This window comes from Kitasatospora sp. NPDC022856 (assembly GCF_055561235.1).
The window spans coordinates 1-57671 of the sequence record NZ_JBVHHE010000034.1; the positions used below are offsets into that span (position 1 = coordinate 1).

The 57671-nt window shown below is 74.2% G+C and carries 45 protein-coding genes (1 of these 45 running past the window's edge); 11 read left to right on the top strand and 34 right to left on the bottom strand.

Translation table 11 applies throughout. The features are described 5' to 3' along the window. Positions 1-156 precede the first annotated feature (156 nt). From ACZ34W_RS30825 to ACZ34W_RS30865, 9 genes are all read right to left on the bottom strand, one after another. Complete coding sequence (locus tag ACZ34W_RS30825; RefSeq protein ID WP_465608790.1) at positions 157-1722, bottom strand: hypothetical protein; 1566 nt, start codon at positions 1720-1722, stop codon at positions 157-159. Positions 1723-2248: 526 nt separating this feature from the next. After that, on the bottom strand, positions 2249-2407 hold the full coding sequence (locus ACZ34W_RS30830; protein ID WP_465608792.1) for a hypothetical protein: 159 nt from the start codon (positions 2405-2407) through the stop codon (positions 2249-2251). 70 nt (positions 2408-2477) lie between these two features. Beyond that, positions 2478-3839: a DUF2252 domain-containing protein gene (locus tag ACZ34W_RS30835; RefSeq protein ID WP_465608794.1), complete on the bottom strand. Its 1362-nt coding sequence runs from the start codon at positions 3837-3839 to the stop codon at positions 2478-2480. Between the two features lie 163 nt (positions 3840-4002). Next, on the bottom strand, positions 4003-5598 hold the full coding sequence (locus tag ACZ34W_RS30840; RefSeq protein ID WP_465608796.1) for a multicopper oxidase family protein: 1596 nt from the start codon (positions 5596-5598) through the stop codon (positions 4003-4005). Then, positions 5595-6077, bottom strand: a complete 483-nt coding sequence (locus tag ACZ34W_RS30845; protein WP_465608798.1) for a hypothetical protein — start codon at positions 6075-6077, stop codon at positions 5595-5597. The genes ACZ34W_RS30840 and ACZ34W_RS30845 overlap by 4 nt, the downstream gene beginning before the upstream one ends. A 452-nt stretch (positions 6078-6529) precedes the next feature. Then, complete coding sequence (locus ACZ34W_RS30850) at positions 6530-9088, bottom strand: FtsX-like permease family protein (RefSeq protein ID WP_465608800.1); 2559 nt, start codon at positions 9086-9088, stop codon at positions 6530-6532. Continuing rightward, positions 9085-9879 (bottom strand): ABC transporter ATP-binding protein, encoded by a 795-nt coding sequence (locus ACZ34W_RS30855; RefSeq protein WP_329490323.1) that lies wholly within the window; start codon positions 9877-9879, stop codon positions 9085-9087. The genes ACZ34W_RS30850 and ACZ34W_RS30855 overlap by 4 nt, the downstream gene beginning before the upstream one ends. 213 nt (positions 9880-10092) lie before the next feature. Next, positions 10093-10881, bottom strand: a complete 789-nt coding sequence (locus ACZ34W_RS30860; protein ID WP_465608802.1) for an aminotransferase class IV — start codon at positions 10879-10881, stop codon at positions 10093-10095. Between the two features lie 68 nt (positions 10882-10949). Then, a complete protein-coding gene (locus ACZ34W_RS30865; protein ID WP_465608804.1) occupies positions 10950-11957 on the bottom strand; it encodes a GNAT family N-acetyltransferase in 1008 nt (335 codons plus the stop codon). A 274-nt stretch (positions 11958-12231) separates the two neighbouring features. Here ACZ34W_RS30865 and ACZ34W_RS30870 point away from each other — a divergent pair, with 274 nt between their 5' ends. After that, positions 12232-13551 (top strand): hypothetical protein, encoded by a 1320-nt coding sequence (locus tag ACZ34W_RS30870; protein WP_465608856.1) that lies wholly within the window; start codon positions 12232-12234, stop codon positions 13549-13551. After that, a complete protein-coding gene (locus tag ACZ34W_RS30875; protein ID WP_465608858.1) occupies positions 13458-14552 on the top strand; it encodes a glycosyltransferase family 4 protein in 1095 nt (364 codons plus the stop codon). Before ACZ34W_RS30870 ends, ACZ34W_RS30875 begins: the two co-directional genes overlap by 94 nt. Before the next feature lie 60 nt (positions 14553-14612). Here ACZ34W_RS30875 and ACZ34W_RS30880 read toward each other — a convergent pair whose 3' ends face one another. The 3 genes from ACZ34W_RS30880 to ACZ34W_RS30890 form a co-directional block, all read right to left on the bottom strand. Further along, on the bottom strand, positions 14613-15269 hold the full coding sequence (locus tag ACZ34W_RS30880; protein WP_465608806.1) for a response regulator: 657 nt from the start codon (positions 15267-15269) through the stop codon (positions 14613-14615). Next, complete coding sequence (locus tag ACZ34W_RS30885; protein WP_465608808.1) at positions 15254-16573, bottom strand: sensor histidine kinase; 1320 nt, start codon at positions 16571-16573, stop codon at positions 15254-15256. The genes ACZ34W_RS30880 and ACZ34W_RS30885 overlap by 16 nt, the downstream gene beginning before the upstream one ends. Positions 16574-16679: 106 nt before the next feature. Further along, the gene (locus ACZ34W_RS30890) at positions 16680-16853 is read right to left on the bottom strand and encodes a S26 family signal peptidase (protein ID WP_329490317.1); all 174 of its coding nucleotides are present in this window, start codon (positions 16851-16853) and stop codon (positions 16680-16682) included. Between the two features lie 394 nt (positions 16854-17247). Between ACZ34W_RS30890 and ACZ34W_RS30895 the strand changes: the two genes are divergently transcribed. Continuing rightward, complete coding sequence (locus ACZ34W_RS30895; RefSeq protein WP_465608860.1) at positions 17248-18462, top strand: carbohydrate-binding protein; 1215 nt, start codon at positions 17248-17250, stop codon at positions 18460-18462. A 58-nt stretch (positions 18463-18520) separates the two neighbouring features. Here the strand turns inward: ACZ34W_RS30895 and ACZ34W_RS30900 are convergent, their stop codons facing one another. From ACZ34W_RS30900 to ACZ34W_RS30910, 3 genes are all read right to left on the bottom strand, one after another. Next, the gene (locus tag ACZ34W_RS30900; RefSeq protein ID WP_465608811.1) at positions 18521-21472 is read right to left on the bottom strand and encodes a hypothetical protein; all 2952 of its coding nucleotides are present in this window, start codon (positions 21470-21472) and stop codon (positions 18521-18523) included. Between the two features lie 2 nt (positions 21473-21474). After that, the gene (locus ACZ34W_RS30905) at positions 21475-23385 is read right to left on the bottom strand and encodes an HSP90 family protein (RefSeq protein WP_465608813.1); all 1911 of its coding nucleotides are present in this window, start codon (positions 23383-23385) and stop codon (positions 21475-21477) included. 134 nt (positions 23386-23519) lie between these two features. After that, entirely contained in the window at positions 23520-24545 is a 1026-nt protein-coding gene (locus ACZ34W_RS30910) for a hypothetical protein (protein ID WP_465608815.1), read from the bottom strand. 653 nt (positions 24546-25198) lie between these two features. Here ACZ34W_RS30910 and ACZ34W_RS30915 point away from each other — a divergent pair. Further along, the gene (locus tag ACZ34W_RS30915; protein ID WP_465608817.1) at positions 25199-25525 is read left to right on the top strand and encodes a hypothetical protein; all 327 of its coding nucleotides are present in this window, start codon (positions 25199-25201) and stop codon (positions 25523-25525) included. Between the two features lie 110 nt (positions 25526-25635). Here the strand turns inward: ACZ34W_RS30915 and ACZ34W_RS30920 are convergent, their stop codons facing one another. From ACZ34W_RS30920 to ACZ34W_RS30960, 9 genes are all read right to left on the bottom strand, one after another. After that, positions 25636-26304: an enoyl-CoA hydratase/isomerase family protein gene (locus ACZ34W_RS30920; protein ID WP_359805307.1), complete on the bottom strand. Its 669-nt coding sequence runs from the start codon at positions 26302-26304 to the stop codon at positions 25636-25638. A 111-nt stretch (positions 26305-26415) separates the two neighbouring features. After that, positions 26416-28014 (bottom strand): AMP-binding protein, encoded by a 1599-nt coding sequence (locus ACZ34W_RS30925; RefSeq protein WP_465608819.1) that lies wholly within the window; start codon positions 28012-28014, stop codon positions 26416-26418. An 81-nt stretch (positions 28015-28095) separates the two neighbouring features. Then, positions 28096-28491 carry an acyl-CoA thioesterase gene (locus ACZ34W_RS30930; RefSeq protein WP_329490309.1) on the bottom strand — a complete coding sequence of 132 codons (396 nt, stop codon included), beginning with the start codon at positions 28489-28491 and terminating at the stop codon, positions 28096-28098. A gap of 273 nt (positions 28492-28764) precedes the next feature. After that, entirely contained in the window at positions 28765-29703 is a 939-nt protein-coding gene (locus ACZ34W_RS30935; RefSeq protein WP_465608822.1) for an acyl-ACP desaturase, read from the bottom strand. Further along, positions 29700-29999: a hypothetical protein gene (locus ACZ34W_RS30940; protein WP_329490307.1), complete on the bottom strand. Its 300-nt coding sequence runs from the start codon at positions 29997-29999 to the stop codon at positions 29700-29702. Before ACZ34W_RS30940 ends, ACZ34W_RS30935 begins: the two co-directional genes overlap by 4 nt. A 156-nt stretch (positions 30000-30155) precedes the next feature. Beyond that, a complete protein-coding gene (locus tag ACZ34W_RS30945; RefSeq protein ID WP_465608824.1) occupies positions 30156-31598 on the bottom strand; it encodes an MFS transporter in 1443 nt (480 codons plus the stop codon). A 489-nt stretch (positions 31599-32087) separates the two neighbouring features. Then, the gene (locus ACZ34W_RS30950) at positions 32088-32771 is read right to left on the bottom strand and encodes a Tat pathway signal sequence domain protein (protein ID WP_359838781.1); all 684 of its coding nucleotides are present in this window, start codon (positions 32769-32771) and stop codon (positions 32088-32090) included. Between the two features lie 291 nt (positions 32772-33062). Continuing rightward, complete coding sequence (locus ACZ34W_RS30955; protein ID WP_465608826.1) at positions 33063-35795, bottom strand: SpoIIE family protein phosphatase; 2733 nt, start codon at positions 35793-35795, stop codon at positions 33063-33065. Positions 35796-35948: 153 nt separating this feature from the next. Beyond that, entirely contained in the window at positions 35949-36665 is a 717-nt protein-coding gene (locus tag ACZ34W_RS30960) for a flavodoxin family protein (RefSeq protein ID WP_329490304.1), read from the bottom strand. A gap of 308 nt (positions 36666-36973) precedes the next feature. Here ACZ34W_RS30960 and ACZ34W_RS30965 point away from each other — a divergent pair, with 308 nt between their 5' ends. Continuing rightward, a complete protein-coding gene (locus tag ACZ34W_RS30965; RefSeq protein WP_329490303.1) occupies positions 36974-37498 on the top strand; it encodes a hypothetical protein in 525 nt (174 codons plus the stop codon). Positions 37499-37533: 35 nt separating this feature from the next. Here ACZ34W_RS30965 and ACZ34W_RS30970 read toward each other — a convergent pair whose 3' ends face one another. The 3 genes from ACZ34W_RS30970 to ACZ34W_RS30980 form a co-directional block, all read right to left on the bottom strand. Then, positions 37534-38262, bottom strand: coding sequence for a DUF5995 family protein (locus tag ACZ34W_RS30970; RefSeq protein ID WP_465608829.1), 729 nt, complete (start codon positions 38260-38262; stop codon positions 37534-37536). A 192-nt stretch (positions 38263-38454) separates the two neighbouring features. After that, positions 38455-41526: an acyltransferase family protein gene (locus tag ACZ34W_RS30975; RefSeq protein ID WP_465608831.1), complete on the bottom strand. Its 3072-nt coding sequence runs from the start codon at positions 41524-41526 to the stop codon at positions 38455-38457. Positions 41527-41592: 66 nt separating this feature from the next. Next, positions 41593-43299: a glycosyltransferase family 2 protein gene (locus ACZ34W_RS30980; RefSeq protein ID WP_465608833.1), complete on the bottom strand. Its 1707-nt coding sequence runs from the start codon at positions 43297-43299 to the stop codon at positions 41593-41595. A 506-nt stretch (positions 43300-43805) separates the two neighbouring features. Here ACZ34W_RS30980 and ACZ34W_RS30985 point away from each other — a divergent pair. The 3 genes from ACZ34W_RS30985 (at position 43806) to ACZ34W_RS30995 (ending at position 47186) form a co-directional block, all read left to right on the top strand. After that, the gene (locus tag ACZ34W_RS30985; protein ID WP_465608835.1) at positions 43806-44918 is read left to right on the top strand and encodes a sugar ABC transporter substrate-binding protein; all 1113 of its coding nucleotides are present in this window, start codon (positions 43806-43808) and stop codon (positions 44916-44918) included. A 163-nt stretch (positions 44919-45081) separates the two neighbouring features. Further along, complete coding sequence (locus tag ACZ34W_RS30990) at positions 45082-45861, top strand: ATP-binding cassette domain-containing protein (RefSeq protein WP_442906873.1); 780 nt, start codon at positions 45082-45084, stop codon at positions 45859-45861. 56 nt (positions 45862-45917) lie between these two features. Further along, positions 45918-47186: a sugar ABC transporter permease gene (locus tag ACZ34W_RS30995; RefSeq protein ID WP_329492313.1), complete on the top strand. Its 1269-nt coding sequence runs from the start codon at positions 45918-45920 to the stop codon at positions 47184-47186. A gap of 135 nt (positions 47187-47321) precedes the next feature. Here the strand turns inward: ACZ34W_RS30995 and ACZ34W_RS31000 are convergent, their stop codons facing one another. Further along, entirely contained in the window at positions 47322-48767 is a 1446-nt protein-coding gene (locus tag ACZ34W_RS31000; RefSeq protein ID WP_329490298.1) for a glyceraldehyde-3-phosphate dehydrogenase, read from the bottom strand. A 370-nt stretch (positions 48768-49137) separates the two neighbouring features. Continuing rightward, a complete protein-coding gene (locus ACZ34W_RS31005) occupies positions 49138-50082 on the bottom strand; it encodes a ScbA/BarX family gamma-butyrolactone biosynthesis protein (RefSeq protein WP_465608838.1) in 945 nt (314 codons plus the stop codon). Positions 50083-50198: 116 nt separating this feature from the next. On the opposite strand from ACZ34W_RS31005, the gene ACZ34W_RS31010 reads away from it, so the two are divergent. After that, positions 50199-50828, top strand: a complete 630-nt coding sequence (locus tag ACZ34W_RS31010; RefSeq protein WP_329490296.1) for a ScbR family autoregulator-binding transcription factor — start codon at positions 50199-50201, stop codon at positions 50826-50828. A 165-nt stretch (positions 50829-50993) separates the two neighbouring features. After that, positions 50994-51767 (top strand): SDR family NAD(P)-dependent oxidoreductase, encoded by a 774-nt coding sequence (locus ACZ34W_RS31015; protein ID WP_465608841.1) that lies wholly within the window; start codon positions 50994-50996, stop codon positions 51765-51767. Between the two features lie 54 nt (positions 51768-51821). On the opposite strand, the gene ACZ34W_RS31020 is transcribed toward ACZ34W_RS31015, so the two are convergent. Continuing rightward, positions 51822-52412, bottom strand: a complete 591-nt coding sequence (locus ACZ34W_RS31020; protein ID WP_465608843.1) for a TetR family transcriptional regulator — start codon at positions 52410-52412, stop codon at positions 51822-51824. A gap of 177 nt (positions 52413-52589) precedes the next feature. On the opposite strand from ACZ34W_RS31020, the gene ACZ34W_RS31025 reads away from it, so the two are divergent. After that, complete coding sequence (locus ACZ34W_RS31025) at positions 52590-53300, top strand: response regulator transcription factor (RefSeq protein WP_329490293.1); 711 nt, start codon at positions 52590-52592, stop codon at positions 53298-53300. 347 nt (positions 53301-53647) lie between these two features. On the opposite strand, the gene ACZ34W_RS31030 is transcribed toward ACZ34W_RS31025, so the two are convergent. From ACZ34W_RS31030 to ACZ34W_RS31045, 4 genes are all read right to left on the bottom strand, one after another. Beyond that, entirely contained in the window at positions 53648-54790 is a 1143-nt protein-coding gene (locus tag ACZ34W_RS31030) for an MFS transporter (RefSeq protein ID WP_359811641.1), read from the bottom strand. A 567-nt stretch (positions 54791-55357) separates the two neighbouring features. Next, a complete protein-coding gene (locus ACZ34W_RS31035) occupies positions 55358-56251 on the bottom strand; it encodes a fumarylacetoacetate (FAA) hydrolase (RefSeq protein ID WP_465608845.1) in 894 nt (297 codons plus the stop codon). A gap of 13 nt (positions 56252-56264) precedes the next feature. Continuing rightward, positions 56265-57578 (bottom strand): pyridoxal phosphate-dependent aminotransferase, encoded by a 1314-nt coding sequence (locus tag ACZ34W_RS31040; RefSeq protein ID WP_465608847.1) that lies wholly within the window; start codon positions 57576-57578, stop codon positions 56265-56267. A 67-nt stretch (positions 57579-57645) separates the two neighbouring features. Beyond that, positions 57646-57671: the 3' portion of an AMP-binding protein gene (locus ACZ34W_RS31045; RefSeq protein ID WP_329490289.1), read on the bottom strand. It continues 1624 nt past the right edge of the window; only the last 26 of its 1650 coding nucleotides appear in the window; the start codon falls outside the window, past its right edge — the gene reads right to left on this strand; its stop codon occupies positions 57646-57648.

The window sequence follows — 57671 nt, forward strand, 5'->3', positions numbered from 1 at the left end:
GCCTCAAAACCCGTACCCACTACAGCGAAGCGACCGCCTGGGCGCACCACGCCCAACTCCATGCCGCTTGACCTCTAACGACATGGGGTGTCTGACCCCTCGCACGCCGCGGACCCCGGGCCGATTCGGCCCGGGGTCCGCGGTACGGACGACGGCTCAGCCCTTCGGGGCCGGCGAGGGGAGCGCACCGGACACCAGCGGCCACTCGCGGTGGAACGGCGGCAGCGGGAGCTTGCCCTCGATGATCGGGGTGCCGAAGACCTTCAGATGGGCGAGCAGCGCGCCGTTCAGGTCGACCCCGCCCAGCAGTGCCCAGCTGCCCTGGAGTCGGGGCGCGCCGCCCGGGACGTCCACGGTGAGCGAGCCGTCGGCCCGGGCCCGCAGGTACGGGGCCACGGTGGCCTCGACGCCGACCGTGTCGTACAGGCCGACGCTCACCTCGGCGCCCAGCGCGGCCCGGGCGGCCGCCTTGCCGGTCAGCCGCACGTGGATCGGGGAGACCTTGGTGTCGGCGGCGTCGGTGGACGAGGTCCAGCCGCGCCCGCCGGCGTAGTCGGCGTGCACCGCCCAGGTACCGGTGACCTCCTGTTCGGCCTCCAGGTGGACCTGGCCGTCGGCGCTGACCTCCAGGTAGCAGGTGAGCCCGAGGTTCACCACGACCGGCAGGCCGGCCACCGTGATGACCGGGCTGGCCTGGAGCTTGGCGAAGGGCACCCGGATCGGTGCGGCGCCGGTGTCTCGGGCGAAGTCACCGGTGACCTTCCACTGGGCGTGGGCGCCCAGGTCGAAGCCGATCGACGCGGTGCGCGGACTGCCCACGCCGGCACCGTGGTAGGCGAAGTGCACGGCGGGGTGGAGCTGGAGGGAGCCGGAGGCGTCGGCGCTCAGCCCCTCCGGGAGCGGGATCGGCGCCTTGACGTCGACCTCCAGCGTGCCGGACGCGTCGGCCGTGGTGGCGCCGTTCTCCCGGCCGACGGTCGCCTTGACGTCCTTGACCAGGGGCGTCACCTTGATCGCCTGGGGGTCGACGGCCACCTTGCCGTCCGCCTCGGCCCCGCCGAGCAGTTCGGTCAGCGTCGCGGGCCGGGTCGCCAGGGAGACCGACCCGCCGCTCGCCGAACGGACGGCCGTGACGGCGACCAGGGCGCCCTGCGGCGCGGCGGCCGTCGGTGGGCTGGCGATCAGCTGACCGGGCCGGACGGCCTCGACCGCGGCCGTCGACCCCGGCGAGGGGCTCGCGAACGGGCTCGCGGACGGGCCCGCGGACGAACCGGCGGACGGGCTCGCCGACGGACCCGCCGAGGGTGCCGACGGCGCCGCGGCAGCCAGGACCGCCGTACCGGCGGCCGGGTCGTACGCGGTGAGCTGGAGGTTCCGGGCCGCCGGGGAGACGGCCGTGCCGTCCGCACCGGGCAGGCCGACGGCGGCCTGCTGCGCGCCCGGCTGCGCCGCCGCCACCGGCAGGGTGGCGGCGGCGGGACGCCCGGAGGCGGTGGGCGCGCCGGCCGGGGTGGCGGCCCGGGCCTGCGGCGAACCGGTCGGGGTGACGGCGGCGACCGGGTGGCCGGCACCGGAGGCCGAGGCGGCGACCGGGGCACCGCCGGTCGCGTCGGCCGTCGGGGAGCCCGGCTGGTCGCCCGAGGTCGGCCCGCACGCGGCGACACCGAGCAGCACCAGTGAGACGAGGGCAGGGCGGACCGCCATGCCGAGGGAACTCTTCAACAGGACTCTTTCGGAGCGGCGGACGAGGACACGACCGCCCGTGATCAGTGGAGGCAGGGAGGCGGCTCGCACGGCCGCGCCGTCATGTTACTGACGAGGAATCATCTTGTCGAAGTCATGCACATGCCCCACCGACACCAGGACGGACCCTCAACTCATCAGCTGAAGAGGCGAGTTGACGCCACAGGGACGCGCCGACCCCGACCTTCGACGGGCCTCAGTCCCCCGCCAACCCGTCGACCGGCGGGGTCCGCACCCCCGCCGACCGGGTGGCGCCCGACCCCGTCGCCCGGCCGCCTGCGCCCACTGCGGCGGCCCTCGCCCGCACCGGGCGGTGCTACGACGGCCGGCTGCCGTACCCGCCGGACCCCGCCGACTACCGGTCCGGGCTGCTGGACGTGCGGAAGGCGGCGGCCGGGGCGGGCCGTGACCCGGACGCGATCACCCCCGCCCTCTTCGTCTCGGTCCGCGTGGACGAGGACGTGGCCGCCGGCCGCCTGGCGCCCGACGCCTACGAACGGGCCGACTACGGCCTGCCGCTGGAGGAGTCGGAGCGGATCCAGGCGCTCGTGACCGGCACGCCGGAGGACGCCGTGGCCGCCCTCGCCCGGTACCGGGACGCGAGGCCCGCCATGTCGTCGTCGTCCACCCGGGCGCGCTCGACCTCGCCGACCAGCGCGACCAACTGCGACGGCTCGCCGCACCGCTGCCCGAACTGGCTTGACAGTCCTGCCTGGAGGACCGGGCGGCCCGGGTCAGATCCCCCGCTTCGCCGTGATCACCCGGTCGTCGATCGCGGACAGCAGGGCGGCGTGGTCGGCCTCGGTCCGGTCGGCGTAACTGACGGCGAAGTCGGCGATCGCCTCCGCGAAGGTGTCCGACGAGCCCAGGTAGCCGGCGATGGCGAGCCGGTCGCCGGAGCGGGCGTGGGCGCGGGCCAGCGCGCGGCCGCAGAGGTCCGCGTAGTCCCGCAGACCGGACCTCGTCATGTCGGCGATCTCCACCGAACCCTTCATGTCCCGCAGTTGGCGCCCGTAGAAGTGGCGGCCGGCCGGGCCGGTGGTCCAGCCGAGGAAGATGTCGCTGACGGCCTGCATCAGGTGCTGGCCGACCACCACCCGGCGGCCGCCGTGGGTACCGGTCACCTCGGCGTCGACCCGGCTGCCTGCGGGCAGGTGGTCCTCCAGGACCGACCGGGTGGCCTCCTTGACCTGGAGGAAGAGCGGGTCCCGGGCGTCGCGCCCCTCCAGCAGGATGATGTAGCAGCGGGTCCCGACACTGCCGACGCCGACCACCTTGCGCGCCGCGTCGACGAACTGGAACCGGTCGAGCAGGACGCGGCGGTCCTCGCTGAGGGTGGCCCGGTAGTCGCTGAAGATCTGCCCGACGGCACCGAACTCGTTCTTCGTCAGAGGCTGGATCAGCGGCGGCTCGCTGATGATGTGGCGCTGGCCGTCCCGTTCCTCGGTGAGCTTGCCGAAGGCCTGCAGGCTGGTGCGGCGCCGGGCGTGCGCCATACCGGCCTCGACCCGCTTGCGGCGCTTGGACCTGCTGATCAGCGGGAGGAGGTCCTCGGTGTCGATCCGGGCGTACCAGACGTCGAGTTCGCCCATCGCCGCCAGCCGCCGCATCGCGGTGGCGTAGCCGAGCGCGGCGGTCAGCGCGGCGCGGCGGACGTGCGCCTCGTCGTTGCCGTTGTCGCGGGCCGCGACGGCGGCGCTCGCGGCGAGCCGTTTGACGTCCCACTCGAACGGGCCGGGGTAGGTCTCGTCGAAGTCGTTCAGGCCGAAGAGCAGCGCCCGCTCCGGCGAGGCGTACATGCCGAAGTTCGCCAGGTGGGCGTCACCGCAGAGCTGGACGGTGATGCCGGTGTCGGGGACGGCCGCGAGGTCGGCGGCCAGCACGGCGGCCGCGCCGCGCAGGAAGGCGAAGGCCGAATCGGCCATCCGGCCGTAGCGGATCGGCAGCAGCTCGGCGACCCGGTCCGCCCCCTGCCGCTCCAGCACGGCGATCGGGTCGGGCCGGTCGGCCGCGGGGATCCAGCGGCCGTGGGCCGAGCGCGAGACCCGTTCGCGGGCGGCCCGGCCGCGCCGGCGGCGTTCGGCGGGACTGGTCATGCGCGCGCTCCTCGGTCGGACGGCAGGGCCGGTGCCCCTCCCGCGACGCTAGGTCAACCGCGGGGCCCCGGCACGTCGAGGCGCCGGCGGGCGGGGCGACCGCCCGCCGGCGCGCGGCCGAACGGGTGAGGCGACGGAGCGGTGGCCACCGGCCCGGCCGGCGCTACTCCACGACGAAGTCCGCCATCATCGCCATGTCCTCGTGCTCCAGGTTGTGGCAGTGCAGCATGTACGTCCCCGGGTAGTCCGTGAAGCGGACCAGGATCTCCACCGACTCGGCCGGCCGCAGGTCCACGGTGTCCTTCCAGCCCGCGTCGTAGCGGCCGGGTTCGGCGCCGTTGCGCGAGAGCACCTGGAAGGGGTCCAGGTGCAGGTGGACGGGGTGGTGGACGTCGGTGAAGAAGCGCCACTTCTCGACGGTGCCGAGGGCGGGCCGGGCCAGCGAGCGGCCCGGCTGGTAGGGCTGGTTGTTGATCGTCCAGCCGTCGTTGCGGCTGCGGCGGAAGCCGAAGGTCCGGGTGGTCACGGCGGCGGCCGGATCGAGCCGTTCGAGGGTGCAGAGCCGCTCGGGCACGGCCGAGTCGTCGGTGACGGTCCGCGAGGACACGTCGAACACCATCACCTCGGCGTCCCGGTCGGTGCCGAACCGGTTCATCAGGCGGACCGACGTCCCCGGCGGGTAGCGGGCGAAGTCGACCACCAGGTCGAAGCGTTCGGCCGGGGCGATCTCCAGCGCGTCGTGCGCCAGCGGGGCCTCCAGCAGGCCGCCGTCGCCGCCGATCTGCACCAGCGCGTCGCCGCCGGAGGGCTGCGGATCGAGTTCGAGGCGGTAGAGGCGGGCGTTGGAGGCGTTCAGCACGCGCAGCCGGTAGCGGGCGCGGTCCACCGCGAGCCGGGGCCAGGGGGCGCCGTTGACCAGGATGACGTCGCCGAGGACGCCGTTCATGTAGTCGTCGGTGACGCCGGGGACGGCCAGCGCGGCATCGGTGGCCGGGTACTGGAAGGAGCCGTCCTCGGCGAAGGAGCGGTCGGCGAGCATCAGCGGGACGTCGCGTTCGCCGCGCGGCAGCGGCAGCGCGTCCTCCTCGTCGTCGTGGACGAGGTGGAAGCCGGCCAGGCCGCGCCAGACGGCGGGGCCGGTGAAGCCCATCCGGTGGTCGTGGTACCAGAGCGTGGCCGCGCGCTGGTGGTTCGGATAGGTGTAGGTGCGCTCGCCGTCGGCGGTCCGGGCGGCGGCCGGGTCGGCCGGGTGGTGCTCCATCCCCGGCATGCCCGCCATCCCGGCCATGTCCTGGGCGCCCCGGGCACCGCCGGCCCCGACCGGCAGCAGCAGGTCGGTCGGGTAGCCGTCGCTGTCCGCCGGGGTGTGGCCGCCGTGCAGGTGGACCACCGAGGGCACCGGCAGCTCGTTGCGGTGGCGGACCACGCTCTGTCGCCCGGCCCGCACGGCGAAGGTCGGGCCGGGGAAGCTGCCGCCGTACGTCCAGGCCTCGGTCCGCAGGCCGGGCAGGATCTCCAGCCGCGCGCTCCGCTGGGTGATCTCGTAGTAGTCGGTGGTGCCGTCGGTACGGACCGGTTTCAGTACGGGCGGCACCGGGAGCGGCACCTGGAACGGGGCGGGCGGCTCCATCGCGCTGAGCAGCAGCCGGCCCGGCCGGGCCTCGGCCAGCAGCCGGGTGGCCGAGGGGAGGGCGAAGGCCCCGATCCCGCCGGTGCCGACCACGGCTGCGCCGATGCCCAGGAAGCGGCGGCGGTTCACTGGGCGACCTCCACCGGTCCGCCCGGGCGGGGCAGCCGGCCGGCGCCCTCGGGGTCGGCCGCGGTGGCGCCGGCGCGGGCCGGCAGCGGCAGCCGCCAGGCGCCGGCCAGGCCGGCCAGGATGCCGCCGACCAGCAGCACACCGAGCACCACGTGCACCCCGATCGCGCGGTTGTAGCCGACGGCGGTCTGCAGGGTCACCGTCGCCACCAGGAGCACCGAGAGCCACAACGGCCCGCGCGGGCCGCGCCGGTCACGGCCGGGCCGCCGGACCAGCGCCCCGGCCACGAGCTGGCAGCACGCCGCGACGAGCACCGCCCGCGCGGCGGCCTCGTGCAGCGCGAGCGACTCGTAGTGGCCGTTGAGGTAGCTGCCGGCCAGCACGGTCTGCAGGACGGCCAGCGCGGCCAGCGCGGTGGCGCTCGCCCGCAGCAGGATCAGCGGCCGACGGGGCGCGGGGGCCACGGGAGGACTGCTCATGGGTGGGCTTCTCTCTGCTCGGCCGTGAGGCGGGAACCGGTGCGGAAGGATGCGAAGGGGCTGCGGAACGACGGAGGGAACGGCTGCGGAGGGAACGGCTGCGGAACCGGTGCGGAACGGGTACGGGAAGCGGCCCGGCGGGCCTGGCGGAGGGGGGAACGGGAAACGCCCCCGGAGGCGGCTCGGCCCCGGACGGCGCGGCCGACACCGTAACCGACCGGGCTCCCGGATCCGTGGCGCCGAACCGGGGGCAGGTCGATCACCACCCCGTTGCGCCCGCCTGGGCCGGAGCCCTCACCCGAACGGGCGGTACGCCACCCGCGCGCACCGCCCGTCCCGCCACCCCGAGGCCACCCCGAGGCCCACACCCCACTCCCCGGCCCATCCGAACGGGCGGTGCGCCACCCTCGCGCACCGCCCGTCCCGCCGTCAGGATCCCCCAGGGGTCCGCGCTACTGCCGGCCCCCGCCCGCCGCCACCGGGTGGGCCCGCAGCAGGAGGCGGGCCGGCAGGCCGGTCGAGCCGAGGCAGAGCAGCACCGCTCCGGCGGCCAGCGGCAGCGCGAGGCCGACCGGGATGTGCGGCGCCGAGCCGGTGATGCCCCGGGTGATCGGCAGCAGGGTGACCCAGGCGATCACCGCACCGACCGCCAGCCCGGTCGCGGCGACCAGCAGCGCCTCCCAGCGCATCATGCCGCGCACCTGACGGCGGGTCGTCCCGGCCAGGCGGAGCAGCGCCACCTCCCGACGGCGGTCCAGCACCGTCATCGCCAGGGTGTTGGCGGCGGTGACGGCGGCGAAGCCGCCCAGCACACCGGCCATCACGGCGTTCGCCCAGGCACCGATCTCCTGGGCCTTGTCGGCCTGGGCGACGAAGCCGGCCCGGTCGGCGACGGTGGTCGCACCGGGGCCGGAGAGGTTGCCCAGCGCGGCGGCGACGGCGGCCCGGTCGGCACCGGAGGCGTCCGCGACCAGCAGCTGGCTGTCGTAGCCGGCGGTGACGTGCTCCGCGACGGCCGCCCGGGGCATCAGCACCTGGCCGAAGCCGAGGCCGCGCTCGTAGGTGGCGACCACGGTGGGCTTGACCGGGGTGCCGTCACCGAGCCAGAGCGGGGCGCGGTCGCCGACCGTGACGCCGAGGGCGTCGGCCAGACCGGCGTCCAGGGCGACGGTGTCGGCCGAACGGGCGAGCTCGGCCAGCGAGCCGCTCTTCACCCCGAGGTCGAGCACCGCGGGGAGCTTCGCCGGGTCGCCGCTGATGCCGAGCGTGTTGGCGGCGCCGAGCATGCTGCCGTCGCGGTACACCGTGCTGGTGCGCAGCACGCCGACGGCGGCGTCCACGCCGGGCACCTTGGCGGCGCGGTCGGCGCTGCCGGCGGGCAGGCCGGGGCCGGTCGAGCCGACCACGTGGTCGGCGGTGATGCCGGTGCGCACCTGCTCACCGGTGACGTGGGTGATGGTGCTCTGCATGAAGAGCAGGGTGCCGCAGAAGGCGGTGACCATGACGATCGGCGTGATCGCGGAGGCCAGCCGGCGGGCGTTGGCCCGGGTGTTGTCGACGGCGAGCGAACCGGGCGCGCCGGCCCCGGCCCGCAGCGGGAGACCGAACACCCCGGCGGCGACCCCGGCCACCCAGGGACCGAGCAGGGCGACGGCCATCAGGAAGCACATCACCACGCCCAGGGCGGTGTTGGCGGCCTTCGAGCCGTCCAGGCCGGCCGCGACGGCGGCGAGCGAGACACCCCCGGCGGCGAAGAGCAGCCCGACCACGGTCCGGACCGTGCCGGGGCGGCCGGCCTCGACCGCCGCCGCGCCGAGGGCCTGGCTGGGCCGCAGCCGGGACGGGCGGCGGGAGGCGAAGAAGCCGGCGGTCAGCGCGGCGATCGTGCAGGTCGCCACGGCGGCGAGCATCGGGATCGGGCCGACGTCCAGCGACACGGCCGCCGGGACGGCGCCGCGGTCGGCCAGCTCGCCGAACCACCAGCGGGCCAGCGCGAGGCCGGGGAGGATGCCGAGGGCGCCGGCGATCGGTGCCACCAGCACCGCCTCGGTGGCGATGGTGCGGCGGATCTGGCGCGGGGTGGCGCCGATGGCGCGCAGCAGGGCGAACTCCCGGGCCCGCTGGCCGGTCGCCAGGGCGACGGTGCTCATCACGACGAACACCGCGGTCATGGTGGCGATGCCGCCGAAGGAGCCGCCGAGGGCGGTGAGCATGGTCCGGCTCTCGGCGAGCAGCGGCTGCTCGACGGCGCCGCGGGCGTCGCCGGTGAGCACCTCGGCGTCGCCGCCGACGGCCTGGCGGACCTGGGCGGCGAGGGTCTTGGCCGTGACGCCGTCGCGGGGGACGACGGCGATCGCGTCGACCCGGCCCGGGTGGCCGGAGATCCGGTCGGCGACCTGGTCGGCGAACCACGCGGTGGCGGCCGGCTGCTGCGGGCCCGCCCCCGGGGAGGCGGCGAGGCCGGAGATCCGGTAGCTGCCGGCGCCACCGGGCCCGGTCAGCGCGAGGGTGGCGCCCGGCGCGAGGTGGGCGGCGTGCGCGGTGTCGACGTCCAGGACGACCTCGCCCGCGCCGGGCGCACGGCCCTCGACCAGCTTCTCGCCCGCTCCGGCGATGCCGAGGGCGGCGATGCCCCGGCCGGTCAGACCGGGCACGCCGGGGGCGGAGCCGGCCGGGATCGGGAAGGCGGTGTCCGGCCGGGCGGCCGCGACACCGGGCTGGGCCGCGATCCGCCCGGCCAGCGCCGCGTCGACCCGGGCCCGCTCGGGGACGGGCAGGCTCTCGACGTCCTCGTCCCCGCCGGTCTTGACGGTGATCTCGACGGCCGCGTCCGGCGCGACCAGCACCGGGGCGGCGGCGTAGCGGCTCGGCGGCACGCTCGCGGTGAGGCCGGTCTGCAGCAGCGTGCCGCAGGCCGTCACGATGGCCGCGCCGAGCAGCAGGGCCAGGAAGGTGCCGACGAAGGAGGCCGGCCGGAAGCGCACCGAGGCGCGCGCGAGTCCGTTGCTCATGCCGCCGCTCCGACCGGGCGCGCCGCCAGCGTGACCATGCGGTCGGCGACGGCGTTCGGGTCCGGGTGGTACAGCTCGCCGGCGAACGCGCCGTCGGCGAGGAACACGGCGCGGTCCGCGAAGGAGGCCGCCACCGGGTCGTGGGTGACCATGACCACGGTCGCGCCCATGGTGTCCACGGCGCGGCGCAGCAGGCCGAGCACCTCGTGCGCGGTGCGGGTGTCCAGCGCGCCGGTCGGCTCGTCGGCGAAGACCACGTCCGGGTCGGTGATCAGCGCGCGGGCGATCGCCACCCGCTGCTGCTGGCCGCCGGAGAGCTGGCCGGGCCGCCGGCCGGCGTGCTCGCCGAGACCGACCTGGGCGAGCAACTCCCGCGCCCGGGCACGGTCCTGGCGCTCACCGGCGAGGCGCTGCGGGAGCAGCACGTTCTGCTGGACCGTCAGCGAGGGCAGCAGGTTGAAGGACTGGAAGATGAAGCCGATCCGGCTGCGGCGCAGCTTGGTGAGCCGGTTCTCGCTCAGCCGGGTGATCTCCTCGCCCCCGAGGTAGACCTCGCCGCCGTCCGGGCGGTCCAGGCCGGCCGCGCACTGCAGGAAGGTGCTCTTGCCGGAGCCGGACGGCCCCATCACCGCGGTGAAGCTGCCCCGGTCCAGCGACAGGTCGATCCCGCGCAGGGCGTGCACGACGTCGCCGCCGCGGCCGTAGCTGCGCCGTACCGCCCGCAGCTCGATCGCTGCGTGGGCGCCGGGGCGGCCGTACGGCTCGGTCTGGGGGTGCTGGCGGCGTGCCATGGAGGGGCCTTCCTTCGGGAATCGTCGCTGGTCGTCGACGTGTTCCAGCCTAGGAAGGGCGGGTGCTCCGAACCATGGAGGCCGCTGGCGGACGGACCGGGGGGTTATCCCCACCCCGTTCCCCCCGCCTTGCCCCCCGGCCCGGAGCCCCGGAGTTCTTTCGGGGCTCTCGGGACCGGAGGAGCGCTGCGGACCGGACCGGTGGGGCCCGGCTCAGAGCGAGTCGCCCTCGATCCGCCGGTACGCCGCGCACAGCGGCGCGAGTACGGGGTGGGCGGGGTCGAACGCCGTCCCGTCGATCGCGGCGATCGGCCGGACGCCGACACCCGCGTTGACCGCGAAGGCCGCCACGAACCGGTCCAGGCCGGCCGGGTCGACGCGCTCGCACCGCTGCGGGCCGGGGTGCGCGGCGGCGAGCAGCGCGGCGGTGACGCCGGGCAGCGCGGGGCCCTCCGGCCAGACCACCTGCCGGCCGTCGTGGAAACCGACGTTCCAGGTGGCCCCCTCGGTGATCCGGCCGTCCTCCCCGGTCAGCAAGGCATCGTCGTAGCCGTCGAGTTGGGCCTGCCGGCGCAGCCCGACCAGACCGAACAGGCCGACGTGCTTCACTTCGGGCAGCTCGCGCCGGTACGCGGCGGTGCGCACCCGCAGCGGACCGGGGGCCGCGGCCGGGGCCGGGCGGGTGGTCACCAGCAGCCGGGGCAGGGCGGGCGCGGCCGGGCGCTCCAGCCCGAGCGCCGGATCGAACACGGTGACCCGGACGATCACCGGAGCGCCGTCCGCCGGGAGCACCCGGCGGATCCGCTGCCGGACCAGCTCCCGGTCCAGCTGGGCGCCGAACACCGTCCGGCAGTCCCGGACCAGGCGGTCCAGGTGCAGGGCCAGTCCGCGCACCCGGCCGGACTCCACCCGCAGGGTGGTGAAGTGCCCGTAGTTCAGCAGCCCCAGGGCGGCGAGCTGCCCGGGGTCGGCAGGCGCGCCGTCGATCTCGATCTCAGCCATCCCCCGAGTCTCCCAGCCGTCCGGCCGCGGGTGTGCGCGGCCGTCCGCGAACGGTGGTGGCGGCGCCGTCACGGCCCCTGCGGGGCGGTGCTCGGCAGCCGGCCGGCCGGGCCGGGCAGCTGCGGGGCCCGGTCCGACTCCCGCAGGACCGGCCGCTCCGGCCCGGCACCCTCCGGCCGGTAGGGGGAGACGACGCGCCGGCCGGCGTCCCGCGCGAGCCGCTCGAAGTGCTCGATCTTGTACGCGAGGCCCTCCGGCTCGCCGGTGTCGGACCAGCGCCAGGCCTCCGCCCACCACTGCGGACCGCGCACCAGCGGCCGGCCCGCCAGCGCGAGGTGCAGGGCGAGCGTCGAGCGGGCGAAGTCGTGCACCCACCCGTCGCTCTGCCGGTAGGCGGCCGTCTCGTCCAGGCGCAGCCACCGGCCCTCCCGCCCGGCGGCGAGCAGCGGCACCCAGCCGTGGCGGGCGTCGGAGACCAGCAGGAGCAGCCGGTCGTCCTCCTCCCGCACCCGGTAGGCCGGCAGCTGCGGCATCCGGGCGAGGCCGAGGGCGTGCTTCCAGGAGACCACCCAGAGTCCGCGCCGCAGGTAGTAGCGGACGGCGTGCTGCCAGGTCCAGTGCGCGTCCAGGCGGTAGCCGGGCATCCCCTCGGCCGCGGCCGCCCGGTACACCTCGTCGAGCACGGCGGCGGCGTGGCCGCGGCCGCGCGCGCCGGGGCGCAGGTAGAGCGAGGAGACGGCCAGTTGGCCCGGTCCCCTGGTCCAGTTGTCGACCGCCACCGTGCCGACCGGCGGACCGTCCCGGCCGTCCGGGCCGTGCACCCAGTAGCGGCGGCGGTAGAGCCCGCCGTCGGGCCACTCCCGGCCGCTCGCGCCGAGCCGCTCGCGCAGCCCGCGCTCGGCCTCCGGGGTCAGGGCGTCCGGGTCCACCCGCTCGCCCAGCTCGCCCTCGGCGCGGGACGCCACGTCCCAGAGCTCGAACCGCCGCCCGTCCCCGCCGTCCACCGTCCGCAGCCGGGGCACCGCCGCCAACCGCTCCTGCGCCCGCTCCACCGCGGCATCCCACGACCTCACCACGGGACCACGATAGCGAGCTTCGCCACCGAACGTGTTTCCGACGTCACCGAACGTCAGGGCGAAGGTGGGCGGGCGAGGAAGGTAGGGGAAACCCGACCCCAGGTCTCGACCTGGCCGTCATGACCCGGCCGTACTGCGCCGCTGGAATGAAGGGGTGCTGAATCACCGAGGCAGACGCGACCACCGCGACCGGGACCACCATCGCCCCGGGGGAACCCAACTCACCTACCGGGCCGGGTGGTTCGACCGGCGGGCACCGTGGTGCGCCGGCTGGCTGACCGCAGCCGGCTGGGCGGCGGCCTTCCCGCTCGTCTCCGGGCTCGGGCCGCACCGCAGTTGGGGCGCCATCGCCGCAACGGGCTATCTGGCGGCGGCCGTTGCCGTACTCGTGCTGCCGGGGCGGCGGGCCCGCTCCTGGTCCGTGGCGGTGGCCCTGCTCGGGGGCCTGGCCCTGCCGCTGCTGCGGCTGGTGCTGACCGGTCAGGGGCAGAGCGAGGTCGCCGTCATCGAGCGGTCCGCGGAACTGCTGCTCCGGCACGGCACCCCCTACCTGGCCGATCCGCACACGGTCTCCGAGTACACGCCGTACCTGCCCGGCATGGCGCTGTTCGGGCTGCCCCGCGCGGTGCTGGGCGCACAGGAGTGGCCGGCCCGACTGCTCGGGGACGCCCGGCTCTGGTGCGCCGCCGCGTTCCTGGGCTGCCTGTTCGCGGCCGGCCGCCGGCACCGGCCCGCGCTCGCGGCGCTCACCGCCTCGCCGCTGGTCGCGCTGCCGCTCTGTGTGAGCGGCGTGGACCTGCCGATGACCGGCCTCTGCTGCCTGGCCCTCGCCCTGGCCGCCCGGGGCCGCCCCGGCGCCGCCGGGCTGGCGCTCGCCGCGGCCTGCGCGCTCAAGTGGACGGCCTGGCCCGCGGTCGCGGTAGTCGCGGCCCTGCTCGCCGCCACGGCCGGCCGGCGGGCGGCGCTGCGCGCCACGGTGGTCGCGCTGGCGGGCACGGCCGTCCTCGTCCTGCCGGGGGCGCTGCGCTCGCCCGGCCCGATGTTCCACCAGGTGTTCGCCTTCCCCACCGGACGCGGCCCGCTGCCCACCCCGGCGGGCAGCCCGCTGCCCGGCCGGCTGCTCGCGGACCTCGGCCCGGCCGGCTGGTACGCCGCGGTGACGCTGCTGCTGCTCGGCGGGCTGGCCGTCGCCGCCTCGCTGGTGCTGCACCCGCCCCGGGACGCCGTCGGCGCCGCCGACCGGCTCGCCCTCGGGCTCTGCGTGGCCTTCCTGCTCGCACCCGCCGGGCGGTTCGGCTACCTGGCGCTACCGCTCCTGCTCACCCTCTGGGCCCGCTCGCAGGCCCGCACCGCTCCCCGCACCGGCGCGCTCACCGATCCCCGAACCGATCCGCTCACCGATCCCCGAACCGAGGTTGCACCGACCCCATGGCCGGCACACTCATCGTCACCAATGACTTCCCGCCCCGGCAGGGCGGCATCGAAACCTTCGTCCACGCCCTGGCCACCCGTCTGCCCGCCGACGAGGTCGTCGTCCTCACCTCGGACGAGCCCGGCGCCGCCGCTCACGACGCGGCCCTCCCCTTCCCGGTGATCCGCGACCGGTCCCGGACGCTGCTGCCGACCGCCAGGGTCACCCGGCGGGCCGCCGAGATCGCCCGCGCGCACGGGTGCGACCGGGTCTGGTTCGGCGCCGCCGCCCCGCTCGCCGCGATGACGCCCGGGCTCCGGCGGCAGGCCCCCGGGATCGCCCGCACGGTCGCCACCACGCACGGCCACGAGATCTGGTGGGCCCGCACCCCCGGGGCCCGCCGACTGCTCCGGCGGATCGGCGACCACGTCGACGTGGTCACCTACCTCGGCGAGTACACCCGGGCGCGGATCGCCCCCGCGCTCGGGCCCCGGGCCCGGCTGGAACGGCTCGTGCCGGGTGTGGACGCGGAGCGCTTCCGGCCGGCGGGCGCGGGCGCGGCGGGCGCCCCGGACACCGGCGCGCCGATGATCCTCTGCGTGGCCCGGCTGGTCCCCCGCAAGGGTCAGGACGCCCTGATCCGGGCCCTCCCGCTGATCCGGCGGACGGTGCCGGGGGCCGTCCTGGTCCTGGTCGGCCGGGGCCCGGACGAACGGCGGCTGCGCGCCCTCGCCCGGCACCACACCGAGCCCGGCTCGGTGGTCTTCGCCGGCGGCCGGGAGCACGCGGCGACACCCGCCTACTACGCGGCGGCGGACGTCTTCGCGATGCCGTGCCGCACCCGGCGGGCCGGTCTGGAGGCGGAGGGCCTGGGCATCGTCTTCCTGGAGGCGGCGGCCGCCGGGCTGCCGGTGGTCGCCGGCCGGTCCGGCGGCGCGCCCGACGCCGTCCTCGACGGGGTCACCGGCGCCGTCGTCGACGGCCGGAGTCCGGCCGCCGTCGCGGACGCGGTCACCCGCATCCTCGGCGCCCCGGCGGCCGACCGCGCCCGGATGGGGGCGGCGGGACGGCGCTGGGTCCGGGCGCAGTGGTCCTGGGAGGCCTCCGCCCGCCGCCTCGCGGAGCTGCTCGACCCGGCGGGCGCGGACGCCGCCGCCCCGGAGGGGTCCGTCCGCCGCGGGTGAGGCGGCACCGCCCGCCGGGTCGGGCGGGTCCGCGCCCGCTTCCGGGGGCCCGCCCCGGGCCTACTCCCCCCGCAGGTGCGCCAGCACCGCCAGCACCCGGCGGTTGCCCTCCGCCGGGTCGAGGTCGAGCTTCATGAAGATGTTCCCGCAGTGCTTGACCACCGAGGCCTCGGTGATGCCCAGCCGCCCGGCGACGGTCTGGTTGTTCAGCCCCTCCGCCATCAGCGCCAGCACCTCCCGCTCGCGCGGGGTCAGCCGGGCCAGTGGCCGGTCCGCCGCCTGCTGGCGGAGCAGGACCCGGACCACCTCGGGATCGATCACCGTCTGACCGGCCGCCACCCGGCGCAGCGCGTCCAGGAAGTCCGCCACCTCGCCGACCCGGTCCTTCAGCAGGTAGCCGAGCCCGGCGGGCTGCGCGCCCGCGGCGCCGAGCAGCCGGGTGGCGTACGGGGTGGCCACGTACTGGGAGAGCACCAGCACGGGCAGGCCCGGGTGGCGTTCGCGCAGCTCCAGGGCGGCCCGCAGGCCCTCGTCGTGGAAGTCCGGCGGCATCGGGACGTCGGTGAGCACGAGGTCGGGGCGGTCCGCGTCCACGGCGGCGGCCAGCGCGGCCGCGTCGCCGACGGCGGCCACCACCTGGTGGCCGCCACGGGCCAGCAGCTCGACCAGCCCGGCCCGGAGCAGCACCGCGTCCTCGGCGATCACGATCCGGAGCACGGCACCTCCACCCGGAGCCGCGTCGGCCCGCCGATCGGACTGGTCACCATCAGCCTCCCTCTCAGAATCGCGATCCGGTCGGCGAGGCCCTGCAGCCCCGCCCCGGCGGCCGGGTCGGCCCCGCCGCGGCCGTCGTCCGTCACCTGGAGCACCAACCGGCCGTCGTCGACCCGGCCGTGGACGGTGACCGCGGTGGCGCCGCTGTGCTTGGCCGCGTTGGTGAGCGCCTCGGTGACGGTGAAGTAGGCCGTCGTCTCGACCGGTCCGGGCAGCCGGTCCGGCAGGTCGATGTCCACCGCGACCGGGACCGGGTGGCGCAGCGCGACCTCGGCGACGGCGGCGGCCAGCCCGTGGTCGGTGAGCACCTGCGGGTGGATGCCCCGGACGAGGTCCCGCAGCTGTTCGAGCGCCTGCCGGGCCTCGCCGCGCGCCCGGTCGACCAGCGCGAGCGCCGGGTCGTCGTCCGCCCGCCCGCGCAGCTCGTACGCGGCCAGCCCGAGGGTCATGCTGAGGGCGACGAGCTGTTGCTGGGCACCGTCGTGCAGATCGCGTTCGATCCGCCGGCGTTCGGCCTCGAAGGCGTCGACCAGGCGGGCCCGCGAGCGGGTGAGTTCGAGGACCTGCCGGCCGAGGCCCTCCGGCCGGGGGCCGAGCAGGGACCGGACCAGCCGGACCCGGCCGGCGGTCAGCAGCGCGCCCGCGTACCCGCAGAGCAGCAGGCCGCCCAGTCCGACGGCGGTCGCGGGGAGGGCGGCGGCGGGACCGGGGACGGCCCGGCCGGGGATCAGCATCACGGTCTCGGGGGCCAGCGCCCAGACCACCAGCGGGCTGACGGCCAGCGCGCCGCAGAACACCAGCAGGGCCGTGAAGGCCAGGTCGACGACGCTCAGGACCAGGGCGAACAGGGCGGTGTAGCCGAGCTCGCGCCAGGTGGCGCGCTCACGCAGCCTGGTCCGCAGCCGGGCCCGCCGGCCGACCCCGGGCAGCGCGCGGTGCGGGTCGGGCACGGGCACCGGCTCCACCAGCCGCAGCCGGCGGCGCTCCAGCGCGCCGACCGGGATCCCGGCGAGCGCGACGCCCAGCAGGACCGCCAGGCCGACCCCGACGACGGACAGCCCGGTGCCGATCAGCAGCAGGGCGGCGAGCAGGGCCAGCAGCAGCGGCCCGAACACCGCACCCCCGAGCACGTGCCCCCAGCAACGCCACGGGGTGGAGGTGAACGGGAAACGCAGCGGGCGCGCCCGCAGGGCCGCCAGGACCGCGACGGCCTGCCGCCCCTCCGCCACCCCCCGGTCCGCCCCCATCCGGCCACCCTAACCGACCACCCCGCACCCGCCCCGACCTGCCCTTCCACCCCCGCACCCCCGCCCGGGCCCCCGAACCGCCCACCTGACACGGCCCCGGGGCCCGTCAGCCGCGCAGGGGGACGCCGTCGAGGACCACGCCGACGATGCTGGTGGCCGGGACGGCGCCCCAGAGGCGGGAGTCGGTGCTGAAGGCGGGGTTGTCGCCGAGCAGGACCACCTGGCCGCCGGGCACGACGGTGGTGCCGGCCGCGGACGCGTGCGCGTGCTCCGCGGGCATTCGTTCCTCCAGGCTGCGATTGCCGGACGGCGCGGCCTCGCGCTTACGGACGAGATCTCGTGTCGGGAAACGTGACCGACAGACCGGAGAGCACCCCCCGGGGGGGCCGGCCGAAGGCTTGACCGTCCCATTGGTTGACGGCGGTTTCCGGGCAGGTCTATACCAGTGGAGGCCGTCCGCACGCTCCCCCCGTGGCACGGCTGTCGCGCCCACCGCGTCTCCCCCACGTCGACGCGGGCGGGCCTTCCCCCGCCGTTTCCTGGAGAGGTTCCCGATGGAACGCGCTCTTCCCCCACAGCAGTTCACCCCACCGACCGGACCGCGGGACCGGCCCTCGCACCGCACGCCCCGGGCCCGCCGGGCCGCGGTGGCGGTGGCCGGGGTGCTCGGCCTGGTGGCCGGCGCCGCGGCCGCGCTGGCCGGCGGCGGCGCCGCCGCGGCCGACGTCACCGCCCCGGCCGCCGGGATCGGCAGCAACTGGTACGCCTCGGCGCCCTACCTGATGCCCGAGGACAACAGCCCGCCGGACGCCGCGGCGGTGATGGACGCGACCGGCCAGAAGGCGTTCCAGCTGGCGTTCATCCTGGACAAGGGCGGCTGTTCCCCGGCCTGGGGCGGCACCTCCTCGATCGACACCGACACCACCATGCCGGCGGTGATCCAGACCATCCGGGCCAAGGGCGGGGACGTCTCGGTCTCGGTCGGCGGCTACGGCGGCAACAAGCTCGGCCAGGGCTGCGGAACCCCGGAGGCCACCGCCGCCGGCTACCAGAAGGTGATCACCAAGTACCAGCTGAAGGCGATCGACTTCGACCTGGAGGAGCCGGAGTACGAGAACACGGCGGCCATCCACAACGAGATCGGCGCGGCCCGGATCCTCCAGCAGAACAACCCCGGGCTCTACATCTCGATCACCACCGCCGGGACCGGGGCGGGCACCGGGTGGTTCGGGCAGCAGATGCTCAACGAGGCGAAGGCGCAGGGCTTCACCCCCGACAACTACTCGATCATGCCGTTCGACGGCGGCTTCAACGGCGCGGCCGCCCAGACCGCCGCCCTGGTCGCCTTCAACGGGATCCTCCGGACCACCTTCGGCTGGACCGAGGCCCAGGCCTACGCGCACGAGGGCGTCTCGCTGATGAACGGGCGCACGGACGCCGCCGAGTACTTCCGGCAGGCGGACTTCCAGACCGTGCTGGACTTCGCCCTCGCCCACAAGCTGGCCCGGTACACCTACTGGTCCGTCAACCGCGACCGCCAGTGCCCGGGCACGGTCGACCCGGGGCTGTCCGGGTCGTGCTCCAGCGTGGCGCAGAGCGACTGGGACTTCACCAAGTTCACCGTGCGGTTCGCCGGCGCCACGCCGCCCACCACCCCGCCGACCTCGACGCCGCCGACCACGCCGCCGACCACCCCGCCGACCACGCCCCCGACCAGCAACCCGCCGGGGGCCTGCGCCGACCCGGCCTGGAGCGCCACCACGACGTACACCAACGGCAGCAAGGTGTCCTACAGCGGCCACAAGTACCACGCCAAGTGGTGGACGCTGAACGAGAACCCGTCGGCCAGTGGACAGTGGGGCGTCTGGTCCGACGACGGCCCCTGCTGACGCGGGGCCGCCCGGTGGGCCCGCCGCCGCTCCCGGCGGTGGCGGGCACACCGTCACCTCACCGCTCCTGCGCGCCGATCCGCTCGCGCAGGCCGGTCAGGATGCCGGCCGCCTCGTGCAGTCCGAAGCCCCGGCAGCGCTCGGCGGCGGCGGCGAGACGGGCCCGGGCCTGCTCCGTCCGGCCGAGGTCGGTGCCCTCGATCAGCCCGGCCAGCCGGACGGCCTCGGCGCGCGGCGTCTCGGCCGGCTCCCCGCCCGCCTCGTAGGCGGTGACCGCCGACTCGGCCTCGGCCAGTGCCTCCTCGTGCCGCCCGGCCACCGCGTACACCCGGGCCCGTTCGTAGTGGACGGCGCCGCGCAGGTACCAGGGGGTGTGCGGCTCGCCGTCGCGCTCGGCGGCCTCCCGGACGGCGTCCGCCTCGGCCAGCCGCTCCAGCGCCTCGGCCAGCCCCTCGGGGCCCTGCCGCTGCATGGTGATCCGGGCGAGATCCCGGAGCATGCCGGCGATCTGGTCCGGCCTCGGCGCCTTCGCGTGCGAGGCGAGGGCCCGCTCGCGGGCCGTCCGGGCGGCCTCCCAGCGGCCCGCCTCGGCCAGCGCGAGGACGGCCTCGCCGGCGACCACAGTGTGGGTGTACTGCTCCTCCCAGCCGGCCACCTCGTCGGCGAGCCGCAGGTACTCCTCCGCCGAGTCGCGGAACTCCTCCAGCGCGAACAGTCCGCGCGCGAGGTCCAGCCGGGCCTGCGCGAGCATCCGCTCGTCCAGGTCGGGCGCGGCCGGGTCGAGCAGCACCGACTCCAGGACGGCGACCGCGTCGGCCGCCCGGCCCGCGTCCCGCAGCAGGTCGGCGAGCTGGAGCCGCACCTGGGCGGCCTCCTCGGCGCCCGCCGGACCCTTGCGGTCGAAGCGCGCGGCGGCCTGCGAGAGCGCCCGGACGGCCGCGCCGTTGTCCCCGAGGTGGGCGCAGGCGTGGCCGAGCATCATGTACGTCGCCCCGAACGGGTACGAGTCGTCCGCCCAGCGGGTGGCCTCGGCCAGCGCCCGGTGGAAGACCTCGACGGCCTCGGCCCGCTCGCCGTTCTGCAGCAGCACCTGGCCGAGCAGACCGAGCACCCGCGGCGTGTGCCAGGGCAGTTCGGCTGCGTCCAACTGCTCCAGGGCGCCGCGCAGTTCGGCCACAGCCTCGGCCATCCGGCCCTGCCGGGCGGCCACATCGGCGCCGTACTGGCGGGCGGTGGCCGTGCGCCGGAGCGAGCCCCGCTCGGTGCTCTCCCGCCGGTACGCGGCGACGGCGTCCTCGAAGCGCTCCAGCGTCCCGGCCGGGGGCTCGGGCAGCGCCCGGACGAGGTCGTGGTGGGCCGCGAAGGCCCGGCACTGCAGCACGATCAGGTAGTCGTCGGTCGTGATGGCCGGCCCGGCGGCTGCCGCGTCCGCAGCCGGCGGCGCGGCGAGCAGCGCCTCGGCCTCGGCCAGCGCCGCGTCCAGGGCGGGCCAGTCGGAGGTCGCGCCCTCGACGTCGCCGAGTTCGACCACCAGGGCCCGGGTGCGGACCACCAGGGCACGCCCGGCCAGCCCCGCCCGCTCGAAGAGGTCGGCCGCCTCCAGCAGCGCCGCCCGGCCGCCCGTCCAGTCGTCCCGCTCGATCGCGGTATGGGCCCGCTGCTCGGCGAGTTCGGCCCGCAGCCGGGCGGCGCTGCCGGCCGCCGTGCCCTCGGTGTGCCGGTAGTCCGCGGCGCCGAAGCGCTCGGCGACCCGCTCCCAGAGGCGGTCCCCGTCCGGGTGGCCCAGCAGGTGCAGCTCGCGGGCCCGGACGACCAGGTCGGCGAAGTCCGCCGGCTCCGGCTCGGCGGCCCGCGGCGGCGCCGCCGGGGTGGCCGGCGCGGCCGACAGCTCCGGGGCGCTCGCGGCCCGCACCCCGAGCGCGAGCGGCTCGGCGAGCAGCGGGCGCCGCTCCAGCCGGGCCCGCCGGCGCGCGCCGACCGCGTCGGTGCCGTTGCGGGCGTCGAAGCGGGCCGCCAGCGCGTCCGCCTCGGTGCGCAGGTGGGCGAGGAGCGAGTCCACCGTCCAGGCGGCGCCGGGCGGTCCGCTGACGGCGAGCCCGCCGTGGCCGCCCCGGGCCAGCCCGGCGATCAGCACCTCGACGCCGGTCAGGAAGTCGACCCGGCCGGCCTGGTCCCCGGTGACGCCGAACAGGTCGCGGTTCTCGGCCAGGATCTCCAGGCCGCGCGGCTCGTTCCCGGACAGCGCGCAGAACTCCACGTGCAGGCCGACCGCCCGGGCCATCCCGGACTTGCCGCGGGCGAACCGGTAGCCGACCAGGTGGCTGGAGCGCGCGTCGTCCAGCCGGCCCTCGCGCAGCAGCGGCAGCAGTGCGTAGGCGTGGCTGAGGTAGGGCTCCTCGGCGCAGGTGCTCTCGCCCTCGAAGACCGGCCGCCAGGCGTCCAGCGCCCGCCGGTCGCCCCCGGACCGCACGTGGTGGCCCGCCTGGGCGCGGATCTCGCAGGCCCGGCAGTCGCTCAGTTCGCTGCGCGGCCGGGCCGCCCACAGCTCGAAGGCCTGCTCGGTGTCGATCCCGGTGTGCGCGGCCAGGTGGTACCGCTGCGCGTAGTACGGCTGGAGGCCGTGGCCGGCGGCGCGGTAGCGGTCGCGCATCTCGGTCTGCCAGCGGCGCACCGCGTCCAGCGGGACGTCGGGGGTGCCGAGCAGCGCGGTGGCCACCCACTTGAACCGCCAGAACACCTGCTGGCCGGCCCACTCGCCGAAGCCGTCGCGGTCGGTGTCCCAGAGCTTCAGCACCCGGGCGAAGACCACCGGGGTCTTGCTCCGCTCGCCGTCGTACTCGTAGGCCTCCATCAGTTCGAGCAGCGCCATCGCCCGGACCGCGGTGTCGTCGAACTGCTCGGCGGCGTCGACCAGTTCCTCCGCCGTCACGGTCCGCAGCCGGCCGTACGGGCGGGCGTCGTTCTCGCGCAGCGCGGCCATCACCGCGTCGACGCTGTCCAGTACGTCCACGGTCAGGACTCCTTCTGCGGGTCGGCGGCGTCACGGCCGGCGGCGGCGCGACCGGCCGACTCGTGGCCGAGCATCGCGTGGTCGAGCAGGCTGATGAACGACCGGTTGAGCAGGGCGCTCTCGCTGGACTTCAGCGGGCGACGGGTGAGCAGCACGGCCTGCCCGTACAGCGCCTCGACGGCGGTGACGGTCAGTTCGCGGTCGCCGATCGAGGCGGCCCTGCGCACCAGCGGGTTGAGGTGGTTGAGCACCAGTTGGGCGCGCGGCGCCTCGGCGCGCAGCGAGCCGAGGATGTCGGCCCACAGGCCGTCGGCCTCGTCCGCGAGCTGGGCGCGGGTGCGCTCGTGCCGCGCCTCCCGGTTGTCCAGCAGCAGCGCGGGCGCGCTGGTCGGGTGGAAGCTGCGCAGCGCGACGTCGCAGTCGAACCGGCCGACCACCTCGCGGGCGACGGTGAGGAACGCCGCCGCGGCCAGCTCGGCCGCAGGGTCGACGGTGTCCAGGTGGGCGGTGACGGTGCCCGGGTCGAGGTCGGCCACCGACGTGCCGGGGCGGATCTCGGGCAGCCGGTGGACGAGGTCCCGGTCGTAGGTGTAGCCGCCGTTGACCACGCCGAGGCCGGCCGCGGCCGCGATCGGGGCGACCTGGCGGAACTCCTCGACCGTGCGCGTCACCAGGACGACCGGGTGGGCGCGGGCGAACTCGTCCAGGGTGACATTGCCGTCGGTCGTCTCGAACGGCAGCCAGGGCAGCAGCATCCGCAGCAACTCGTCGTCGTAGCGCGCGAGTTCCTTGACGGCGAGGTGGTGCACCGAGATGAAGCGGTGCAGCAGGGCCGGATCGCTGGCGGAGAGCCCGGTGAGCCAGTCCCGGATGCGCGCGCCGAGGGCGTCCCGGACGGCGGCGAGCGTCTCGTCCGCGTACAGGCCCTCGCGCGAGGCGGTGGGGCGCAGGCTGTCGGTGTCGACCACGCAGCGGACGAAGAACGCCCAGTCGGGCAGGAGTTCGTCGGCCTGCTCGGACAGCAGCATGCCCTTGAGGTGGACCCGGTGGCCGGAGCGGCGGGACGGCGGCACCGCGTCCGGCAGGACGTAGGCGACGCCGCGCAGGCCGACCAACGGCAGGTCCAGCTCGATGGTGTCCAGCGGGGTGAAGTCGAAGGTGGTGCGGCAGTAGGTGGCCAGCGCCTCGCGGCGGGCCAGCGGGGAGCCGTGCCGCTCGGCCCACGGCGGGGTGCGGTTGACCCGGGTGGCGGTGCCGCGGCCGTCGACCACCGTCACCTCGTGGCGCAGCAGGCCGCCGAAGTCCCGGGCGAGCGCCAGGACGCGGTCGGAGCGGGTCCACTCGGCGGCGTCGGCGCGCGGCGCCAGCCGGACGGTGGTGCCGGGCTCGGGCTTGGCCTCCGGCGGCAGGGTGCGGATGGTGTAGCGGCCGTCGGAGCCGCCGCGCCACTCGATGACCGGCGCGTCCGGGGTGGCGGCGGAGCGGGTGACGACGGTGATCTCGTCGGCGACCACGAAGCAGGCCAGCAGCCCGATGCCGAACTGGCCGATGAAGTCCCCGCGGGCGCGGGCCAGGCCGGCGCCGTCGAGGCGGCCCTCGGCGTCGCGCTTGGAGCTGCGGCCGATGGTGGCGAGGAAGGTGTGGACGTCGGCCTCGGTGAGGCCGATCCCCGTGTCGGTGACGGTGAGGTCCTGGTCGGCGTGGACGGTGATCCGGGCCGGCGAGGCCGGGTCGAGCGCCTGGCGGGCGGAGATCGCGTCGACCGCGTTCTGCAGCAGCTCGCGCAGGTAGACCCGGGGGCTGGAGTAGAGGTGGTGGGAGAGCAGGTCCACCAGGCCGCGCAGGTCCACCTGGAAGGTGTGCGCGCTCGTCGGGTTCTCGGAAGGGGACACCGCAGGCTCTTTCGATCGCATCGGGTGTGGGGCGGGAGGGGCGGGGCGCCGGGGCGCGGCCCGGCCGGGCGGCTGGACCGGACCGGCGGGTCGGGCTGTCGGGCCGGGCCGGTGGGCCGAACCGGCGGGCCGGACCGGTGGGCCGGACCGGTGGGCTAGCGGGCGCAGCGGTCCCGGTGGGCGCGGAAGATCTCGGCGGGGTCACCGGACAGGTAGTTCCACGGGGACTCGGTGACGGCGCCGTCGAGCGCCTCGAACAGGAGGTGCGCCGTCCTCGGCTGGTCGGCCAGCGAGAAGGCCATCGCGAAGGTGTTGAAGGCGGCCTGCCAGCCGCGCGGGCGCGGGTAGTCGGCGTGCAGCACGGACCGCCGCAGCGCCTCCTGGAGCGAGGCCAGGACGGCGGGCCCGGTGAGGTAGGCGTGGTCCTCGCCGTCCGGGAGGTCCAGCCAGTGCTCCAGGTGCGCGAGCGCGACCAGTTCGCCCAGCGGACTGCCCTCGGGAGCGGCCAGCATCGCGGCGCGGGCGAAGGCGTGCATCTCCTCGTGCGAGCCGCCCCACTTGGCGCAGAGCTGCTGGAGGCGCTGCTTGTGCGAGCCGAGGTGGCCGGGGTCGCGGCGCAGCGCGGCCTCGAACCGGTACCGGGCGGCGTCCGGGCCGAGCGAGGCGCCGCGGCCGCTGATCTGCAGGAAGTACCAGGGGGCGAGCCACCGGGGCTCCCGCTCGGCCACCTCGAACAGCTGCTCCTCGGCGGTGTCCAGCCGCTCGTGGAACAGCCGCCACTGCTCCTCGGTGACGTACTGGGCTCGCGCACCGGTGCGCGCCTCCCACGCCCAGGAGACGTGCCGGGCGCCGGAGAGCAGCAGCGCCGGCGTGTCCTCGGGCCGGTCGGCGACGGCCCGGGCCGTCCACTCCTCCACCCCGGCGACGTCGGAGAGCGCCACCAGCAGCCAGGTGAGTTCGGCCCCGTCCGTGACGGCGGCCAGCGCCGGGCGCAGCGACGCCCAGTCCCCCGCGGCCGCCTGGGCCAGCATCAGCCGCAACTCCTCGTCACCGTGGGCCGGGTCGAGCGCCGGCACCGCCACCGGGCGCGCGGCGGGGCGCCGGGCGAAACCGAACCCCCGACGGCCGTCGGCCCCGCCTCCGGCAGCGCCCTCGCCGGAACGGCGTCGGAAGAACGACATGGTGTGGCCCCCTCGAACAGCATCGGCTTCTTTCGTACGGCTGCGCACTGGCCGCCCCAGACGCAGTACATATCACGGGCGGACGACATCCCGTCCGCCGGGCCGACCTCGAAGCCCAGGTCACGACTGTGGTGGCATACCCCTGCCTGGTATGTGGACGCAGCATCGCGCGCGGGGCGCGGCGGGCCGGCCGGTGCCCGGAGCCCGGGCACCGGCCGACGGGACCGTTCGAGGACCGGCGATCCGGCGCGGTGGCACGGTGCGCGCAGCCGGCGCGCGTCCTGCACGGTCGCCGGGTTGGTGCGGACGCGCTCCTGCTCGACGGTGCGCATCCGCGTCCCGCGCTCCAGGGGCTGCTGCGCCACGACCCGGCCGGCCTCCATGACCCGCGGGGGCGGCGGGCCGCCGGGCGCGGCGGCCCGCGCCTCGGCAATGGCGTGTCCGAGGCGAGTTGTACCCGCTGCTGCGGACGAGCATGGCGGTCCGGTGCGTGAACGGTGAAGGGAGCCGGTCCGACCGGCCGCGCGACCACGGCAACGGAACGCGGGCGCACCGGAGTTGTCGCCGTACGACGGTGACATGTTGCTGCCAGTCAGAAGTGTGCCACCGGCGCTTCGGACCACGGGAACTGTCGATCAGTCACGCTGTCGTAGATGTACGTGATTCGCGTCCGGCTGGAGACGGCGGGTGGCCCCCCGCCCGTCCGACCGGTGGCGGCGGCGACCGTGCGGGACGCACTGGAGCGCGTGCTCCGGGAGCCGGCCCGGCTCGACCACGCCCGGATCCGGACGGCGCCGGGAGCCCTGGACGCGGTGGCGTTCGTCTCGGCCCCCGGCCTGCTGGCCGCCGAGGCCGGGCTGCGCGCCGCCTGCGTGGAACTGTCCCATCCACGGGGCCCGTTGGCAGGCTGGCTGCTACGGCACTGCGAGGCCGACTCCTGGCTGGCGCTCGGCCTGCACGAGCAGCCGACGTACCGCTGAGCCTGGGCCCCGGGCCGACCGGCCCCGGGCCCGGGCCCGGGGCACCGGCACCCCGCGCACACGGGGGCCGGCCGCCCGGCCACCTGTCACGCGCTCACGCGCTCACGCGCTCAGGCCACCGTCGGCGTGCGGAGCGAGGCGAGCGTCTCGGAGTACAGCATCTCCTTGATCTGCCCCCGGACCGGCCGGGTCTTGCCGGCCAGCGCGCGGGCCCGCTCGACCGCGGTCCCGAGCAGCGCGTCGAGGTCCGCGACCTCGTCGACGATCCCGGCCGCGAGCGCCTCGCCGCCGCCGTAGCGGCGTCCGGTGGTCATCGCCTCGTGGGCCGTCCCCGGCGCCAGCCGGGCCCGGATCAGATCCGACATGCCGCGCTGGAAGGGCAGGTCGAGGTCCACCTCCGGCAGGCAGAAGTACCCCCGGTCGGCCCGCATCACCCGGACGTCGTGGGCCAGCGCCCACATCGCCCCGGCCGCGAAGGTGTGCCCGTTGAGCGCCGCGACGGTGACCACCGGCGAGGCCAGCGTCCGGGCGAGCAGCGCGTGCACCCGGTCCAGGTAGCCGGCGTACTGGTCGCCGTGGTCGAGCAGCCAGGCCAGGTCCAGACCGTTCGACCAGTACTTGCCGCTGCCCACCGTGACCAGCGCGCGCGGCCCCTGCGCGCCCTCCACCTCGTCGAACGCCGCCTCCAGGGCGGCGAGTCGGTCGGGGTGGAAGAGGTTCTCGTCGTCGGGGTCGAGCCGCAGGACGAAGACCTCGCCGTCCTGTTCCAGCTTCGGCATGCGTCGCTCCTTCGCGTAGTGGCGTCCCCGCCCGCGGGTGCGGGCGGGGCTCCGACGGTCGCGCCGGACCGGGTGGCCGCCGGCGGGCGGCCACCCGGTCCGGCCGCCCGGTCAGCTCCCGGGCCCGGCCAGCGTCAGCCCTTCGAGCTGCCCCTGCTCGTACGCGGCCACGATCGCGCGCCGCTGGAGCTTGCCGCTGCTGGTGCGCGGCAGCTGTCCGGGCTTCAGGTAGTGCACGTCCTCCGCCCGCACGGTGACGCCGATCGCCCGCACCAGGTGCTCGACGATCCGCGCCCGGCTGCCCGGCACGTCGTCCCGGGCCTCGCGGTCCACCTCGGTCAGGACCACGATGTCGGTGCCGATCTGCGCCACCGCGGTGCGGCCCTCGCGGACGAACGGGAGCTGCTCGACCGCCTGCTCGAAGTCGGCGGCGAACAGGCTGCGCCCGCCCACCTTGATCCGGTCGCTGATCCGGCCGGTGATGAACAGCTCCCCGGCGTCCAGGAAGCCGATGTCCCCGGTGGCGTAGAAGCCGTCCGGTCCCTCGATCGACCCGGGGCGGTCGAAGTAGGCCTCGGCGAGGCTGCCGCCGGCCAGCTCGATCTCGCCCAGCTCGCGCTCGCCGCAGACCCGCCCGTCCTCGCCGCGCAGCCGGACGGCGAACTCCGCCATCGGCCGGCCGACCGAGATCGCCGGGACGCCGGACGGTGAGGTCACCACCCGGATCTCGCCGCCCACCGGTCGGCTGGCCACCAGCAGGACGGCCTCGGCCATGCCGTAGCAGGGCATGAAGACGTCGCGCCGCAGACCGGCGGGCGCCATCAGGTCGAGGAACGCCTCCAGGTTCGGCAGGTTGATCGGCTCGCTGCCGAGGTAGATCGACCGCATCCCGGAGAGGTCGAGTTCGGCGATCTCCTCCGGGTCGAGGTCCTGCATCAGCTTGAGCGAGTAGTCGACGGCGAAGTTCGGGATGACGGTGCCGATGGCCCGCTCCCGGCCCATGTGCTCCCACCAGCCGCGCGCGTCGAACAGGAAGGTCACCGGCTCGGCGAGCAGCAGGTCGCAGCCGACGGTGAAGCAGGACAGCATGCCGCCGACCAGTCCCATGTCGTGGTAGAGCGGCAGCCAGCTGCTGACCCGCTCCCCGGGCTCGCGGCCGTCGGTCCGGGTGATCATGGCCAGGTTGGCCCGGAGCCGGCCGTGGGTCACCGGGACGCCCTTGGGGAAGGAGGTCGACCCGGAGGAGAACTGCACGAAGGCCAGTTCGTCGTCCCCGGGCGTCCGCAGCCGGGCGCCGGCCCGGCGCAGGCCCGCCGGCGGCAGCGGCAGCGCCTCGACCGGCAGGTCGACGGCGGCCAGCGTGGGGACGCCGAGGATCCGGGCGGCGCCGAAGTCCGCCGCGACCCGGGCCAGGAACTCCTGGTAGCCCTCCCTCGGCGTGTTCAGCACGAAGGGCTTGACGGAGAGCGGCACCGCGCCGATCTCCATCAGCGCCAGGAACGCGAAGATCACCGGAACGGAGGTCTCGAACGGGAAGACCACCCTGGTCCCCGGTCCGATCCCCTGCTCCCGGAAGAAGTCCGCACTGGCGGCGATCCGCTCGGGGAAGTCCCGGTACGGCGTGAACTCCGCCGGATCGCCGTACTTCTCGTACAGGTGGAGCCCCCGCTCGGGCGGGCACTCCTGGTTGCGCTGGATGTGTTCGAGCACCGGACCCCTCCTACTCGTTCAGTTGCCGCTCGTTCATGGTTCGGTCGCCGCGTTCCGGAGCGGCGGTGTCCCGACGGGTCGTCAGGCCGGGGTGGAGGCGGCCAGGAAGTCCTGGAGGGAGACCAGGCAGCGCTGCTCCGCGTCCAGGAAGGCCACCGTCACCAGCGCGTCCACCGCCGGCCGGTCGGCCTCCGGAAGGTGGATCCGCTGCCGGAACCGGGCCCGGAAGGTCAGGCCCTCCTCGTCCCACTCCTCCTCCGAGGGGGAGACGAGCTCGGTCCGCACCTCGACCCGGCCGCGCGGGATCTCCGCCAGGTAGTCGATCTCGGTGCGGGCGACCACCGCGATCAGCCGGTCGCCGTGCACGAGCCCCTGCCGGCCGAGCCAGTCCCACCGCCCGGCCTCCAGGTACTCCAGCGCGACCGCGTTGTTGACGTGCCCCAGCGCGTCGAGGTCGTTGGGGCGCACCGGGAGCATGAGGCGTGATTCGCCGAAGAACACGTCGGACCGTCCGTTTTCGATCGTGCCGAAGGGCCCCGGCCGAGGAGCCGGGAGCCGGTGTACCGGGAGCCGCTGTACCGGGAGCCGTAGCAGCGGGAGCCGTGGTACCGGGAGCCGTGGTACCGGGAGTCGCCCGGGCGGGGTGTCCTGCCCGGGCCCCCGGGCCCCCGGGTGCCCGGCCGCCGCGCCGCCGGGCCGGCGCCCCGCGCGTTCACCGCGGGGCACCGGCCGGGGCCGCGGGGCCTGGCGTCAGCTGTCGAGGAGGTCCATCCAGGTGTCCTCGACCTCCTCCCGGGAGTGCACCTCGATCCCGGTGATCTTCTTCAGAGCGCCGCAGACCAGCTGCTCCTTCTTCTCCATCGCCTCGGGCCGGTAGCCGGTCTCGGCGGTGTCCAGGTGGTCCCACCAGTTGACGTGGGTCCCCCGGTCCTCCTTCTGGTCCCGGGCGCTGCCCAGGAGTTCGCCGTCCTCGCGGAGGAAGAGGTGGGCCACCGCGAAGGCGTCCTTGGCGTGGTACTCGCCGCTGTCCACCAGGGCCTTCGCGAACGACACGAAGTAGTTGCGGTGCTGGATCTCGTCGGCCGCGACCTGCTTGAAGATCCGGCGCAGGCCCTCGTCCCGGATCACGTGCTGGCACTGGCCGTAGTTGACGGCGGCGGTGATCTCGGAGATCGCGAGCAGCACCAGGGTGCGCAGCATGTCGTCGTCCGGGAAGACCTTGCGGAACGCGAGGAAGGTCTCGTCGTCGATCGGCTCCATCCCGCTGACGTCCGCCAGCCGGTTGAAGACCGTCTCGTGGTGGGCCTCCTCCTCGTTCCAGTAGCGGCTCCAGGTGCCGCACGCCTCCATGACCGCCGCGAGCGCCGGGTTGGTCTTCTCCCAGCGGCGCACCTCGGCCTCGGCCTGCCGCTCCAGGCGGTCGGCGCCCGGCTTGGTGGTCAGCTCGGCCCGGCCGGCGTTCCACACCAGGTTGCGGTCGAGCGGGGTGAGGCTGTCCAGGTCGACGGCGGACAGCATCTCGACGACGCTCCACCGGCGCGACTCGTGCAGCCGCTGCTGCTCCCAGGTCACGTCGACGAGGGACATCCCGCGCACCGTCACCGCGTCCCAGAGGTCGGTGATGATGGCCGGCGGCTCGGCGGGGACGACCGCCTTCCGGATCACCGGCTCCGTCTCCATGACGCTCATGCGGCCGCCTCCTTCGCCTTCTGCTTCTCGAACTCCTCCAGGAACACCTTCAGCACCACCGGGGTCGCGGTGTCGAGGGGCAGCGCGGGCAGCCGCACCCGCACGCCGTAGTCCTTGCGGAGACCGTTGGCGGTCCGGGCGAAGGCTTCCATCAGGTCAATGCTGTTGGTCATTTTGGGACTCCGGCCGATCACATCGGCCAGCGTCACGTCGTCGGCGAAGACTTCCTCGTCGGCGAGGCCGGCGTGCTCGCCGAATTTCTGCCGGATGTAGGACTCAACTTCGGGCGTCACCATGGCTCAGAATCATACAAGTTGGCGATTGTGCGGGCCAAGTGATGCCTGTTACACGGAAGTTGATTTATCGTCAGACCTACTTCGCACAAACACCGCTGGACCCCCGGTCGGAACCGGGGGCCGAGTCGCGGTATTGGTCGGGGAATTCGGCCGAAATCACCGGAGGCCCGGTAGATCGGCAGGCGCGTCGACCGCCGGGATCCGGCGGATCGTCACCGCGGCGAGCAGGGCGACGGCGAGCGCGAAACCGATCGCCAGGTACCAGGTGTCACGCGCGGCGCCGAGCGCGTCGGCCGCCGAGGCGGTCACCACGGAGACCGCGAGGGCCGTCCCGAGGACGGCGCCGAGCTGACGGAAGGCCGCGTTCGCCGCACTCGCGGTGGCCAGCCGGGCCGGTTCGACCCCGGCCAGCGCGACCGCGCCCAGCACCGGCCAGACCAGTCCGGCCCCGGTGCCCATCACCACCGCCCCGGGCAGCCAGTGGGTGAGGAAGTCGGGCCCCCGGCCGCCGCCCCAGAGCAGCAGCAGCGTGCCGCAGGCGTAGATCAGGCAGCCGGCGATCACCACCGGGCGGTCCCCGAACCGCTCCGCGAACCGGCTCGCCGGGCGGGCGACCAGCGCGGTGGCGATCGGCGGCGGCGTGGTGGCGAGTCCGGCCGTGATCAGCGACCAGTGCCAGTGTCCGGTCAGGAACAGGATGTTGTTGAGGATGACCATGTAGAAGGTCACCGAGAACAGCATCGAGCCGAGGTTGCCGCCGATGGCGCTGCGCGAGCGGAGCAGGTCCAGCGCGATGACCGGGGCGGGGTGGCGGGCGCTGCGCAGCACCGCCGCCACCGCCAGCAGCGCGCCACCGGCCAGCGCTCCGAGGGTGCCGGGGCTCGTCCACTCCCAGTCCGGGCCCTTGACCAGGCCCAGGGCGAGCAGGCCGAGCGCGCCGCCGAGCAGCGCCGCGCCCAGCACGTCCGGGGTCGGACCGCCGCGCTCGCGCTGCTCGGTGAGCGCGCGGGAGGCCCAGACGGCCGCCACCCCGATCGGGATGTTCACCAGGAAGACCGCCCGCCACGACCAGTGCTCGGCCAGCAGCCCGCCGAGACCGGGGCCGATGCCGGCGGCCAGCGCCGCCGCCGCGCCCCAGATGGTGATCGCGATCAGCCGCCGGGCCATCGGGAACATCGGCATCAGCAGCGCGAGCGAGGTCGGCACCAGGATCGCCGCGCCCACCGCCTGCACCAGCCGCGCCGCGATCAGCACCGTCGCCGACCCGGCGAGCCCGCAGACCACCGAGGCCAGGGTGAAGAGCGAGAGTCCGACCGCGAACGACCGGCGGCAGCCGAGCCGGTCGGCGGCCCGGCCGGCCGGCATCAGGAAGGCCGCGATCACCACGTTGTAGCCGTTGAGCACCCAGGAGAGGGTCGGCAGGTCGGAGCCGGAGAAGGTCTTGGCGATGTTGGGGAACGCCACGTTCACGATGGTGCTGTCCAGGAAGGCCACGAAGGCTCCCAGGCAGCAGAGCAGCACCGGCCCGAGCGGCGGCCCGGCGGCCGGGCCGGCCACGACGGCGGGGCCCTTGACGGGTGCGACGGGCGATTCGGCCATGCGGGCGTCCTTCCTGGGCGACGGGATCGGGCGGTCGGTGCGCCGCCGGGGCACCGCGCCGCAGCGGCCCGTCCTCCCGGACCGGTCCGCGCACCGCCGTCGAGCCGCCGGCCCCCGCCCGCGTCTCTCCCCCACGGGGGCACGCCTCACCGGCACGCCCCCACCGCACACCCCAGGAGCGTGTACGGGCACGCGGAACTGGCGTTCCCCCCGCATGTGAGCCGAGCGCGCGACGCCACGATCCGTCGCGCACGCCGCGTCCGGCAACGGCACAGACCGCACTCGACCCCCCGCACACGCCGGTGGGCCTGATCAGATTGCTCGTTGTTACCCGCCAGTGTCAATCCCCTCCCGACCAGCGGACAGCGGTCGGGGGACCGCCCCTGACCTCCCGTCAGGGCGGCTTCACCCCGCCCACCAGCCACGACGCCGACCGGCAGGGCAGCGGCCCCGCGGGCACGCCCGCGGGGCCGCTCGCTTCGCGCCGGATCAGTTGACGACGACCGCCGGGCTGCCGGCCTGGCTGGTGTCGGTGACCGGGCCGTAGGTGGCCGAGAAGTAGCCGTCGGCCGGGCAGAGCGAGGAGCCGCCGCTCTTGGCGAAGTGCTCGGTGCGGAACGCCATGCTGTGGCCGGCGTTGTCCGCGGCGCCGGTGAACGCACCGCTGAGCTGGTAGCTGCAGGTGAGGGTGCCGAACCAGCTGTTGAGCACGGCGGTGGCCTGGATCGGCCCGGCGGTCCCCGAGGTGAGGGTGATCGGCAGCCCCGGGCCGTCGTCGACGGCGATGACGTGCGGGAAGTTGCCGACGGTCAGGCTCCGGACCGAGGTGACCCCGGTGACGTTGCTGGTGCAGGAGCCGAAGGTCAGCCCGGTGAGGGACTCCGTCGCCGTACCGGGGGCCGCCGGGTTGCTCAGCACCTTGGCGGCGAGCTGGGAGGTGGCACAGGTGACCCCGGTCGTGCTGGTCGCGGTCGAGTAGAAGGTGGCGCGGGTGTTCGCGGCGAGCGGCGCGGCGAGCGTGTCGCCCGCCGCGACGGCGCCGCCGCCGGCGGTCAGCACCGCGGTGGCGGTGACGGAGCCGGGCGCCGCCGACGCGGGGACGGCGCCCAGCGCGAACGCCGCGGTGGCGGCGAGGGCGGCGGCGAGGAGCGGGACAGGACGGTGAAGGCGCATGGGAAAGCCTCTTCCTCGGTGAGGGGGAATCGAGAAGGTGAACTTTCGTGGCTCCCCGTCGGTGGGGGATTCGGGGAGCTGACTACGTTGTAGAGCGGTGTCCGTGCACCGTCAAGGCACTGCACCGAACGTGCTGACTTTTCGTCAGCAAGAACCGGAGCGAGGATCGGCAGCCGGACCCGCGGCGGTGTGACGTACCGTCCACGCGGGTGACCGCACGCGGGAGGCGGCCGGGGATCCCGCACCGGCGACGCCATGATCCCGGTTCATCGGGGTGTGACCGCCACGCCGTCAAGCTCTGGAGACGACGTGGTGGGTCTCGTCGGGGCGTTGCGGGGTCACGGCATGGACGGAGGCGGGGAAGGCCTGTTCGGCCCAGATGATCTTGCCGTGAGGCGTGTAGCGGGTACCCCAGCGCTCGGTGAGCTGGGCCACCAGGAACAGGCCCCGGCCGCCCTCGTCGGTGCTCGCCGCGTACGTCAGGCGCGGAGAGGTGTTGCTCCCGTCGGAGACCTCCAGGATCAGGCTGCGGTCGCGCAACAGTCGGACCCGCACCGGCTCCGAGCCGTAGCGGATGGCGTTGGTGACCAGCTCGCTCAGGGCGAGCTCGGTGGCGAAGGACAGCTCGCCCAGGCCCCATTCCTCCAGCGTCGCCGTGCTCCACTCCCGGATGTCGGCAACGGCGGCCGGATCGGACGGCACGTCGCGCTCGACGACCCGCTCCGGGCCGAGCACCCCGGTCCTGGCGATCAGCAGTGCCACGTCGTCCTGCGGGTGCTCCGGTAGCAGCGCTTCCAGCACCGCCCGGCAGTTCTCCTCCGGCCCCCGGTCGCGCTGCGACAGCGCCAGGCGCAGCAGGTCCATGCCGACGTCGAGGTCCCGGGTGCGCTCCTCGATCAGGCCGTCGGTGTACAACACGATCTGGGTGCCCTCGGCCAGCCGCACCTGGGCGGTCTCGTAGGGCATCCCGCCCGCGCCGAGCGGCGGTCCGGTCGGCAGGGCCGGGAAGACGACCTCGCCGTCGGGATCGACCAGCGCAGGCGGCAGATGGCCAGCGGTCGCGATGGTGCAGAGCCGGGAAGTCGGGTCGTAGATCGCGTACAGGCAGGTGGCACCGGTGACGCCGGTGCCGGTGCCGGCGTCGGCCTCCTCCTGGTCAATCCGGTTGACCAGCTCGTCGAGGTGGCCGAGCAACTCGTCGGGCGCCAGGTCGAGGGCGGAGAAGTTGTGCACGGCGGTGCGTAGCCGGCCCATGGTGGCGGCGGCGTGCAGCCCGTGGCCGACCACGTCGCCCACCACCATGGCCACCCGGCTGCCGGGCAGCGGGATCACGTCGAACCAGTCGCCGCTCACGCCGGACTGCGCGGGCAGGTAACGGTGGGCGACCTCCAGCGCGCTCTGGCCGGGCAGGACGCGCGGCAGCAAACTGCGCTGCAGGGTCACGGCCATGGCGTGCTCGCGCGTGTAACGGCGGGCGTTGTCGATGCTGACGGCGGCCCGCGCGACCAGTTCCTCGGCCAATGAGCGGTCGTCGTCGTCGAACGGCTCGGGCTTCCGCGACCGCCAGAAGTTGACGACGCCCAGGATGATGCCGCGGGCCTTCAACGGGGTGGTGATCAGCGTGTGCACGCCGTAGTCCAGGATGTGCCCGGTCCACTCCGGGTCCTGGGCCTGCCAGCCGCGCGCGACCGCCAGATCGGGGACGACCTGCGAGCGGCCGCTGTCGAAGCCGCGGGCCATCGGGGAGGACGGGATGAAGGCGGTCAGCCGGCCGCACGGGTAGAACGGGTGGTCGTCGCGGATGCCGTGGACGGCGGTCCGGCGCAGGTTGACGGCGCCACCGGTGGGCTCGTCGCCCTGCAGCACCGGGTCCGCGAGGTCCACGGTGACGAAGTCCGCGAAGCCGGGCACCGCGACCCGGGCCAGCTCCTCGGCGGTGCGCTCGACGTCGAGCGTGGTCCCGATGCCGACGCCGGCCTCGTACAGCAGGGCCAGACGCCGGCTGGCCATCTCGGCCTTGCCGGAGAGGGCGAGCAGCTCCGTGGAGTCCCGGATGGTCGCGACCGTCCCCATGGCGAGGCTGTGCGGGTCGGTCGGCCGCTGGTTGACCACGACGAGCCGGCCCCCGACGCGGAGCAGTTCGTCGGTAACCGCCCGGCCTGACAACAGCAAGTCGGCAGTCTCCGGGGTGAGGCCTTCGATGTCGCCCAGGTGCCGACCCTCGACGTGGTCGGGCAGGCCCAGCAGTTCGCGCGCCTCGTCGTTGGCCAGCAGCAGCTGCCCGCCGTGTCCGACGATGACCACGCCCTCCCGGACCGCGTGCAGGACGGCGTCGTGGTGCTCGTACATCCGGGCCAGCTCGCCCGGGTCCATGCCGCGGGTCTGGCGCCTCACCCGGCGGGCGATCAGCGCGGTACCGGCAGTGGCGACCATGACGGCGGCTGCCCCGGTGCCGAGGATCAGCGGCAGTTGCCGGTTGTCGGCGGCGGTGACGTTCTGGACCTTGAGCCCGGCCGACACCAGCCCTGCGACCGATCCGTCCGGAGCGGTGACCGGCACGATCGCCTGGACCTCGTGGCCGAGCGGACCGTGCACACTCTCGGTATAGATCTGGCCGGCCAGGGAGGGGCCGATGGTGCCGACGAACCGCTGGCCGATCCGGTCCGGCATCGGGTGTGTGTAGCGGATCCCCTGGTCGTTCATGACGACGATGAAGTCGACGCCGGACACCTTGCGGGTTGCCTCGGTGATCGGCTGGAGAATCGCTGACGGATTGGGCGACTTGAGCGCGGCGAGCAAACCAGGGGAATGCGCGAAGGTTTCCGCGACCGCGACCGACCTGTTCTTCGCCTCGGAATCGCTGCTCCGCCGTGACTCGAGGACCTGCGCCAGGATCGCCCCGAGCACGAGGAGCACCACGACCACGAGTTCCAGAGCGAAGACCTGAGCGGCTACGCTCCGTCGGTTTCTCGCGATCAGTGGCTTTCTGAGTACGATCCGCGATCGGTCGGCGTGTTCGACCATGCTGTCATTTCTAACACCGCACCGGCATTTTTCCGCCAGGCCGTATCCGCCGTCTTGCTCCTTGGATTCCTACCGTCCGCATTCTCGATCCTGGACGCTCACGCTCCGTGATCGTTCCGCCGTGCCCGACGGGCCGTGGAAGGCTTGCTGGGTTCAGCGGTGCTCGGGGTTCTCGAAGTCGAACCGGCACCCCGCGTCCCACTCGGAGCGCTGGTTGCCGTGGGCGGGGACGCCGCCGGCGTCCTTGAGCATCCGGGCGAGGTGGAGCAGGTTCCAGGTCATGAAGGTGGCGTTGCGGTTGGTGAAGTCGTTCTCCGGCCCGCCCGACCCCGGGTCGAGGTAGGACGGCCCCGGCCCCGCCTCCCCCACCCAGCCGGCGTCGGCCTGCGGCGGGATCACGTACCCCAGGTGCTGCAGGCTGTAGAGCACGTTCATCGCGCAGTGCTTCGCGCCGTCCTCGTTCCCGGTGATCAGACAGCCGCCCACCCGGCCGTAGTAGGCGTACTGGCCCTCGGAGTTGAGGATCGACGAGCAGGCGTAGAGCCGCTCGATCACCTGCTTCATCACGGAGGAGTTGTCGCCCAGCCAGACCGGCCCGGCCAGGACGAGGATGTCGGCGGCCATCACCTGGCTGTAGAGCACCGGCCAGTCGTCGGTCTCCCAGCCGTGCTCGGTCATGTCGGGCCAGACGCCGGTGGCGATGTCGTGGTCGACCGCCCGGATCACGTCGACCTGGACGCCCTGGCGCTGCATGATGCCGGTGCTGAGGTCGATCAGGCCCTGGGTGTGGCTGCGCTCGGGTGAGCGCTTGAGGGTGCAGTTGAGGACCAGCGCGCGCAGGTCGTCGTAGCCGCGGGGCGAGGTGGACATCGGCGGGCCCTTTCCGGAGGAGGCGTTCGCCCACCAGTCCAGCCGCACGGCCGGGCCGCCGCCCGTCGGACTGGGCCGACCGCGCGGACGCCGGACGGACGCCGGTCCGGGAACGGGCCGGGCCGCCGCCCGTCGGACTGGGCCGACCGCGCGGACGCCGGACGGACGCCGGTCCGGGGCGCCGCGGGCAGCACGCCGTCGGCGATCGCCCGGGTGAAGGCGGCGTGGTCGTCCCGGCGCCCGTGCGGCCGCCGCCGCACGGCGTAGCCGCCGGGCCGGTCCGCCCACCCCCTCGTAGGGTGCGAAGGATGAGCAGCCCAGTCAGCCGGCCCGAGGGCGGGCAACGCAGCGACCGTCCGGCGGCCGAGCGCACGGACTACTCGGGAGCGGTCTACGGCTCCATGCTCGCCGCCTCGGTGGTGGCGACCGCGGGTGCCGTCGGCGACTACCCGCGCGTCCAGCTCGGCGTCCTGCTGATCGTCACCGGCCTGGTGTTCTGGGGCGCCCACGTGTACGCCCGGCTCGCCGGTGAGCGCCAGGTCGGACAGCGGCTCACCTGGCGGCAGGCCCGCCGGATCGCCCGCCACGAGCGGCCCATCGTCGAGGCGGCGGTGGCCCCCGCGGTGGCGGTGCTGATCAGCCCGCTGCTCGGGCTGGGCCTCGCCGGGACGGCCTGGCTGGCGCTGGGCGTCGCCGTCGCCCAGCAGGTCGGGTGGGCGTTCGTGGGAGCCGTCCGGGCCGGTGCGAGCCGGCGGCAGGCGGCGCTGGAGGGGTTCGTCAACCTCGTCCTGGGCCTGATCATCGTGGCCGCCAAAGCCGCCCTCGGGCACTGAGCGCGGCTCGTCCCGGCGCGGGAGCGGCGGCGGTGTCAGGCCTCGTCGGTGGGCGGGCCGGCCGGCGGCAGGACCGGGGTGACCAGCAGCCGGGCGGCCAGTATCGCGCCACCGGTGACGGCGGCCAGCGTGGCGTCGTGGAAGGGACGCAGGTTGCGCTCGTGCCAGAGCGTCTGGGTGGTGGCCCAGGCGGCGTCCAGCGCGCGGGCGACGGAGAAGCTGGCGACGAGGTGCTGCAGGGACTCGGCGGCCTGGGCGTCCGGCGTGCCGAGCCGCGCCTCGAAGGAGGCCCGGGCCTCGGCCTCGGCCTGCCCCAGCAGTGCGGCGGCCCGGAGGTGGTCGGCGTGCACGGGCGGCGTGTCCGGCGTGGTGCGGCGCTCGATGCAGGTCTCCACCAGGCCCAGCGGGAGGTCGTGGCTGAGGTGCGCGCTCATCCCCGCGAAGGCGAACTGGATCGGCCGGACCGACCGGTCTCCCCGGGCCTCGAACAGCGGCTGCCAGGCCTCGCTGACCGGGCGACCCGCCTCGGCGTCCTCGACCGCGTCGAGGTAGGCACCGGCGAGGACCGCCTCCAGGCCCTCGGTGAACGCCCCGTCCTGGAAGGAGCCCGCGGCCAGGTGGCCGCCGATCAGTTCGGCGACCCTCAGGTACATCCGGTTGAAGCAGGCCACACCGTCCCGCGGGTCCAGCCGGGCCTCCACCGCCCGCATCCGCCCGACGACCTCGTCGAGGCTCCGCGCGGGCCTGGCGTGCGCGTATGTCATGGCCGTCCTCCCGGAGAAGCGGTCGGTGCGGGGTCGGACCCGGCTGCCACCTGTACCCAGACTGCCACCTCGGCGCGGCGGCCACCGCCGCCGGTCGACCGAACCGCCCCGCCGACCGACCGTGCCGGGGCCCGGGACGCTCCGGGGGCCGTCCTCGCCGGCGGGGCGGGGACGGCCCTCGGCCGGTCCGGATCAGGGGCGGGCGCCTCCCCGGGTCGAGACGGCGACGTAGTCCACCCGCATCGGGTGCCCGGGCTCGGTGGCCGGGCCGGGCACGCCGCCGAGCGCGGCGGGCAGGTTGCCACCGACCGCGACGTTCAGGATCAGGAAGAGCCCGTGGCCGACGGCCCGGTCCCAGGTCGCACGGTCCATCCCCGCGGCCGTGACCCGGTGGTGCTCGCGCCCGTCGAGGTACCAGCGGACCTGCTCGGCCCCGGGTGTGAGGTCGACCTCCACCGCGTAGCTGTGGAAGCCCGTGCGGCAGTCCGGGCACGGCTGGTCGCCCGAGCCGAGGCCCTTCGGCTCCTGGCAGGGGCCACCCTCCAGGGTGCCGCAGTGCATCGTGCCGAAGATCGAGCCGCGGCCGTTGACCTGCTCCATCACATCGAGCTCACCGATCGCGGGCCAGCCGGTGAAGCCGTTGCGCAGCTCACCGCCGAGCGTCCAGAAGGCCGGCCAGTACCCGGCGGCGGCCGGTCCGGTGACGTCGGGCAGCGCGATCGAGGCCTCGATCCGCAGCACTCCGCCGGGCGGCGGGGCGAGGTCGGAGCGGCGGGACTCGATCCGGCCCGAGCTCCACCGGCCGTTCTCCAGGGTGGGGACGATCTCCAGCGCGCCCCGGCCGTCGAGACGGACGTTGGCGGTCGAGTCGGTCATCGTCTCGATCTCCCCGGTGCCCCACTGCGGAGCCGGGCAGCCCGGGTAGCAGGTCCCCAGGTCGTACTGCCAGTGCTCGGCGGAGGGGCGGCTGCCGGCCGGGCCCTCGAAGTCGTCCCGCAGCACCGGTGTCCAGCCGTCGGCGCCGGGCTTCCCCGGTCCGGTGGCGACACCCCCGGCAGCGCCGGCGGCGGGCACCAGCCCGGCCTCGGTCAGCAGCCGTTCGAGCCGGGGCGTCAGGACGACGGCCGCGACGTTGGTCAGGTGCGCGTCGTCCCGGTAGAGCAGGATGCGCTCCAGGACGGCGGGGCAGCTGCGCCCCGCACCCGGGCAGAGGACGGAGTTCAGCTCGACCGACCGGACGCCCGGCACCCGGCCGGCCGCGATCTCCTCGGCGAGCGGGTCGGGCCACTGCGCACGGGCGCGCGGGAACTCGCAGGCGGCCGGATCCTCGGTGTGCCCGGAGACGCAGGCCGGAACATCCGTCCCGGGGACCGGGGTGTCCTGGATGTAGACGATCGGCACTCCGAGCGCGCGCAGCGGCGCCAGTGTCCGCTCCCAGCCGTCGAGCAGCAGCCGTCGGTCGTCGGTGTAGCGGTTGAGCGCGGAGACCACGATCAGCTTGGGCTTCGGCCCGCTGCGCAACCGCTCCAGGCTGGCCGTCCGCCAGCTGTCGCACTCCCAGTAGGCCCGCCCCAACTGCGGGTTGACGACGTCGAGTTCGGGCAGCGGGCAGCCCTGCTTGACCAGTTCCTCCAGGGCCCAGTGGCGCCCCGCCGCGATGGCGAGCAGCGAGGAGAACCACTGGCCGGCGTGCGAGTCGCCGAGCAGGACGATCCGGTCCGCACCGGTGGTGTCGCCGAACAGGCAGGCGGGGCTGGTGACGGCGCTCGGCGCCACCTCGCACTCGCCGTCCGGCGGGAAGTCCTTGCGCGCCTGCGCGGCGGCGGGGACGACCGCCGCGGTCTTCGGCGGCGTGGCGGTGCGCACCAGCAGGGAGGTGCCGTCGGGCGAGCCGGGCGGCAGGCCGAGCAGGTCCACCGGCCCGGCCGGCCCGAGCAGCCGCAGCGTCCCGGTGCCGACGACCAGCGCCAGCACCACCGGGACGATCACTGCGGTGAGCCCCAAGGAGAGCCCGCGCCTGGGGAGTTCGGCCACGGTCCGGTTGCGGCGCAGCGGCTGTTCGATCCAGCGCAGCACCGCCACGGCGGGCAGCGCGGCCGCCGCGCTCAGCGCCACCTTGACCGGCCAGCCGAGCGTCCCGAACCGGGCCTCGGTGAGCACCAGGACCGGCCAGTGCCACAGGTACAGGTTGTAGGAGAGCCGGCCGATCGCGCGCGGGGCCCGCAGGCCGAGCAGCCGGTCCGCGCCGTACCGGGTGGCGACGACGGCGCCGCCGTCCCGCCGGTCCGGCGTCCCGGCCAGGATGATCGCGGCGGTGGCGAGGGTCGGGACCAGTGCGGCGTACCCCGGGTAGGGGGTGCCGGCGTCGTAGCCGAGGACGCACCAGCCGATGGCCAGCAGGCCGGCCCAGCCGGTGAGCAGCCGCAGCGGGCGCGGTCCGCGCAGCCGGTGCCAGGGCAGCAGGGCGAGCAGCGCCCCGACCCCGAACTGCCAGACCCGCGAGGGCGTGCCGAGGTAGGCGAGCGAGACCGAGCTCTGCGTCCAGTGCAGCGAGAGCGCGAAGGAGCCCAGCGTCAGCGCCCCCGCGACCGCGGCCGCCACCGTGCGGACGGCCCGGCCGCGGCGGACCGCCCGGGCCGCCAGGAACACGATCAGCGCGACCAGTGGCGCCCAGAACAGGTAGAACTGCTCCTCCACCGCGAGCGACCAGAAGTGCAGCAGCGGGCTCTGGTCGCGCCCGGCCGCGAGGTAGTCGGTCTGCTGGGAGACGAAGCGCCAGTTGGCGACGGAGAGCGCCGCGGCCAGCACGTCGTGCTCCAGGTCGGCACGGCGCAGCGGGACGGTCAGCCAGGCGCCCGCCAGCGCGACCGCGCCGAGCACCACGGCGGCCGAGGGCAGCAGCCGGCGCGCCCGGCGGGAGAAGAACTCCCCCAGCCGGACCCGGCCGGTGGTGACGGCCTCGCGCACCAGCAGTCCGGTGATCAGGTAGCCGGAGACGACGAGGAAGACGTCGACGCCGACGAACCCGCCGGCCAGGCCGGGTACGGAGGCGTGGAAGGCGAGCACTGCGAGGACCGCCACCGCGCGCAGGCCCTCGATGTCGGGGCGGAAGCCGGCCGGGCGGGGCGCAGGCCCCGGGCTGCCGGACGCCCGCGCGCCGGGGCCCCGGGAGCCGGAGCCGCCGCGCGGCGGCCCGGGGATGGTGTAGGTACCCGGCAGGAGCTCCGGATCCGCGGTCGGTGGCACAGGTGTGTTCGATGACATTGAGGTGGTCGGTGTGGTCGGGGTCGGTGACATCGGTGTGGTCGGGGACATCGGTGTGACGACCTTTCAACCCAGCCAGGGCAGCATCGGGCGGACCCAGCCGGAGGCGAGCAGGGCGGTGAGCACGAGGGTGGCGGTGGCGGCCAGCGCTTCGGGCCAGCGCCGCGGCAGCATGCCCGTCCGGGCCGGGCGCCGGGACAGCAGCCGGCGCGGGGCGCCGGGGCGGTCCGGGTCGGCCGCGCGCTGCCCGCCGGCCGGGCGCAGCTCGCCGACCAGGTCGCGGATCAGCGGGAGGCCGATCTGGCACTGCACGGCCAGGTAGAGGCCGAGGCCCCAGTTGGGCTCCCAGCCGTTGCGGGCGACCGCGAGCGAGAGGCCCGCGGCGGCCGCGCCCACGGAGGCGCAGAGCCACCCGAGCGAGACCAGGACCACCTGGCGGGCCAGGCCGCCCGGCTTCGCCCGGCCGGCGCCGGTGGGCACCCAGGCCGCGCTGCGGCCGCGCAGGGTGTGCCAGAAGGCGGCGCCGGCGGCCACGCTCATCAGCACGTTGGAGCGGATCACCTCGATCCGCCAGCGGGTCCGGCTGATCCGGGGCAGCAGGACGTGCCAGAGCCAGAGCGGCGCGAGCAGCGGCAGGACGTGCCAGGGCCGGATCTGGTCCGGGTACCAGAACATCATCACCAGCGGCGGCAGCGGTGCCACGAAGAGGTTCACGGCGGCGGCCAGGTAGCCGACGACGCCCTCGTAGAAGCAGAGCCGCATCCGCCAGGGCGCCCGGATCCGCTTGAGCACGGGCGAGCCGAGCAGGTGCAGGTTGCCCATCGCCCAGCGGTACTGCTGGTTGACGTAGGAGGCGAGGTTGTCGGGCGAGGTGCCCTTGGCGACCAGCACCGGGACGTACAGCGTCCGGTACCCCTGCTCGTACAGGCCGAGGCCGGTGAAGAGGTCCTCGCTGTGGTCGAGCCGGGCGAAGCCGCCGGCCGCGTCGATCGCCGTGCGCCGGTAGACCGCGTTGCTGCCGCAGCAGATCGCCGCGTCGCTGGCGTCCCGGGAGGGCTGGATCCAGCGGAAGAACCACTCCTGCGCCGAGCCGGCGGCACGCTGGATCCAGTCCATCGTCTCGTCGGTGTCGAAGCACTGCGGGCTCTGCACGATGCCGATCCGGGCGTCCGCGAAGTACGGCACGAGGTGGCGCAGGAAGTCCGGCCTGGGCGCGAAGTCGGCGTCCAGGATGGCGATGTACTCGGCGCGGCTCAGGGTGAGCGCGTGGTTGAGGTTGCCCGCCTTCTTGAGGTGCCCTCGGTCGGGCCGCACGACGTACTCGTAGCCGTGCGCGGCCGCCAGGTCGGCGACCTCGGCGCGGTCGGCGTCGTCGAGCACCCAGACGGTCAGCGCACCCGGCCAGTCGAGCCGCCGCACCGCGCGGTAGGCGTTCTCCAGGACGTCGAGCGGTTCGCCGCAGGTCGGCAGGTAGAGGTCGACGGTCGGCAGCTCACCGGGGTTCCAGGCGCGCACCAGGACTTCGTGCGACTGCCTGGTCAGCCGCCGCTGGCGGAGGCTGTTGACCGAGGAGAGCCCGAGCGCGACGACGTTGAGCGCGAGGACGGCGAGGAAGCCCCAGAGGGCCGGCGTCCGCAGCGAGAAGGTGAACATGGTCGCCGCGGTGAAGACGAAGGCCAGCGAGGTCAGCACCAGCACCCAGCGGCGTTGTGGTCCGAAATACCAGTACAGCTCCTGATCGGAAGGAGGTTGAGGAAGGTGTTGGACAGTCATGAGGCCCCCACAGCCGCGTTTCTGACAGCTCCGCGGTCACAGTACCCCATTGGTATAGACCATTCCGGCGGCCGTCCGAGAGCTGGGACGCCCGCCGGTGGCACCCGCCACGGGCCGCGATCACCCGGCCACCTCGGCCGGATGCGGAGGAAAACGGCAGGTCACAGCGGTGACGGCGGCGCCCCGCCCACCCCGGGGTCCCGTCGGGCGCAGCCGTCCGCTCCCCGCCAGGACGCCTCCGGGCCCTCGCCGATCCCCCGCCCCGACGCCTGCGTGACTGCGCGCCGCCCCCGTCGCGACCCCTGATCGCCTCCCGCCGGCCACCCACCCGTCGCCTCGGGCGCCACTCCTCCCCCTCCTGACCCCCTCGCTCCCCCGGGTCGGACGGCCGCCCCCTCCCCCGAACGGCGGTGCGTCGCACTCGTTCGGCGCAGTCCGGATCGTGCCGGCGCCCCGGTGTTCCCAGACTCGGAGGCGGGGGTGGACTCAACCGGAGAGGCATCCTCATGTACATCGGGCTTCGCCGCATCGTCGCGGTGACCGCAGTGGTAACCGTCGGCATGGGCCTGGCGTCGTGCGGCAGCGCCAAGCAGTCGACCGGCACCACGTCCTCGGGCAGCGCGAGCGGCACCGCAGGAGGAGCGATCAAGATCGGGCTGCTGCTGCCGGAGACCAAGACGACCCGGTACGAGCAGTTCGACCGCCCGCTGATCGAGCAGAAGATCAAGGAACTCGCGCCGAACGCGCAGATCGACTACTACAACGCCAACGAGAACGCGACCACCCAGCAGACCCAGGTGGACACCGCGCTGACCAAGGGCGACCAGGTGCTGATCCTGGACGCGGTGGACTCCAAGTCGATCCAGTCCTCCGTCCAGAAGGCGCACGACGCGGGCGTGAAGGTCGTCGCGTACGACCGCCTGGCGCAGGGTCCGGTCGACGCGTACGTGTCCTTCGACAACAAGAAGGTCGGCGAGCTGCAGGGCCAGGCCCTGGTGGCGGCCGTCGGCGACAAGGCGAACGCCGGGTCGATCATCATGATCAACGGCTCGCCGACCGACCCCAACGCGGCCGACTTCAAGGCCGGCGCGCACAGCGCGATCGACGGGAAGCTCAAGATCGGCAAGGAGTACGACACGCCGAACTGGGACCCGAACAACGCCAACCAGGAGGCCGCCGCCGCGATCACCGCGATCGGCGCGCCCAACGTCGTCGGCGTCTACTCGGCCAACGACGGCATGGCCGCCGGTATCGCGACCGCACTGAAGGCGGCGAACCTCAGCGTGCCGCTGACCGGCCAGGACGCCCAGCTGGACGCGGTGCAGCGGATCCTGGTCAACACCCAGACCATGTCGATCTACAAGCCGTTCAAGCCGGAGACCGACGCGGCCGCGCGGATGGCGGTGGCCTACGCCCAGGGTTCGAGCCCGGCCCCCGACCTGGTGCCGACCACGGTGACCAACGGCAGCGGCAACAAGGTCCCGGCCGACCTGATCACCCCGGTGGTGCTGACCAAGGACAACATCAAGACCACCGTGGTCGCCGACGGCCTCTACACCGTCGCGCAGATCTGCACGCCCGACTACGCCGCCGCCTGCGCCGAGGCCGGCCTCTCGTAGCGACGCCGGGCCCCGGGCTCCGCCCCCCCGGAGCGGCCCCGGCCCGGCCCCGGTCGCGTGCGGCACCGGACCGGCACTCCCGGACCGGCAGCACCCCGAAGAAGCACCCGAAGCCGAAGACGCCCCGCCTCCCCCCGGAGGCGGGGCAAGGGAGTTGGTCACTGTGGCAGGTGAGACCGTACTGGCCCTGCGCGGGGTCTCCAAACGGTTCGGCGCCGTACAGGCGCTCACCGACATCGAGCTGGAGGTGCACACCGGCGAGGTACTGGCGCTGGTCGGGGACAACGGCGCCGGCAAGTCCACCCTGGTCAAGGCGATCGCCGGGGTCCACCAGCCGGACGAGGGCGTCATCGAGTGGCAGGGCCGCCCGGTCTCCATCCACCGCCCCCAGGACGCCCAGCACCTCGGCGTGGCCACCGTCTACCAGGACCTCGCGCTCTGCGACAACCTCGACGTCGTCGGGAACCTCTTCCTGGGCCGCGAGATCAAGCGCTTCGCCGTCCTCGACGAGGTCGAGATGGAGAAGCGCTCGCGCGAGCTGCTGGACACGCTGTCCATCCGCATCCCCAGCGTGCGGATCCCGATCGCCTCGCTCTCCGGCGGCCAGCGCCAGGTGGTCGCGATCGCCCGCGCGCTGATCGGCTCGCCCAGGGTCGTGATGCTGGACGAGCCGACCGCCGCCCTCGGCGTCGAGCAGACCGCCCAGGTCCTCGACCTCGTCGAACGCCTCCGCGAGCGGGGCCTCGGCGTGATCCTGATCAGCCACAACATGGCGGACGTGATGGCGGTCGCGGACACCGTGGCGGTCCTGCGGCTCGGCCGCAACAACGGCGTCTTCGACCGGCGCTCCACCAACCAGGAACAGATCATCTCGGCCATCACCGGGGCCACGGACAACGCGGTGACCCGCCGACAGGCCCGCGGCACGGAGGGCACCCCATGAGCGACCACATCCCGGGCGGCGACGACGGCCGCCGCCACCACCTGCCCGAGGACAGCATGCCCAAGGGCGGCGTCAACGCGCCGGTCCCCGTGGCGCCCTCGGCGACTCCGGTCGTGGACCCGCGGCTCATCGTGCGCCAGGAGGGCATCAAGGGCTACCTCGGGGAGTTCCGCCGGCGGGTGAGCAGCGGCGAACTCGGCTCGCTGCCGGTCGTCCTGGCACTGATCGTGATCTGGGCCGTCTTCGGCAGCCTGGACAGCACCTTCCTCTCCGCGCAGAACCTCTCCAACCTGTCGCAGCAGATCGTCGGCACCGGCATGATCGCCATCGGTGTGGTCTTCGTGCTGCTGCTCGGCGAGATCGACCTGTCGGTGGGCTCGGTCAGCGGCCTGTGCGCGGCGATCTTCGCCGTCCTCAATGTCACCCACGGCGTCAACCAGTGGGTGGCACTGCTCTCCGCCATCCTCGGCGGCGCGGTCGTCGGCCTGATCCAGGGCGTGTTCTTCGCCAAGGTCGGCGTGCCGGCCTTCGTCGTCACCCTCGCGGGCAACCTCGGCTGGAACGGCGCGATGCTGCAGATCCTCGGCGCCAGCGGCACCGTCAACCTCTCCGGCAAGGACATCGTCTCCCGCCTCTACAGCACCATCTACAGCCAGCAGCTCGCCGCCTACGGCGCCGCCGCGATCGGCGTCCTGCTGTTCGTCGGCGCCTCGCTGGCCGACGCGAGACGGCGCCGGGCGGCCGGCGTGCCGTACCGGCCGATGGCCGACCTGGTCCTGCGCACGGTGGCCCTGGCCGTCGTCTCGTTCCTCGCCGCGTACACCCTGAACCAGTACAAGGGGCTGCCGCTGGCCCTGCTGATCTTCCTGATCTTCATCGTGGTGCTGGACTTCGTCCTGCGCCGCACCACCTACGGACGGCAGATCTTCGCGCTCGGCGGCAACATCGAGGGCGCGCGCCGCGCCGGTATCAACATCTCGTGGATCCGGATCAGCGTCTTCATCATCTGCTCCACCATGGCGGGCATCGGCGGTCTCTTCCTGGCCGCCCAGATCCAGTCCGCCAGCCAGACCTCCGGCGGCGGCAACCTGCTGATGAACGCCATCGCGGCGGCCGTCATCGGCGGCACCAGCCTCTTCGGCGGCCGCGGCAAGACCTGGTCGGCCCTGCTCGGTGCCCTGGTGATCGGCTCGATCCAGTCCGGCATGAACATCGAGGGCCTGAGCAATGCCATCCAGTTCATGATCACCGGTGCGGTGCTGCTGGCCGCCGTGGTCGTCGACTCCCTGGCCCGCCGCACCCAGAAGGCGGCCGGCCGCGCCTGACCCTCGCCCGGGCTCCGGTACGGCGACGGGGGCCCGCTCCACCGGCGGTGGAGCGGGCCCCCGTGCCGCATGGGCGGGCGCCCGGCCGTCAGGCCTTCGGGCCGGGGTCAGCGCACCCGGCTCAGAGCATCCGGCTCAGAGCGCCGGGGCCGGGAAGGTCGGGTACTCCACGCCGGAGACGTACTGGACGACCCGGATCACCTGGCAGGAGTAGCCGAACTCGTTGTCGTACCACAGGTAGAGGATCGCGTTGTCCCCGTCCACCATGGTGGGGCCGGCGTCCACGATCGAGGCGTGGCGCGAGCCGATGAAGTCGCTGGACACCGCGTCGGGAGCGGTGACGAAGTCGATCTGGCGCTTCAGCGGCGAGGTCAGCGACACCTCCCGGAGGTAGTCGAGGACCTCCTCGCGGGTGGTCTCGCGACCGAGCCGCAGGCTGAGGATCGCGATCGAGACGTCCGGCACCGGCACCCGGATCGAGCTGCCGGTGATCTTCGCGTCGAGGTCCGGCAGCGCCTTCGCGACGGCGGAGGCGGCACCGGTCTCGGTGATCACCATGTTCAGCGGTGCCGAACGGCCGCGGCGGTCCGAGCTGTGGTAGTTGTCCAGCAGGTTCTGGTCGTTGGTGAACGAGTGGACGGTCTCCACGTGGCCGCGCAGCACGCCGTACTCGTCCGCCATCGCCTTCAGCGGCGGGACGATCGCGTTGGTGGTGCAGGAGGCGCAGGACAGGATCTGCTCGTCCGGCTTGATCATGTCATGGTTCACGCCGTGCACGATGTTCGGGACGTCGCCCTTGCCCGGCGCGGTCAGGACGACCTTCTCGATCCCGGGGCGCAGGTGCTTCGAGAGCCCCTCGCGGTCCCGCCACCGGCCGGTGTTGTCGATCAGGATCGCGTCCTTGATCCCGTACGCGGTGTAGTCCACCGTGGTCGGGTCGTCGGAGTAGATCACCGTGATCTCGTGACCATTGGCGATGATCTTGTTGTTCGCCTCGTCGACGGTGATCGTGCCGTTGAACTGGCCGTGGATCGAGTCGCGCCGCAGCAGCGAGGCGCGCTTCACCAGGTCGTCGCCCGCGCCCTTGCGGACGACGATGGCACGCAGCCGCAGGCCGTTGCCCGACCCGGCCTTCTCGATCAGCAGGCGGGCCAGCAGCCGGCCGATCCGGCCGAACCCGTACAGCACGACATCGCGCGACCCGCGACGCTCCAGCTTGTTGGCACCCGTGGCACCGGCCACCGCCTCCGCGGTGAACTCCGCCACCGACAGACCGCGGTCATCGGCCTTGTACGTCGCGGCGAGCATGCCGATGTCGATCTGGGAGGGGCCGAGGTCCAGCGCGGTGAGCGCGTGCAGGAACGGCAGCGTCTCGGTGACCGAGAGCTCCGCCCCGGCTATCTGGCGGGCGAACCGGTGAGTCTTCAGAATGCTGACCACCGACTTGTTCACCAGGGAACGGCTGTGCAGCAGAACGGTGACGTCCCGCTCACGCTGCAGCCTCCCGATGATCGGGATCATCGACTCCGCGATCTCCTCGCGGTTCATCCAGTTAGTGAACACGTCTTCGTTGACAGTCACAGGTCCATCTTTCGAGCTAGGCGAATGCCCACATGCTAGCTTTGAGCCATTTTGGCCTCTCAGCCGGACCCACCCGAACAGCACTTTCCCCGCCCGGGGTTTCGAAGGGCACACCTCGCTCGTTCGTCCGAGCCCGGTGATCCTCATGGCCATATCGAACCCTCGCACCGGAGCGGGCAACAGGCCCTCGTACGGCGGCCGGTCGTGCGCGACCTTCCGCGGAGTCCACCCGTCCCGGCCGTGGGCCGCGAGCAGCTCGCGCACCACGGCTGCCACCGACCGGCGCCCTCCTCCCCCGCTCCAGCCCGTGACGGACATCACCGGAGCCGGGCCCGCCCGCCGCCCTCCCCCGCCGCCCCGGCCCGGTGGGTCAGGCCGGGTGGGGCTCGGTGGTGAGGGTGGTGGTGAAGACGGGGGTGCCGGACTGGGTGGCTCGGATGTGGGTGCGGGGGTGGCCGTCGGGGGTGGGGGGTGCGGGGGTGGTGGTCAGGAGGCAGGGCTGGTCGAACTCGACGTAGCGCAGGAAGGTGCTGTCGAAGGCGACCGGGACGGCGGGGTGGGGCAGGGTGGCCCGGGTCGCCTGGACGGCGGCCTCCAGGAGGACCATGCCGGGGACGTGGTCGTGCGGGTGGTCGAAGAGGACGCGGTGGCCGGTGTCCGTACGGAGCTGCCAGTGGTCCGGCGCGCCCGCCGGTGAGATGACGACGTCCCGCTCGTGCAGGCGGCCGACCACGGCGGTGGGGGCCGGCGGGGGGAGCGGGAGCGCCCGGGCGAACGCCTGGGCCGCGTCGGCGTAGCGGCCGCGCAGGCGGTCGTAGAGGGCGGGCGGGTGGCTGGTGTAGTGGAGTTCGGCGGTGCCGAGGTGGCGCCCCCCGCGCCGGGCCTCGACCTGGGATACCAGGTGGGCGGAGCCGAGCCGCCGCCTGGTCACCGAGGTGTGGGTGATCAGCAGGTCGACCTCGGGCGGGCCGGAAGTGGTGAGCAGCTCGTCCGAGTTGACGGACGTTCGGATACGCTCCATGCCGAACCGGTGTCCGAGCGGGACGCCGTGGACGGCGTGGCTCAGCACGGTGAGCGCCTGGCGGGCGCTCTCGGTGAACAGCAGGGGGCTGTAGCGGCCGCCCTCGGTGTAGAAGGGGTGGTCGTGCGGCCAGTGGACGGTGACCCACTGGGTGGCGCCGGAGACGTCGCCCCAGTCGGTGACGAGCGCTTCGCCCGCCACGGACTTGCCGACCAGGGCCGGCATCTCCGGCGGGACCGTCGGCCGGGTGCGCGTGGCCGCTGTGTGCTGAACGATCGTTGGACGCGACTCCATGATGAGCCGTCTCCCCCCGGAGTCAGTGTGGCGGGGGACGGGAGCGGTGCAATCGTCCCCCCAGCCTATAAAATGAAGAATACTCTTCTTTATCAAGCAACATGAGGTGCAGTCGTATGGTGGGACGCCCAGTGAAACAGGAGCGGGCCGAGCGGACGCGGGCCGCCCTGATCCAGGCCGCCGCGAAGCTCTTCGGGGAGCAGGGCTTCTCCGGAACCAGTGTCGTGAAGATCGCCGACGAGGCCGGCCTGACCCTGGGTGCGGTGTACTTCCACTTCCGCAACAAGAGCGAGCTGGCCCGGGAGATCGTCTTCCGCCAGCCCGAGTGGGTGGTGACCCCCCGCCCCTCGGAGGGGCTGCAGCGCGTCGTCGACGTGTCCCTCACCTGGGCCTGCCAGCTGCTCGACAACCCCATCCTCCAGGCCGGGGCCCGACTGGTCTGGGAGCAGGAGCAGTTCAACTCCCCGGACGAGAACTCCCACCGCCAGTGGGCCGAGATCATCATGGACGACCTCCTGGTCGCCCAGCGCCGGCGGGAACTGCGGGCCGGCACCGACGTCCAGGCGCTCTCCCGCCTGGTGGTCTACGCGTGTACGGGGGCCCAGATGCACTCGTTCATCGAGACCCGGCGCGCCGATCTCCCGGAGCGCGTCGTGGAGTTCTGGCAGCTGCTGCTGCCGGCCGTGGCAACCCCCGCCACCGCGAAGCGAATCGAGCTCTCGGAGTGCCGCGGCCGGCCCGAGTAGCGCCGACGTCCGGGGACCGCCCCGTGCCGGTCCGCTCCCCGGACGGTCGACCGTCCCGACTGGTGCCGCCCCCCGCGGGCCCGGGACAATGATCGACATCCGAGTTCGACGACACCGAGACCGGCTCGCGGGCCGGTCGGCGCCGCGGGCAGGGGGGCGAAGCACATGGAGCACCGTCAGGGGCTGTTGCAGGGCAGGACCGTCATGATCACCGGGGCGTCCAGCGGGATAGGCGCGGCCGCCGCCCGGCTGTTCGCCGCCGAGGGCGCGGCCGTGGTGCTGACGGCCCGGCGCAAGGAACTGCTCGACCGGCTCGCCGAGGAGATCCGCTCCGCGGGCGGCCGGGCCGAGGTGGCCCCGGGGGACGTGACGGCGACGGCCGACGTCGAACGGGTCGTCGCCACCGCCGTGGCGGCCTTCGGCGGCCTGGACGGCGCCTTCAACAACGCCGGCTGGGGGGCGATCGGCTCACCGCTGCACGAGACGGACGACGCGGTCTACGACCGGATCATGGACGTCAACGTACGCGGTGTGTGGAACTGCCTCAAGCACCAGGTGCCGGTGATGCTCGGCCAGGAGTCGGGCGGCTCGATCGTCAACACCGCCAGCATCGCGAGCCTGTTCGCCACCGGAGCGGTCTCCCCCTACGTCGCGGCCAAGCACGCCGTGCTCGGCCTGAGCCGGGCCGCGGCGGCCGAGTACGGGGCGCGCGGGATCCGGGTCAACGCGCTGGTCGTCGGGACCACCCGCACCGAGCTGATCGAGGACGCCATGCGCCAGGTCCCGCAGTTGGAGCAGGTCGCGGTGGGCAGATCCATCCAGCCCCGGCTCGCCGAACCCGTCGAGGTGGCGCGCGCGGCGGCCTGGCTGCTGAGCGACCAGGCCTCGTTCGTCACCGGTGGTGCCGTCCCCGTCGACGGCGGCTGCAGCGCCGTCTGACGGGGCCGGCGGAGCCGGGGGTCGGGCCCGGCGGGGTGACTCTCGCCGGTGGGCTCAAGTCAGGCACCGCTCGCCGCAACTGAGGAGGTCCCAGATGCGGCTGATGTGCTCCACGGACTGCCCGTCCAGGGGTTCCTTCCGGCAGGCCCGCTGCCGGATGCAGGACTCCGCTCCGGTGACCAGGTACCCGGCCAGGGTGGCGAGGGTGCTCCGGTCCCCGTACGGGCCCAACTCGGCGTCGTGCGTCGCCTGCAGGCGCTCGTGGATCACCGGCGCCCAGGTCGTCGACCAGTCCGGCTCCCCGGGTTGCTCCCGGGCGAGCCGGGCCGCGGCGCGCACCACGGCCTCCCGCTCCAGCAGATCGGCCAGCGCCAGGGTCAGCGAGATGACCGACTGGACCGGGGGTTCGCTCCGCGCCGTCACCTGGCCCACGACGGCCTGGGTCACGGCGTGGCCCTGCGTCCTGACCACCGCGGCCATCTCCTCCTTGCTCTGGAAGTGGAACGTCAGGGCTCCGGTGGTGATTCCGGCCGACCTGGCGATCCGCGCCAGGGACGCCCCCGCGTATCCGTCGCGGTCGAACTCGCCAGCGGCCGCGCTGACCAGGTTCTGTCGCGTCCGGGCCGCCCTCTCTTGCATCATCATGCTCCTGTCAGATGTGGCGTTCATACACCCGCACCATAGGCGTAAAAAAAGAATGCCACTATTTTTGTAGCGGGGCCGCCTCCCCGTGGTGCATCCTGTGTAGAACTGGTGTACAGGGGGGACTTTATGACTCTGGCGACAACCTCTCGAACCGAACTACCAGGTCAGCCCCGGGCCGTGGTGTCGATCCCGTACCGACGGACCGAGAAGGCCTCCGAGCCGCAGGCGATCCGGGTGCTCGTGGTCGCCGGCGACCACGACGCCGCCGAAGGAAGGGCTCATGACCTCCGACGACAGGGGTACTGCACGAGACTTGCCGGAACCGGCGCGGAAGTGCTGAGAACACATGAGCACTCGGACATGATCCTGCTCGACCTCGATCTTCCCGACATCGACGGCCTGGAAGTCTGCCGTTCGATACGAGCGAGTGGAGACAAGCCCATTATCACTCTCACCGGCCGCGACACCGAACTCGACCGGGTGCTCGCCCTGCAGGCCGGCGCGGACGACTGCGTCGTCCGCTCGTGCGGCCCCAGGGAGATGACGGCCCGTATCGAAGCCGTGCTCCGCCGCGCCCGCCCCAGACCGGCCCCGGTCCGGATATTATCCATCGGCCCGCTCCACGTCGACGAAAGGACCCGTGAAGTCCGCCTGCACGGCGAGCGGGTGAGCCTCACCGCCAAGGAGTTCGAGCTGCTGCACATCCTGGCCTCGAACCAGGGCCACGTCATGTCACGCAAGGATCTGATGGCCCGGGTCTGGGACACCGACTGGGTGGACTCCAGCCGGACCATCGACACGCATGTGCGCAACCTTCGCGCGAAGCTCGGCGCCAGCACCTGGGTCATCACCGTCCGCGGGATCGGCTACCGCATCGGCCACGGCTGACGGCCGGCCACGGGCCCGCCCCGGAAGGACCGCACCGACAGGACGGCACCCGCCCGGAGCGCCCCGCGCGAACGGCGCCCCGGCGCGCACGACACCCTCCTCGAACGACCCCGCGCAGCGCGGGAACGAACCGACCTCGCACGGACAGCAGCCCACGGGCCCACCCCCGAGGCGCGCCGCCGGCCGGCCGACTGATCGTCATCTACCGTTTCCCCGGCGGTTGACAGGCCGACGACCGGCGCGCGGAGCCCCGGCGAAGAGCGAACCCGGGCGCACCGACCGAGCGGTTCGGCAGATGGCAGTGGCTCCCGCCCGAGGGCGGGAGCCACTGCCATCTGCCGGGAGAATCAGACCGCTTCCGCGCGCTTCGCCGGGAAGGCGTGCGTACGGGCGGCGAACACGAGGGCGATCAGCGGGATCACCAGCACCAGCACGGTCCACGGGAACGAGCCCGGGCCGGCCGCCGAGAGCAGCACCCCGCCGGCCACGCCGCCACCGGCCATGAACGAGTTCCAGACCGTGACCAGCAGGGCCTGGCCGCGGCTGCCGCCCGTGTTGGTGACGGCGGTCTGCAGCAGGGTGGCCAGGCCGCCCCAGCCGAGGCCCCACAGCACCATCGCCCCGTAGACGGCCACCGGGCTGCCCGGCGTCAGCGCGAGGAAGACCGCCGCCACGGTGAACAGGACGCAGCTGGCGATGGTCAGTTCGCGCAGGTAGCGGTCGATCAGCGTGCCGGTGATCCAGATGCTCAGCATCGAGGCGAGGCCGAAGACCAGGAGGACGGTGTCGCGGTTGTCCCCCAGTTTGTTCTCGTCGAGGAACGAGGCGATGTACGTGTAGAAGGTGTTGTGGGCGAGCACGTACGCGGCCACCACGACCAGGATGATCGACACCCCGGGCAGGCGCAGGGCCTGGAGGATCGGCTCGCGGTGCTCGGCCTTCTGCCCCGGGTGGTCGGGCACGGACGCGATGATCCAGAGCAGCAGCAGCACGGTGACGGCGGTGATCAGACCGAAGGTCAGGCGCCAGCCGAAGACCTTGCCGAGGAAGGTGCCGGCCGGGATGCCCAGCGACAGGGCGAGCGGGATGCCGATCATGGTGATCGCGATGGCCCGGCCGACCAGGTGCGGCGGCGCCAGCCGGCGCGCGTACACCACGAGTTCACCCCAGACGGCGGCCGCGGCCACACCGGCGACGAGACGGAACCCCATGGTCAGGACGTAGCTCGACGAGATGGCGGTGACCGTGTTGGCGAGGATGAAGGCCACCACCGCCACCAGGACCAGCTGCTTGCGGCGCCAGCCGGCCGTGGCGGCGGCGAGCGGGATGGCCGAGACGCCGGTGGCGATCGCGTAGATCGTCAGCGCCTGCCCCGCCGCGGACTCGCTGACCGAGAGGTCGCGCGCCATCTCGGGCAGCACGCCGGCGGGCAGCGCCTCGGTCAGCACCATCACGAAGGCGGCCGTGGCCAGGGCCAGCAGGGGGGACATCGGGAGCTTCCGGCTCTCCTCCGCGGAGGGTGTGTCCGGAGGGGAGCTTGCCGACAGCCCGGTCTGGGAGGTTGCCATGCTTGATACCTCGAACTCTCATACGAATGCGGATTCAGGACGCTGCTGCGGTACGGGGTGAGCCGACTGCGGGCGGAGAGCGGTTCGTCGCGTGCCGGTTCGTCGCACGCCAAAGCCCCCCGGCCCCCACGCAGCGCGCTGCCAGCCGCAACAACCGCCGACCGCCCGGTCATCCCGTTTCCCGCAGAGATGATGGACTTATTTATGTTCCGGCGGAAGTAGCGGGCGCGGCGAGCCCGGTGGACGGCACTCGGCTTGGCGTTGAGAAGAGTTGACGGACCATCAAACGTGCAGCTCGCGGGCCCGGTACGTCTCTCCGGGCAGTCGGCCGCGGGGGTGGCCGCGGGGCCTCCGATGCGGCGGCGAGACCGTCTCACATGGTGGACGCTCCGCAGGAACCCGCCTGCCCGGCGGGGCGGACAACCCCACCGGGCAGGCGGATCGGGCCGGAAGGGCGGGAACCGGCCAACGGCGGTGAGCCCCGAACGACTAGGCCGGGTAGTTGGACTGAGTGAACGTCACCTCGTTGTCCAGCACCACGCCGTGGCTCTTGAAGTCGATGGTGATGCGGTCGCCGTGGACGATCCGGAAACCGTCGTGGAAGCTCGCCTTGTCGGCGCCGAGCAGGACGTAGTTGACCAGACCCGGGCGGCGCAGCGCCGGGTACTCGAACAGGTTGTCCACCATGTCCTGGATCTTGAAGTACAGGGCGTCCTCGCCGCAGTCGAACGGGCCCTCCCAGGCGGGGACGCCGTCCCGCTCGATGACGACCCGGCCGGTCACCGAGGCCGGCGGCTCCCCGAGGAACAGCCACGGGGTGATCGAGGTGTCGCACAGCTTGCAGTACGGGTTCCAGCCCGGGTTCTGGATGTGCAGGCCGATGTCGCACAGGTCGTTGCCGAAGGTGTAGCCGACGTACCGCGGGTTGCCCGCGTCGTCGTTGACGTAGACGAGGGCCAGCTCCGGCTCCTCGATCAGCGCCACCGACTTCTCCGGGACGACCAGGGTCTCGCCGGGCAGCCGCAGCCAGGAACCGAAGCCCTTGAAGAACCAGTTCGGCGCGACGAACTCCTCGTCCTCGCCCGGCTCGCCCTCGAACTTCGACTTGTGGGTCCGCATGAAACCGCTCAACAGGGCGTTCCCGCTGGCCTCGGGCAGCAGCGGCGGCAGGTACTTCACCTGCTCCTCGCCGCCCTCGACGGTGATCGGGGTGACCTCGGCCTTGATCGCGGCGACGACGTCCTCGGCGGTCTCGGCGGCGATGAACTCGGCCTGCAGCCGGCCGTCGTTCACCCGGTACAGCGTCAGAGCCTGCCCGGGTACGGGCTTCTCGAAGCCCACGTACCGCTCACCCTGGTATTCGCATTCGAAAAGTACGGACATCTCGGTGGTCCTCCTAGGCTCGTTGGTGCGGTCGGCCCGGCAGGAGCCGGGTGGTGGACGGGGCGGTGAGGTCCGTCAGGACCTCGTCGACCCGGTCGATGGCGGCCCGGATCCACGGCAGCCCGAGCGGGTCGGCGGCCTCCAGGGCGGCGTGCTGCCGCTCCGCCGTCTCGCCGTAGAACCGGCTGGTGGCCGCGCGCAGCCGCAGTGGCTCGGCGGCCTCCCCGAAGGCCTCGGCGCCCAGCACGCCGACGCCGTAGCGGTCGGTGAGCAGCCGGGCCAGCTCCGTCCCGGTGCGCACCCCGTGGACGGAGCGGAGCCGCTCGCGCAGCGGCTCGAAGTCCGGGTACAGGTAGCAGGTGGCGCGGACCGGCGCCAGCAGCGCTCCGGCGGCGGTGAACCGCTCGGCCGTCGCCGCGGCGACGATCCCGTGCAGCCGGCGCGAGGCCGCCACGTGCGCCACGATCTCCGGCGGCTCGCCGAGGGCGTACGCGGCCGCCACCTGGACGGGGGCGGGCGGGCTGGACCAGATCTGGCTGGCGATGGCGATCAGCCGGGCGTGGAGCCGGCGCCCGGCGGCGCCTTCGGGAAGCAGGGCGACGCCCGTCCGCCAGCCGCCCACCGCCAGGTTCTTGGTCAGCCCGGTGGTGACCACGGTGCGCTCGGGTGCGAACGCGGCCGGGGAGACCGCCGGGGTGGCCGGGTCGAAGACCAGGTCGCAGTAGATCTCGTCGGAGATGATGACGAGGTCCAGCTCCCGGGCCGCCTCGCCCAGCCGCCGGACGGTGTCGGGCGTGGCGACGGCGCCGGTGGGGTTGTCCGGCAGGGTGACGACGACGGAGCGCGGGTCGTGCCCGGCGGCGCGGGCCGCCAGGACCGTCTCGCGCAGCAGGTCCGGGTCCGGTACGCCGCCCTCCCCCGCCGGAACGGGGACCCTGAGGACGCGGGCGCCGACGAGCTCGGCCTGGGCGGCGTAGCTGACCCAGCTGGGCCGGGGGATCACCACGTCGCCGCCGACCGCCATGATCAGGGCGAACAGCAGGGCCTTGCTGCCCGGTCCGGCGACGACCAGCTCCGGGTCGGCGGCCAGACCGCGCCGCTGCCAGTAGCCGGCCGCCGCCGACCGCAGCTCCGGGCTGCCGGCCACCGGGCCGTAGGTGGACCGGTCGGCGGCGGCCGCCAGCCGGGCCCTCAGCTCGGGGTGGACCGGCAGGCCGATCTCGCCGCTGGCCATGATCAGGACCTGTTCGCCGGCGGCGCGTCTGCGGGCGAGGGCCTCGTCGGCGGCCAACGTCGCCGACAGGGTCACCTTCGCGGGCTCGGGCATGGGTGTGCTCCAGGGATCGGAGGGGGCTGGTGGTCGGCGGGGCGGGACCGGGGCGATCCGGCGTGGGTCACTGCCCGCCGTAGCGGCGGCGCA

What these genes read in the sequence shown, in the direction of transcription:
- ACZ34W_RS30915 (WP_465608817.1), top strand. Translation starts at nt 25,199, where the DNA reads ATGTACGTGATTCGCGTCCGGCTGGAGACGGCGGGTGGCCCCCCGCCC.
- ACZ34W_RS30920 (WP_359805307.1), bottom strand. Translation starts at nt 26,304, where the DNA reads ATGCCGAAGCTGGAACAGGACGGCGAGGTCTTCGTCCTGCGGCTCGAC.
- ACZ34W_RS30980 (WP_465608833.1), bottom strand. Translation starts at nt 43,299, where the DNA reads ATGACTGTCCAACACCTTCCTCAACCTCCTTCCGATCAGGAGCTGTAC.
- ACZ34W_RS31005 (WP_465608838.1), bottom strand. Translation starts at nt 50,082, where the DNA reads ATGGAGTCGCGTCCAACGATCGTTCAGCACACAGCGGCCACGCGCACC.
- ACZ34W_RS30860 (WP_465608802.1), bottom strand. Translation starts at nt 10,881, where the DNA reads ATGGCTGAGATCGAGATCGACGGCGCGCCTGCCGACCCCGGGCAGCTC.
- ACZ34W_RS30985 (WP_465608835.1), top strand. Translation starts at nt 43,806, where the DNA reads ATGTACATCGGGCTTCGCCGCATCGTCGCGGTGACCGCAGTGGTAACC.
- ACZ34W_RS30955 (WP_465608826.1), bottom strand. Translation starts at nt 35,795, where the DNA reads ATGGTCGAACACGCCGACCGATCGCGGATCGTACTCAGAAAGCCACTG.
- ACZ34W_RS30975 (WP_465608831.1), bottom strand. Translation starts at nt 41,526, where the DNA reads ATGTCATCGAACACACCTGTGCCACCGACCGCGGATCCGGAGCTCCTG.
- ACZ34W_RS30855 (WP_329490323.1), bottom strand. Translation starts at nt 9,879, where the DNA reads ATGGCACGCCGCCAGCACCCCCAGACCGAGCCGTACGGCCGCCCCGGC.
- ACZ34W_RS30910 (WP_465608815.1), bottom strand. Translation starts at nt 24,545, where the DNA reads ATGTCGTTCTTCCGACGCCGTTCCGGCGAGGGCGCTGCCGGAGGCGGG.
- ACZ34W_RS30885 (WP_465608808.1), bottom strand. Translation starts at nt 16,573, where the DNA reads ATGGGGGCGGACCGGGGGGTGGCGGAGGGGCGGCAGGCCGTCGCGGTC.
- ACZ34W_RS30845 (WP_465608798.1), bottom strand. Translation starts at nt 6,077, where the DNA reads ATGAGCAGTCCTCCCGTGGCCCCCGCGCCCCGTCGGCCGCTGATCCTG.
- ACZ34W_RS30850 (WP_465608800.1), bottom strand. Translation starts at nt 9,088, where the DNA reads ATGAGCAACGGACTCGCGCGCGCCTCGGTGCGCTTCCGGCCGGCCTCC.
- ACZ34W_RS31030 (WP_359811641.1), bottom strand. Translation starts at nt 54,790, where the DNA reads ATGTCCCCCCTGCTGGCCCTGGCCACGGCCGCCTTCGTGATGGTGCTG.
- ACZ34W_RS30960 (WP_329490304.1), bottom strand. Translation starts at nt 36,665, where the DNA reads ATGTCCACCTCGCCCCGCGGCTACGACGACCTGCGCGCGCTGGTCCTC.
- ACZ34W_RS30890 (WP_329490317.1), bottom strand. Translation starts at nt 16,853, where the DNA reads ATGCCCGCGGAGCACGCGCACGCGTCCGCGGCCGGCACCACCGTCGTG.
- ACZ34W_RS30970 (WP_465608829.1), bottom strand. Translation starts at nt 38,262, where the DNA reads ATGACATACGCGCACGCCAGGCCCGCGCGGAGCCTCGACGAGGTCGTC.
- ACZ34W_RS31010 (WP_329490296.1), top strand. Translation starts at nt 50,199, where the DNA reads ATGGTGGGACGCCCAGTGAAACAGGAGCGGGCCGAGCGGACGCGGGCC.
- ACZ34W_RS30995 (WP_329492313.1), top strand. Translation starts at nt 45,918, where the DNA reads ATGCCCAAGGGCGGCGTCAACGCGCCGGTCCCCGTGGCGCCCTCGGCG.
- ACZ34W_RS30935 (WP_465608822.1), bottom strand. Translation starts at nt 29,703, where the DNA reads ATGAGCGTCATGGAGACGGAGCCGGTGATCCGGAAGGCGGTCGTCCCC.
- ACZ34W_RS31040 (WP_465608847.1), bottom strand. Translation starts at nt 57,578, where the DNA reads ATGCCCGAGCCCGCGAAGGTGACCCTGTCGGCGACGTTGGCCGCCGAC.
- ACZ34W_RS30905 (WP_465608813.1), bottom strand. Translation starts at nt 23,385, where the DNA reads ATGCGATCGAAAGAGCCTGCGGTGTCCCCTTCCGAGAACCCGACGAGC.
- ACZ34W_RS31035 (WP_465608845.1), bottom strand. Translation starts at nt 56,251, where the DNA reads ATGTCCGTACTTTTCGAATGCGAATACCAGGGTGAGCGGTACGTGGGC.
- ACZ34W_RS31020 (WP_465608843.1), bottom strand. Translation starts at nt 52,412, where the DNA reads ATGATGATGCAAGAGAGGGCGGCCCGGACGCGACAGAACCTGGTCAGC.
- ACZ34W_RS30940 (WP_329490307.1), bottom strand. Translation starts at nt 29,999, where the DNA reads ATGGTGACGCCCGAAGTTGAGTCCTACATCCGGCAGAAATTCGGCGAG.
- ACZ34W_RS30945 (WP_465608824.1), bottom strand. Translation starts at nt 31,598, where the DNA reads ATGGCCGAATCGCCCGTCGCACCCGTCAAGGGCCCCGCCGTCGTGGCC.
- ACZ34W_RS30930 (WP_329490309.1), bottom strand. Translation starts at nt 28,491, where the DNA reads ATGCTCCCGGTGCGCCCCAACGACCTCGACGCGCTGGGGCACGTCAAC.
- ACZ34W_RS30835 (WP_465608794.1), bottom strand. Translation starts at nt 3,839, where the DNA reads ATGACCAGTCCCGCCGAACGCCGCCGGCGCGGCCGGGCCGCCCGCGAA.
- ACZ34W_RS30950 (WP_359838781.1), bottom strand. Translation starts at nt 32,771, where the DNA reads ATGCGCCTTCACCGTCCTGTCCCGCTCCTCGCCGCCGCCCTCGCCGCC.
- ACZ34W_RS30965 (WP_329490303.1), top strand. Translation starts at nt 36,974, where the DNA reads ATGAGCAGCCCAGTCAGCCGGCCCGAGGGCGGGCAACGCAGCGACCGT.
- ACZ34W_RS31015 (WP_465608841.1), top strand. Translation starts at nt 50,994, where the DNA reads ATGGAGCACCGTCAGGGGCTGTTGCAGGGCAGGACCGTCATGATCACC.